Source organism: Nocardioides halotolerans DSM 19273 (assembly GCF_000422805.1).
Lineage (GTDB): Bacteria > Actinomycetota > Actinomycetes > Propionibacteriales > Nocardioidaceae > Nocardioides > Nocardioides halotolerans.
This window is the reverse complement of the sequence record NZ_KE383927.1, coordinates 18,246-75,916: the sequence shown is the minus strand read 5'-3', so window position 1 is coordinate 75,916 and position 57,671 is coordinate 18,246. Positions and strand designations below refer to the sequence as shown.

51 protein-coding genes and 1 pseudogene (1 of these 52 only partly in view) are annotated in these 57,671 nt (G+C 72.6%); 40 read left to right on the top strand and 12 right to left on the bottom strand.

The features are described from left to right. Positions 1-376, top strand: the end of a protein-coding gene (locus G514_RS0123265; protein ID WP_028653704.1) for a diacylglycerol/lipid kinase family protein. The gene continues 530 nt to the left of window position 1, outside the view; the window shows 376 of its 906 coding nt (coding positions 531-906); its start codon lies beyond the left edge, outside the window; its stop codon occupies positions 374-376. Between the two features lie 18 nt (positions 377-394). On the opposite strand, the gene G514_RS0123260 is transcribed toward G514_RS0123265, so the two are convergent. Then, complete coding sequence (locus G514_RS0123260) at positions 395-1,063, bottom strand: pirin family protein (RefSeq protein ID WP_169576561.1); 669 nt, start codon at positions 1,061-1,063, stop codon at positions 395-397. 40 nt (positions 1,064-1,103) lie between these two features. Here G514_RS0123260 and G514_RS0123255 point away from each other — a divergent pair, with 40 nt between their 5' ends. The 12 genes from G514_RS0123255 (at position 1,104) to G514_RS0123200 (ending at position 13,833) form a co-directional block, all read left to right on the top strand. After that, the gene (locus tag G514_RS0123255) at positions 1,104-2,447 is read left to right on the top strand and encodes a GH1 family beta-glucosidase (RefSeq protein WP_028653702.1); all 1,344 of its coding nucleotides are present in this window, start codon (positions 1,104-1,106) and stop codon (positions 2,445-2,447) included. Between the two features lie 193 nt (positions 2,448-2,640). Then, positions 2,641-3,669, top strand: coding sequence for a sulfotransferase family protein (locus G514_RS0123250; RefSeq protein WP_028653701.1), 1,029 nt, complete (start codon positions 2,641-2,643; stop codon positions 3,667-3,669). After that, positions 3,666-4,583, top strand: coding sequence for a glycosyltransferase family 2 protein (locus G514_RS28600; RefSeq protein WP_051248164.1), 918 nt, complete (start codon positions 3,666-3,668; stop codon positions 4,581-4,583). The genes G514_RS0123250 and G514_RS28600 overlap by 4 nt, the downstream gene beginning before the upstream one ends. A 10-nt stretch (positions 4,584-4,593) precedes the next feature. Beyond that, positions 4,594-6,165 carry a glycosyltransferase gene (locus tag G514_RS28595; protein WP_051248162.1) on the top strand — a complete coding sequence of 524 codons (1,572 nt, stop codon included), beginning with the start codon at positions 4,594-4,596 and terminating at the stop codon, positions 6,163-6,165. Between the two features lie 26 nt (positions 6,166-6,191). Further along, entirely contained in the window at positions 6,192-7,124 is a 933-nt protein-coding gene (locus G514_RS0123235; RefSeq protein ID WP_028653700.1) for an ABC transporter substrate-binding protein, read from the top strand. Beyond that, on the top strand, positions 7,121-7,969 hold the full coding sequence (locus G514_RS0123230; protein ID WP_028653699.1) for an amino acid ABC transporter permease: 849 nt from the start codon (positions 7,121-7,123) through the stop codon (positions 7,967-7,969). The genes G514_RS0123235 and G514_RS0123230 overlap by 4 nt, the downstream gene beginning before the upstream one ends. Positions 7,970-8,000: 31 nt before the next feature. After that, positions 8,001-8,747 carry an amino acid ABC transporter ATP-binding protein gene (locus G514_RS0123225; protein ID WP_028653698.1) on the top strand — a complete coding sequence of 249 codons (747 nt, stop codon included), beginning with the start codon at positions 8,001-8,003 and terminating at the stop codon, positions 8,745-8,747. 35 nt (positions 8,748-8,782) lie between these two features. Continuing rightward, entirely contained in the window at positions 8,783-10,441 is a 1,659-nt protein-coding gene (locus G514_RS0123220; RefSeq protein WP_028653697.1) for an Ig-like domain-containing protein, read from the top strand. 69 nt (positions 10,442-10,510) lie between these two features. Then, complete coding sequence (locus tag G514_RS0123215) at positions 10,511-11,284, top strand: amino acid ABC transporter ATP-binding protein (protein WP_028653696.1); 774 nt, start codon at positions 10,511-10,513, stop codon at positions 11,282-11,284. Between the two features lie 49 nt (positions 11,285-11,333). Further along, positions 11,334-12,233, top strand: a complete 900-nt coding sequence (locus G514_RS0123210; RefSeq protein WP_028653695.1) for a glutamate ABC transporter substrate-binding protein — start codon at positions 11,334-11,336, stop codon at positions 12,231-12,233. A gap of 65 nt (positions 12,234-12,298) precedes the next feature. Continuing rightward, a complete protein-coding gene (locus G514_RS0123205) occupies positions 12,299-12,985 on the top strand; it encodes an amino acid ABC transporter permease (protein WP_028653694.1) in 687 nt (228 codons plus the stop codon). After that, on the top strand, positions 12,982-13,833 hold the full coding sequence (locus G514_RS0123200) for an amino acid ABC transporter permease (RefSeq protein WP_028653693.1): 852 nt from the start codon (positions 12,982-12,984) through the stop codon (positions 13,831-13,833). The genes G514_RS0123205 and G514_RS0123200 overlap by 4 nt, the downstream gene beginning before the upstream one ends. A 24-nt stretch (positions 13,834-13,857) precedes the next feature. Here G514_RS0123200 and G514_RS0123195 read toward each other — a convergent pair whose 3' ends face one another. After that, positions 13,858-15,012, bottom strand: coding sequence for a MalY/PatB family protein (locus G514_RS0123195; RefSeq protein ID WP_028653692.1), 1,155 nt, complete (start codon positions 15,010-15,012; stop codon positions 13,858-13,860). Positions 15,013-15,061: 49 nt separating this feature from the next. Between G514_RS0123195 and G514_RS0123190 the strand changes: the two genes are divergently transcribed. The 7 genes from G514_RS0123190 (at position 15,062) to G514_RS0123155 (ending at position 21,977) form a co-directional block, all read left to right on the top strand. Continuing rightward, entirely contained in the window at positions 15,062-15,562 is a 501-nt protein-coding gene (locus G514_RS0123190) for a DUF4396 domain-containing protein (RefSeq protein ID WP_028653691.1), read from the top strand. Between the two features lie 242 nt (positions 15,563-15,804). Then, on the top strand, positions 15,805-16,971 hold the full coding sequence (locus G514_RS0123185; RefSeq protein ID WP_036566200.1) for a CaiB/BaiF CoA transferase family protein: 1,167 nt from the start codon (positions 15,805-15,807) through the stop codon (positions 16,969-16,971). Further along, positions 16,968-17,702, top strand: coding sequence for a glutamine amidotransferase (locus tag G514_RS0123180; protein ID WP_028653689.1), 735 nt, complete (start codon positions 16,968-16,970; stop codon positions 17,700-17,702). The genes G514_RS0123185 and G514_RS0123180 overlap by 4 nt, the downstream gene beginning before the upstream one ends. Before the next feature lie 145 nt (positions 17,703-17,847). Then, positions 17,848-19,332 carry a flavin-containing monooxygenase gene (locus G514_RS28590; RefSeq protein WP_051248158.1) on the top strand — a complete coding sequence of 495 codons (1,485 nt, stop codon included), beginning with the start codon at positions 17,848-17,850 and terminating at the stop codon, positions 19,330-19,332. A 52-nt stretch (positions 19,333-19,384) separates the two neighbouring features. Beyond that, a complete protein-coding gene (locus G514_RS0123170) occupies positions 19,385-19,579 on the top strand; it encodes a CsbD family protein (RefSeq protein ID WP_028653688.1) in 195 nt (64 codons plus the stop codon). 177 nt (positions 19,580-19,756) lie between these two features. Then, positions 19,757-21,250: a DEAD/DEAH box helicase gene (locus G514_RS28585; RefSeq protein WP_051248156.1), complete on the top strand. Its 1,494-nt coding sequence runs from the start codon at positions 19,757-19,759 to the stop codon at positions 21,248-21,250. A 22-nt stretch (positions 21,251-21,272) separates the two neighbouring features. After that, positions 21,273-21,977, top strand: coding sequence for a CPBP family glutamic-type intramembrane protease (locus G514_RS0123155; RefSeq protein WP_028653687.1), 705 nt, complete (start codon positions 21,273-21,275; stop codon positions 21,975-21,977). A gap of 123 nt (positions 21,978-22,100) precedes the next feature. Here G514_RS0123155 and G514_RS0123150 read toward each other — a convergent pair whose 3' ends face one another. Next, positions 22,101-23,018 carry an NAD(P)H-binding protein gene (locus G514_RS0123150; RefSeq protein WP_028653686.1) on the bottom strand — a complete coding sequence of 306 codons (918 nt, stop codon included), beginning with the start codon at positions 23,016-23,018 and terminating at the stop codon, positions 22,101-22,103. Positions 23,019-23,054: 36 nt separating this feature from the next. Continuing rightward, positions 23,055-23,765 (bottom strand): MerR family transcriptional regulator, encoded by a 711-nt coding sequence (locus tag G514_RS28580; RefSeq protein WP_036566162.1) that lies wholly within the window; start codon positions 23,763-23,765, stop codon positions 23,055-23,057. A 78-nt stretch (positions 23,766-23,843) separates the two neighbouring features. On the opposite strand from G514_RS28580, the gene G514_RS0123140 reads away from it, so the two are divergent. Next, positions 23,844-25,076, top strand: coding sequence for an acetyl-CoA C-acetyltransferase (locus tag G514_RS0123140; RefSeq protein WP_036566159.1), 1,233 nt, complete (start codon positions 23,844-23,846; stop codon positions 25,074-25,076). 85 nt (positions 25,077-25,161) lie between these two features. Then, a complete protein-coding gene (locus G514_RS0123135; RefSeq protein WP_036566157.1) occupies positions 25,162-27,378 on the top strand; it encodes a 3-hydroxyacyl-CoA dehydrogenase NAD-binding domain-containing protein in 2,217 nt (738 codons plus the stop codon). A 163-nt stretch (positions 27,379-27,541) separates the two neighbouring features. Here G514_RS0123135 and G514_RS0123130 read toward each other — a convergent pair whose 3' ends face one another. Then, on the bottom strand, positions 27,542-28,138 hold the full coding sequence (locus tag G514_RS0123130) for a hypothetical protein (protein ID WP_028653683.1): 597 nt from the start codon (positions 28,136-28,138) through the stop codon (positions 27,542-27,544). Positions 28,139-28,296: 158 nt separating this feature from the next. Between G514_RS0123130 and G514_RS0123125 the strand changes: the two genes are divergently transcribed. The 4 genes from G514_RS0123125 to G514_RS28575 are packed head-to-tail and all read left to right on the top strand — an operon-like array spanning position 28,297 to position 32,351. Continuing rightward, positions 28,297-29,010 carry an ABC transporter ATP-binding protein gene (locus tag G514_RS0123125; RefSeq protein WP_036566155.1) on the top strand — a complete coding sequence of 238 codons (714 nt, stop codon included), beginning with the start codon at positions 28,297-28,299 and terminating at the stop codon, positions 29,008-29,010. Further along, entirely contained in the window at positions 28,985-30,523 is a 1,539-nt protein-coding gene (locus tag G514_RS0123120; RefSeq protein ID WP_028653681.1) for a hypothetical protein, read from the top strand. Before G514_RS0123125 ends, G514_RS0123120 begins: the two co-directional genes overlap by 26 nt. Before the next feature lie 25 nt (positions 30,524-30,548). Further along, positions 30,549-31,244 carry a histidine phosphatase family protein gene (locus tag G514_RS0123115; RefSeq protein WP_028653680.1) on the top strand — a complete coding sequence of 232 codons (696 nt, stop codon included), beginning with the start codon at positions 30,549-30,551 and terminating at the stop codon, positions 31,242-31,244. A gap of 36 nt (positions 31,245-31,280) precedes the next feature. After that, complete coding sequence (locus G514_RS28575; protein ID WP_051248154.1) at positions 31,281-32,351, top strand: VanZ family protein; 1,071 nt, start codon at positions 31,281-31,283, stop codon at positions 32,349-32,351. Here G514_RS28575 and G514_RS0123105 read toward each other — a convergent pair. The 5 genes and pseudogenes from G514_RS0123105 to G514_RS28565 all read right to left on the bottom strand — a co-directional run bounded on the left by G514_RS0123105 (position 32,348) and on the right by G514_RS28565 (position 35,555). After that, positions 32,348-32,557, bottom strand: coding sequence for a hypothetical protein (locus G514_RS0123105; protein ID WP_157545182.1), 210 nt, complete (start codon positions 32,555-32,557; stop codon positions 32,348-32,350). The genes G514_RS28575 and G514_RS0123105 overlap by 4 nt on opposite strands. Then, positions 32,554-33,228: pseudogene (locus G514_RS31010) on the bottom strand (glycosyltransferase family 2 protein); the annotation flags it as partial. The pseudogene G514_RS31010 and the gene G514_RS0123105, both read right to left, overlap by 4 nt. A gap of 108 nt (positions 33,229-33,336) precedes the next feature. After that, positions 33,337-34,008, bottom strand: a complete 672-nt coding sequence (locus tag G514_RS31005; protein ID WP_211222218.1) for a glycosyltransferase — start codon at positions 34,006-34,008, stop codon at positions 33,337-33,339. Positions 34,009-34,075: 67 nt separating this feature from the next. Further along, entirely contained in the window at positions 34,076-34,822 is a 747-nt protein-coding gene (locus tag G514_RS0123095) for an SDR family oxidoreductase (protein ID WP_028653678.1), read from the bottom strand. Positions 34,823-34,844: 22 nt separating this feature from the next. After that, positions 34,845-35,555: an RDD family protein gene (locus G514_RS28565; RefSeq protein WP_051248152.1), complete on the bottom strand. Its 711-nt coding sequence runs from the start codon at positions 35,553-35,555 to the stop codon at positions 34,845-34,847. Between the two features lie 127 nt (positions 35,556-35,682). Here G514_RS28565 and G514_RS0123085 point away from each other — a divergent pair, with 127 nt between their 5' ends. The 14 genes from G514_RS0123085 (at position 35,683) to G514_RS0123020 (ending at position 55,355) form a co-directional block, all read left to right on the top strand. Then, complete coding sequence (locus G514_RS0123085) at positions 35,683-36,309, top strand: PadR family transcriptional regulator (protein ID WP_028653677.1); 627 nt, start codon at positions 35,683-35,685, stop codon at positions 36,307-36,309. After that, the gene (locus tag G514_RS0123080; RefSeq protein ID WP_245582317.1) at positions 36,306-37,055 is read left to right on the top strand and encodes an ABC transporter ATP-binding protein; all 750 of its coding nucleotides are present in this window, start codon (positions 36,306-36,308) and stop codon (positions 37,053-37,055) included. Before G514_RS0123085 ends, G514_RS0123080 begins: the two co-directional genes overlap by 4 nt. Continuing rightward, positions 37,052-39,670, top strand: a complete 2,619-nt coding sequence (locus G514_RS0123075) for an ABC transporter permease (RefSeq protein ID WP_028653675.1) — start codon at positions 37,052-37,054, stop codon at positions 39,668-39,670. The genes G514_RS0123080 and G514_RS0123075 overlap by 4 nt, the downstream gene beginning before the upstream one ends. Before the next feature lie 17 nt (positions 39,671-39,687). Then, a complete protein-coding gene (locus tag G514_RS28555) occupies positions 39,688-40,074 on the top strand; it encodes an SET domain-containing protein (protein ID WP_051248150.1) in 387 nt (128 codons plus the stop codon). A gap of 68 nt (positions 40,075-40,142) precedes the next feature. Continuing rightward, positions 40,143-43,616, top strand: coding sequence for an IPT/TIG domain-containing protein (locus G514_RS28550; RefSeq protein ID WP_051248148.1), 3,474 nt, complete (start codon positions 40,143-40,145; stop codon positions 43,614-43,616). A 10-nt stretch (positions 43,617-43,626) separates the two neighbouring features. Next, positions 43,627-44,904, top strand: a complete 1,278-nt coding sequence (locus G514_RS0123060) for an IPT/TIG domain-containing protein (RefSeq protein ID WP_028653674.1) — start codon at positions 43,627-43,629, stop codon at positions 44,902-44,904. Next, positions 44,823-46,379 (top strand): IPT/TIG domain-containing protein, encoded by a 1,557-nt coding sequence (locus G514_RS0123055; protein ID WP_028653673.1) that lies wholly within the window; start codon positions 44,823-44,825, stop codon positions 46,377-46,379. The genes G514_RS0123060 and G514_RS0123055 overlap by 82 nt, the downstream gene beginning before the upstream one ends. Positions 46,380-46,430: 51 nt before the next feature. Then, positions 46,431-47,042: a TetR/AcrR family transcriptional regulator gene (locus G514_RS0123050; protein WP_028653672.1), complete on the top strand. Its 612-nt coding sequence runs from the start codon at positions 46,431-46,433 to the stop codon at positions 47,040-47,042. Then, positions 47,039-47,845 (top strand): TIGR03084 family metal-binding protein, encoded by an 807-nt coding sequence (locus G514_RS0123045; protein WP_028653671.1) that lies wholly within the window; start codon positions 47,039-47,041, stop codon positions 47,843-47,845. The genes G514_RS0123050 and G514_RS0123045 overlap by 4 nt, the downstream gene beginning before the upstream one ends. Further along, on the top strand, positions 47,842-49,572 hold the full coding sequence (locus G514_RS0123040; RefSeq protein ID WP_245582316.1) for an acyclic terpene utilization AtuA family protein: 1,731 nt from the start codon (positions 47,842-47,844) through the stop codon (positions 49,570-49,572). The genes G514_RS0123045 and G514_RS0123040 overlap by 4 nt, the downstream gene beginning before the upstream one ends. Before the next feature lie 23 nt (positions 49,573-49,595). Beyond that, positions 49,596-50,729: an acyl-CoA dehydrogenase family protein gene (locus tag G514_RS0123035; protein WP_028653669.1), complete on the top strand. Its 1,134-nt coding sequence runs from the start codon at positions 49,596-49,598 to the stop codon at positions 50,727-50,729. Further along, positions 50,726-52,324: an acyl-CoA carboxylase subunit beta gene (locus tag G514_RS0123030; protein WP_028653668.1), complete on the top strand. Its 1,599-nt coding sequence runs from the start codon at positions 50,726-50,728 to the stop codon at positions 52,322-52,324. The genes G514_RS0123035 and G514_RS0123030 overlap by 4 nt, the downstream gene beginning before the upstream one ends. Beyond that, a complete protein-coding gene (locus G514_RS0123025; RefSeq protein WP_028653667.1) occupies positions 52,321-54,195 on the top strand; it encodes an acetyl/propionyl/methylcrotonyl-CoA carboxylase subunit alpha in 1,875 nt (624 codons plus the stop codon). The genes G514_RS0123030 and G514_RS0123025 overlap by 4 nt, the downstream gene beginning before the upstream one ends. Beyond that, complete coding sequence (locus G514_RS0123020; protein ID WP_028653666.1) at positions 54,192-55,355, top strand: acyl-CoA dehydrogenase family protein; 1,164 nt, start codon at positions 54,192-54,194, stop codon at positions 55,353-55,355. Before G514_RS0123025 ends, G514_RS0123020 begins: the two co-directional genes overlap by 4 nt. 36 nt (positions 55,356-55,391) lie before the next feature. Here the strand turns inward: G514_RS0123020 and G514_RS28545 are convergent, their stop codons facing one another. Next, positions 55,392-56,156 carry a class I SAM-dependent methyltransferase gene (locus G514_RS28545; protein ID WP_169576558.1) on the bottom strand — a complete coding sequence of 255 codons (765 nt, stop codon included), beginning with the start codon at positions 56,154-56,156 and terminating at the stop codon, positions 55,392-55,394. A gap of 28 nt (positions 56,157-56,184) precedes the next feature. Continuing rightward, on the bottom strand, positions 56,185-57,426 hold the full coding sequence (locus tag G514_RS0123010) for an HNH endonuclease signature motif containing protein (protein ID WP_028653665.1): 1,242 nt from the start codon (positions 57,424-57,426) through the stop codon (positions 56,185-56,187). Between the last annotated feature and the right edge of the window lie 245 nt (positions 57,427-57,671).

Genomic DNA, 57,671 nt, shown 5'->3' with positions numbered 1-57,671 from the left:
CTACGTCGTCTCGGTCGACGGCGTCGAGTCGTCGTACGACGCCGCGAACGTCGTGGTCGCCAACTCCGCCTACTACGGCTCCGGCATGAAGATCGCGCCCGCCGCCGCGGTCTCCGACGGCATCCTCGACGTCGTCGTGATCGAGGCGGCCTCCAAGCTGGCGCTGATGCGGTCGCTGCCCAAGGTCTACGACGGCGGCCACGTGTCGCTGCCCGAAGTCACCGTGCTGACCGGCGCGCGCGTCGAGCTGCGCGCCACCGGCGTGCGGCCGGTCCCCGTCGGCGGTGACGGCGAGCCGCTGGGTCAGCTGCCGCCGCTGACCGGCGCGCCCGCGGTCGTCGAGGTCCGCCCCGGCGCGCTGTCCGTGATCGCCTGAGTCCCGGGCGTCCCCTCCTCAGGCGGCGAACGACCACACCAGCAGGTCCGTGGGCACGCCGGCGGTCAGCTCGGTGTCGGGCTCGTCGGTGAAGAGGAACGCGTCGCCCTCGTGGAGCGGCTCGGCGAGCGAGGAGCGCAGCAGCGCGCCGCGAGCGACGTAGACGTGGGTGCGGGGGCCGGACGGGATCACGACGCTCTGGTGGTCGCCGAGCCGGACCACCGAGAGGACCGCGCCCGGCTCGGGCTCGGCGACGCGGACCAGCGTGCCCGGGGTCAGCTCCGGCGTCAGGACGTCGTACGTCGGCGCGCTCGGCCCGGCCTCGTCGGAGGCCGCCAGCCAGACCTGCACGAACCGCGTCTGCGGCGCGGCCGCCACCTCGGCGTGGGTGACGCCCCGCCCGGTGCGGAGGACGGCCACCTGACCCGGCTCGACGCGGGCGGCTCCGGTCGGGCCGTCGTGGTCGAGCGCGCCGGAGACCACCCAGGTCACGATGGACAGGTCGGCGTGCTCGTGCGGCGCGAACCCCTCGCCGACCCGCAGCAGGTGGTCGTCGTGGCAGACCATCGGCCCGAACCGCACGTGGTCGGCGTCGTAGGACGACCCGAACGAGAACGCGTGCAGGGTGAGCCGCCCCGGCAGCCTTTCCACGAATCGGTCGGTTCCCCGGCGGATCTCGACAGCCACGTGACAGATTGTGCCCGTGGGGGAGTCACAGGCCGAAGGCATGCCCCGGTTCCCACCGGGCTTCCGGTTCGGCACCAGCACTGCGGCGTACCAGATCGAGGGCGCCGTCAGCAGCGACGGCAAGGGCCCGAGCATCTGGGACACCTTCACCGCCAAGCCGGGCTCGATCGTCGACGGCTCGTCGGGCGCGCAGGCGTGCGACCACTACCACCGCTACTCCGAGGACGTCGCCCTGATGGCGGAGCTCGGGGCCAACGCCTACCGCTTCTCGATCTCCTGGCCGCGCATCCAGCCCTCCGGCAAGGGCCGCCCCAGCCCCAAGGGCCTCGCGTTCTACGACCGGCTCATCGACGAGCTGCTCGAGGCCGGCGTGAACCCGATGGTGACGCTCTACCACTGGGACCTGCCCCAGGCGCTCGAGGACGACGGCGGCTGGCTCAACCGGGCCACCATCGACGCGTTCGCGGACTACGCCGCCATCGTCGGTGAGCGCTTCGGCGACCGGGTCGAGCACTGGGTGCCGATCAACGAGCCGAACGTCGTCACGATCATGGGCTACGCGATCGGCATGCACGCCCCCGGTCGCGCCCTGCTCTTCGAGGCGCTGCCGGCCGCGCACCACCTGCTCCTCGCGCACGGGCGCGCGGCGATCGCGCTGCGCGAGTCCGTCCGCGGCCGGATCCCGAGCATCGGCTGCGCCAACAACCACGCGCCGATCTGGCCGGCCAGCGACGACGAGGCGGACGTCGGCGCGAGCAAGCTCTTCGACGGGCTCTGGAACGGACTGTTCATCGAGCCGATGCTCTTCGGCCGCTACCCCGAGGACTGCCTCCCGCTGGTCGAGGACGTCATCCTCGAGGGTGACCTCACCACGATCCGCCAGCCGCTCGACTTCTACGGCGTCAACTACTACAACCCGATGCGGGTCGCGGCGACCGACGAGGACGCCGAGATGCCCTTCGAGTTCCGCGAGGTCCTGGGCTACCCCGTCACCGACTTCGGGTGGCCGGTCGTGCCCGAGGCCCTGCGCGAGTGGCTGGTGATGACGCGTGCGAGGTTCCGCGCCGCGCTGCCGCCGTTGATGATCACCGAGTCGGGGTGCTCCTACAACATGGGTCCTGGCGAGGACGGCGTGGTTGACGACCAGCCCCGCATCGACTACCTGGAGTCGCACCTCAACGCCGTCGCCACCGCGATCCAGCGTGGCGTCGACGTGCGCGGCTACTACTGCTGGTCGCTCATGGACAACTTCGAGTGGGCGGAGGGCTACACCCAGCGCTTCGGCCTCGTCCACGTCGACTTCGAGACCCAGAAGCGCACGCCCAAGCGCTCCTTCGACTGGTACCGCCAGTTCATCGCGGCCCAGACGCAGCGGGTCGACTGACGTCATCCGAGCCCTCACTCCAACTCCCTGCTAAGACCAATTCAGCGCAATCGCACGGGTTCGGTCTTGTTTCACGCGTGAAACAAGACCGATTGGGCGCGATTGCGCTGAATTGGTCTTAGCGCGGCCCGGGCCCAGCGGCAGGGGCCAGGGCATACGAAGCAGCAGGCCTGCCGCCACTAGGCTGCCTCCCATGTCCGAGAGCAGGCGCCGCGTGGTGTTCGTGGTGGGCTCCGGGCGCAGCGGGACGTCGACGATGGCGGGCGCGCTGCAGGCGCTCGGCATGCACGTGCCGCAGCCGGAGGTGACCGCCGACGAGACGAACCCGAAGGGGTTCGCGGAGTCGAAGTGGGTCGTCGACCTGCACCACGAGCTGCTCCAGCGCTGCCACGTGCAGGTGTCCGACGCCCGGCCCTCGGCGTGGTTCGAGACCGGCAAGGCGAGCACGTCGGGCATCACCCGCGCCCGCCTGACCGAGTGGCTCGAGCCGCAGTTCAGGGAGGCAGTCGGCGAGGAGCCGGCGGTCGACGAGCTCGTGATCAAGGACCCGCGGCTCGCGTGGTTCCTCGGGCTCTGGAAGTCCGCGGCGCTCCGCACCGACGCGCAGCCGTCGTACGTCACGATGCTCCGCCACGTCACCGAGGTGGTCGGCAGCAAGCAGCGCTACTACGCGCCCGGCCAGACCGGGTCCGCGTTCAGCGAGGTGCAGCGCACCGCCGCCTGGGTCAACATGATGCTGCACACCGAGCGGGCCACCCGCGAGGGCACCCGCGCGTTCGTGAGGTACGACGACCTGCTCACCGACTGGACGGTGCCGGTGTTCCGGCTCGGCCAGGAGCTCGACCTCGAGGCGGTCAAGAGCGCGAGCGCCAACGACATCCGCAAGGTGCACCAGTTCATCGACCCCGACCTCAAGCGGGTGCGGACGACCTGGGACGACGTCGCGGTCCCGGCCCGGCTGCGCGAGCTCGCCGAGGAGACCTGGCGCGGGCTCAGCAAGCTCGCCGAGCCCGGAGGCGACACCCCCGACGTGCACGCCCTGCTCGACGAGGTCCGCGAGGCCTACGCGGCGTTCTACGACGAGGCCGAGGCGGTCGCGCAGTCGAGCGTCATCGCGGCCCGGCGCCAGGGCCGGCAGCAGGCGCTCGAGGAGCGACCACCCGCGGCGGACCCGTTCGACGTGCGCGTCCGCCGACGGCTCCGCCGGGCGCTGGGCTCGTGACCGAGCCCGACCCCGCCGACTTCCCCATCCGCTGGGCCTGGGAGGACGGCCCGCTCACGCCCGGCCTCACCTGCGTCTTCCGGGTCAAGAACGAGGCTCGCAACCTGCCGTGGGTGCTGCCGCCCATGTTCGACGCCGTCCAGCACGTCGTGCTGGTCGACAACGGCTCCGACGACGGCACCGCCGAGGTCGCCCAGCGCGTCGCCGAGGAGCTGGGCGCGACCTCGCGGTTCACGCTCGCCAGCTACCCGTTCCGGGTCGCGCGGGCGGGCGCGGAGCACCTCGAGACACCGCCGGACTCGGTGCACTCGCTGACCTACTTCTACAACTGGTCGTTCTCGCACGTGCGGACGTCGTACTCCATGAAGTGGGACGGCGACATGGTGCTCAGCGCCGAGGGCGTCGAGCTGCTGCGCGACCTCTCCTGGCAGCTCGAGGACTCCAACGCCGTGGTCGCGATCCCGCGGCACCCGATGTCGGTCGAGAGCGAGTCGGTGGCGTGGCTCGACCTCGGCTACCGCTTCCTCGAGCCGTGGGTCTACCCGATGGGGCCGGAGTTCACGTTCGTGAAGGCCTTCGAGTGGGAGGTCCGCGAGTTCCCGCCGACCAGCGAGCGCATCGTCGCCCCCGAGGGCATGTGCGTCGAGCTCAAGTGGCTCGACCAGGACGAGTTCGCGCACTGGAGCGACACCTCCTTCGACCCGGTCCGTACGCCGCGCAAGGCGCGCGAGCTCGAGGTCATGCGCGCGCTGCACGAGGGCCGGCCCGAGGACGTCGAGGGCCTCACCCGCATCGAGGCGCCGCCCGGCGTGCACGTCGTCGACCACGTCACCAAGCGCTGGATGCAGCTCGAGCCGCGACCGCTCACCCTGCGCCTCGAGCTGGCCGAGGCAGACCGGCCGGCCTCGAAGTGAGGGCGGCCTGATGGGTCCGGGTCCCGCCCTCGACGGCTTCGTGCAGGAGGCGCCGAAGTCGCACGTCGTCATCGGCCCCGACGGCGAGGTCGAGCGCGGCAGGTACGACCGCGTGGCCGTGACCGTCCGCGACCGCGGCGAGCTCCGCGCGCTGCGGGTGCCGAAGGGCGTGCGCACCGCCGCCCTGGCGGTCTGGCTCGACGAGGGGCGCTCGGCGCTCTCGCTCACCCCCCGCCCGGAGTGGCCGGCGCTGACGACGATCCGGTCGCGCGCCGTCGACGGCGGCTGGCTGACCGTGCTGCGGTTCGACGCAGCCGTGCCGGTGCACCGCGTCGTCGCCGAGCTCGGACGCCAGGCGGTCTGGCCCGACCACGCCGGGCAGCGCGGCGTGGTGCTGCCGGACGAGGCGACCGACAAGGTCCCCGCCGACCCGGTCGAGGTCACCGACCCCGACCCGGTGCTCGAGCTGGGCCCGCTCGACGAGCGGGTGCTGAACCCGATCGGCTTCGAGCGCGACGTCGACGGCCCGGTCGTCGACCTCTCCGAGCAGGACTGGGGCCGCGGCCCGACCGAGGCCCTGGTGCGCGGGCTGCGCCGGCACCTCGGCGTCCGGGTCGACCTGCCCGAGGAGACACCGCTGCGCACGGCGCGCGTGGTGGCGGGCCTGGCCATGGCCGGCGTGCCGTTGACCGCCGAACGCGTGGCGGGCCGGGTCGCCGCGCACCTCGGTCCCGACGTCACCGCCGCGATCACCGCGCGGGTCGACCTCGCCGACCCGCAGGCGCGCGAGGAGCACAGCCTCGTGCTGCGCCGGGCCGCGCTGACGGCGTACTCCTCGTTCGCCTGGCGAGCCAGGCTCGCCGCGATCGCTGGCGTTCGGGGTGCGGCGCAGCCGTCCGTGTCGGTGGTGCTAGCCACCCGCCGGCCCGACCTCCTCGAGCACGCGGTGGGACAGGTGACCCGCCAGCGCGGTGTCGCCCGTCTGGAGCTCGTGCTGGCCCCGCACGGCTTCGAGGTCGACGCTGCGCGACTGGCAGAGCTCGGAAATGACTCGACTGTCGAGCAAGTTCCGATGCCCGAGGACGCGGTCTTCGGTGACGTCCTGAACGTGGCGGCGGAGGCGGCCTCCGGTGACGTCGTGCTGAAGATGGACGACGACGACTGGTACGCCCCCGACGCCGTCGCCGACCTCCTGCTCGCCCGCGACTACAGCGGCGCCGAGCTGGTCGGCATGCCCGACGACGTCTACTACCTCGAGCCGACCGACGAGACGGTGAGGATCGGCCAGCCGAGCGAGGTCTACCGGCAGTTCGTGGCGGGCGGCACGCTCATGCTCGACCGGGGGCTGCTGCACGAGGTCGGCGGCTTCCGGTCCGTACGCCGCCACGTCGACGCCCAGCTGATCGCCGCGGTCCGCGCGGCCGGCGGCGCGACGTACCGCACCCACGGCCTCGGCTACGTGCTCCGGCGCACCGACACCGGCCACACCTGGCAGGCCGATCTCGACGAGCTGCGCTCGCGGGCCGCCGAGACCCGGCCCAGGTTCAGCCCTGGCCGGCTCATGGAGCTCGGTACCGGGTAGCGCGGCCTGGCCCTACGATCACGGTCATGCGCCTGCGTGCTGTCCTCGTCGCCCTGCCCCTGGTCCTCGTGCCGCTCGCGGCGTGCGCCCCCGCCGACGACAGCAGCGGGACGAGCGCCACGGACGACGGGACGACGTCCGCGCCGACCGAGGAGACGTCGGCGGCGGCGACCGACGAGCCCACGGAGGCGGGCGGCCTCTCGCCCGAGTGCGCCCCCGACCAGCTCACGTTGAACGCCGCGGGCCAGCTCACGATCGCGACCGACTCCCCCGCGTACGAGCCGTGGTTCGTCGACGACGACCCCACCAACGGCCAGGGCTTCGAGTCGGCGGTGGCGTACGCCGTGGCCGACAGGCTCGGGTTCACCCCCGACCAGGTCGAGTGGGTCACGGTCGGCTTCAACCAGTCCTACAAGCCCGGCGACAAGGACTTCGACTTCGACATCAACCAGATCTCGATCACGCCCGAGCGCGCGAAGGTCGTCGACTTCTCCGACGGCTACTACTCCGCCAGCCAGGCCGTGATCGCACTGAAGGACTCCCCGGTCGCCGGGGTCACCTCGGTCGCCGAGCTCGCCGACTTCAAGCTGGGCGCGCAGACCGGCACCACGTCGCTGACGGTGATCCGCGACGTCGTCGACCCGGCGAACGACCCGGCGGTCTTCGAGGACACCAACGCCGCCAAGCAGGCACTGCTCAACAACCAGGTGGACGCGATCATCGCCGACCTCCCGACCGCGTTCTACATCACGGCGGTGGAGATCCCGAAGGCCACGATCATCGGGCAGTTCGACGCCGCCGGCAGCGACCCCGAGCAGTTCGGGATGCTGTTCCAGAAGGGCAACCCGCTCGTCTCGTGCGTCAACGAGGCGCTGGCCGCGCTGGCGTCGGACGGCACCCTCGACCAGATCCAGCAGCAGTGGCTCTCGAGCGAGGTCGACGTCCCGGTCCTGCAGTGAGCGACTGGACGCCGAGCGAGCGCGAGCTCGAGCGCCGGGCCGTACGCCGTCGCCAGGCCACCCGGTCGACGGTGGTCGCCACCGGCGTCACGGTCCTGGTCTTCGGGCTGCTGGCGCTGGGCGTCGTGTCGTCGCCCGGGTGGCAGCGGGTCCACGAGACGTTCTTCGACGGGTTCCACGCGCGCGAGTCGTTCGACGCGATCCTCGACGGCTTCTGGATCAACGTGAAGCTGTTCATGATCTGCGAGCCGCTCATCCTCGTGCTGGCGCTCGCCATCGCGCTGGCCCGCAACGCGCGGGCCGCCTGGCTGACGCCGGTGCGGCTGCTGGCCGCGCTCTACACCGACGTGATCCGCGGCGTGCCGACCATCCTGCTGATCGTGCTGTTCGCCTTCGGCATGCCGGCGCTGCAGCTGGAGGGAGTGCCCAACAGCGCGCTCTTCTGGTGCGGCGTCGCGCTCGTCGTGTCCTACAGCGCGTACGTCGCCGAGGTGTTCCGGGCCGGCATCGACTCCATCCACCCCTCCCAGGTGCAGAGCGCGATCGCGCTGGGGCTGAGCCGCCCGCAGGCGCTGCGCCACGTCGTCGTGCCGCAGGCGGTGCGCCGCGTCGTACCCCCGCTGCTCAACGACTTCGTCTCGCTCCAGAAGGACACGGCGCTGGTGTCGTCGGCGGGCATCTTCGACGCGCTGTTCGCCGCGCGCGACTACGGCAACTTCAACTTCAACTACACGCCGCTCGTCGTGGTCGCGGCCTTCTTCGTGGTGATGACGGTGCCGCTGGCGCGCTTCTGCGACTGGCTCCAGCGGCGCTGGATGGAGCGCGAGCGGGCAGGTGCACTGTGACCACACCCCACGGGGACCCCGGAGAAGCACTGTGAGCGCCCCGCTCGTCGAGGTGACCGACCTGCGCAAGTCCTACGGCGACCGGGTCGTGCTCGCCGACATCGACCTGACGGTCCACCGCCACGACGTGGTCTGCCTGATCGGCTCGTCGGGGTCGGGCAAGTCGACGCTGCTGCGCTGCCTCAACCTGCTCGAGCAGATCGACGACGGCGTGATCCGCTTCGACGGCGAGGAGATCTCCGACCCGCGGGTCGACCCCCGCGCCGTGCGCCGCCGGATCGGGATGGTGTTCCAGGCCTACAACCTGTTCCCCCACCTGACCGTGCTCGACAACTGCGTGCTCGCGCCGGTGCGGGTGCACGGCGTCGCGCGAGCCGAGGCGGTCGAGCGGGCGCGCGAGCTGCTCGACCGGTTCGGCCTGAGCGAGCACGTCGACAAGCACCCCGACCGGCTCTCGGGAGGCCAGCAGCAGCGAGCCGCGCTCGTCCGCGCCCTGTGCACGCAGCCCGAGCTGCTCCTCCTCGACGAGATCACCGCGGCCCTCGACCCCGAGCTGGTCGGCGACGTGCTCACGATCGTCCGCGACCTGGCCGAGGCCGGGACCACGATGGTGCTCGCCACCCACGAGATGAGCTTCGCGCGCGACGTGGCGACCACGGTGTGCTTCCTCGACGGCGGCCGGATCCTGGAGCACGGGCCGCCGGCGAGCATCCTCGTCGCTCCGGAGCAGGAGCGGACCCGGCAGTTCCTGCGCCGGGTGCTGCCCGGCACGGGCTGACGGCAAGGGCTGGCCGGCCGACGTACCCTCGAGCGGTGCGTCCTCGACCCGCACTCCTTCTCGGAGCCCTCCTCGCCCCTGTCCTCCCGCTGCTCGCCGACACCCCGGCGCAGGCGGCCGGCACCCACATCATCTGCGTCAACCGGCCCGCCGACCCGGACTGTCCCGGCCCACAGCCCACGACGCTCCCGCTCGCCCTCCAGTCGGCGTACGCCGACGGCCAGGACAGCGTCATCCGGCTCGGGCCGGGCGTCTACGACGACGGTCCCTACGTATTCGACGACCGAGACCTGTCTCTCACGATCCAGGGCTCCAACAACGGCGCGGGCGACAACGCGACGCTGCTCAAGGGCGGCGCGGCGGCGCCGTACGCCACCGGCAACGGCATCACGATCCGCAACCTCCGCGTCGAGGTGAGCGGCTCGGGCGCCGAGGGCCTCGCACTCAGCGGCGGCTCGATCGCGCAGAACATCATCGTCGCCGACGACCCTGCGGCCATTGCGACCAACGCCACCGGCATCCGGGTCGACGGGTCCCGGGTCGAGAACTCGACGGTCAGCCTGTACCGCGGCGCCGGCGGCACCGGCGTCCGGCAGGAGGCGGGCCCGGCGGTCGTGTCGCGTCTCACGGTGCGCACCGCCGACGTCGGCGTCTCCGCGGAGGGCGGCGCCCTGGCCATCGACAACGCGGTGCTCAAGCTCGACGCCACGGCGCAGGCCGGCCTGCGGGCCGGCGCGGGCGCAGTCGTCGACGCGCGGCACCTGACCGTCGTCGGCGGCGCCGCCGGCGCGCGCGGTGTCGTCGCCAGCACGAACGGCGCCGCGGCCGCGCTGACGCTGGCCAACTCGATCGTGCGCGACTCCGTCGTCGCGGCGGACGGCGCGGCCGCGAGCGTGGTCGTGCACCACACCGACCTGAAGCCGCCGGTCGAGGAGGCGGGCGGCACGGTCACCGAGGGCGACGGCAACCTGGCGGACGTCGACCCGGCCTTCATCGACCCGTTGTACGCCGCCCCCGGCGGCGGCAACCTCGCGCTGCGCGCCGGCTCGCCGCTCGTCGACAAGGGTGACCCCCTGACCAGCACCACCGACGACAGGAACGGCGACGGGCGCGCCTTCGACGGCGACGGCAACGGCTCGCCGGTCCCCGACCTCGGCGCCTACGAGCTGCGCGACATCACGGCGCCGGTCACCACCTTCGTCGCCCGGCCACCGGCGGCGACGAACGACAACACGCCGGTCTTCCAGTTCCGCAGCGAGGCAGGTGCGCGGTTCGAGTGCCGGCTCGACGGCGGCGCGTTCCAGCCGTGCGCGAGCCCCACGACCACCTCGGCCCTCCCCGACGGTCCGCACTCCGTGACCGTGCGGGCCACCGACGAGGTCTACAACGTCGAGGCGAACCCGCCCACGGCGTCGTTCACGGTCGACACCGTCCGGCCCGACACCCTGCTCACGAAGAGGCCGCACAAGCGGTTCTTCCGTCCGAAGGTGAAGTTCAAGTTCACCTCGCACGAGGCAGGCGTCGCCTTCCAGTGCAAGGTCGACAAGCAGTCGTGGCGACCCTGCCGCTCGCCGTTCAGGTTCACCGTGAAGGTCGGCAAGCACCGGCTGCTGGTCCGCGCGGTCGACGCGGCGGGCAACGTCGACTCCTCGCCGGCGCGCTACAAGTTCAAGCGGCTCAAGCGGCACCGCTGAGGCACGCCCAGGCGGGTGGTGCCACCACCACGGTGGTCACGGCGACGCGGCTCCGGGTAGGTTCTGGTGATGGCGGTCTCGGGCGCGACATCTGAGCGGACCGTCGGCACGTCCCTGGTCGTGCTCGACGGCGTCAACAAGTGGTTCGGCGAGCTCCACGTCCTCAAGGACATCAACCTCACCGTCGCGCGCGGCGAGGTCGTGGTGGTCATCGGCCCCTCCGGCTCGGGCAAGTCCACGCTGTGCCGCGCGATCAACCGGTTGGAGACCGTCGACCAGGGCACGATCAGCCTCGACGGCCTGCCGCTGCCCCAGGAGGGCAAGGCGCTGGCCAACCTGCGCGCCGAGGTCGGCATGGTCTTCCAGAGCTTCAACCTCTTCGCCCACAAGACGATCCTCGAGAACGTCACCCTCGGGCCAGTCAAGGTCCGCGGGGTCAAGCCGGCCGAGGCAGAGGCCAGGGCGCGCGAGCTGCTCGACCGCGTCGGGGTCGGGCAGCAGGCGGGCAAGTACCCCGCCCAGCTGTCCGGGGGGCAGCAGCAGCGCGTCGCGATCGCCCGGGCCCTCGCCATGGAGCCGAAGGTGATGCTGTTCGACGAGCCCACCTCCGCACTCGACCCGGAGATGATCGCCGAGGTCCTCGACGTGATGGTCGACCTCGCCAGACGCGGCATGACGATGGTGGTGGTCACCCACGAGATGGGTTTCGCGCGCACCGCCGCCGACCGGGTGCTGTTCATGTCGGACGGCGCGATCGTCGAGGAGAACACCCCGGAGGAGTTCTTCACCAACCCGCGATCGGAGCGCGCCAAGGACTTCCTCGGCAAGATCCTCAGGCACTGAGGAGACAGATCTGCGCACGACTCATCTGAAGATCGGGACAAGGAGAGAGATGCGGTTCATCAGAGCGAAGGCAGTGGTCGCCGGGCTCGGCCTGGCGTTGAGCATGGCCGCCTGCGGCGACGCGGGCGACGACGACGACGGCGGCAGCGACGTCGAGGTCAAGGAGAACGCCGCGGACGAGTTCGACGACGGCACGCGCATGAAGGAGCTCGCCGAGGCCGGCAAGGTCACGGTCGGCGTGAAGTACGACCAGCCGGGCCTCGGCTTCAAGGGCGCCACCGACGACATCCCGAGCGGGTTCGACGTCGAGGTCGCCAAGCTGCTGGTCGCCGACCTGGGCATCGATCCCGAGGACACGTCCGCGGTCACCTACCAGGAGACGATCTCCGACAACCGCGAGCCGTTCCTCCAGCAGGGGAAGGTCGACCTGGTGCTGGCGTCGTACTCCATCACCGACGACCGCCGGAAGGTGGTGGGGCAGACCGGCCCGTACTTCCTCACCGGGCAGCAGCTGCTCGTCCCCGCCGACAGCGACGTCGAGAGCATCGCGGACCTGGCCGGGCAGGAGGTCTGCTCGGTGACGGGGTCGACCTCCATCGACCGGATCAACGAGCAGGGCGCCAAGGGCGTCGGCTTCGACAGCTACTCCGAGTGCGTCCAGAAGGTGCTCGACGGCACGGTGCCGGCGATGTCGACCGACGGCTCGATCCTCGCCGGCTACGCCGCGCAGAACGAGGGCCAGCTGAAGGTCGTCGGCGAGGAGTTCTCCGAGGAGCGGATCGGGGTCGGATACAGCCTCGACCACCCGGAGATGTGCGAGTGGATCAACGACGTCCTGGAGGAGTCCTTCGAGGACGGCTCGTGGGCGGACGCGTTCGAGAAGACGCTCGGCCCGTCGGGCATCGAGACCCCGGACCCGCCGGAGCTCGACGCCTGCCCCGCGGCCTGACCTGCTGACGTCTCGGGCGGCGCGGCTGCGCGCCGCCCGAGTCGTCTCGTCCGGGAGGAGCGAGCTTGGAAGCCGTCTTCGACAACGTCGATGCCTACCTCAAGGCGTTCGGCTACACGCTGGCGCTGTTCCTCGTGTCCGGGGTCCTGTCGATGGTCCTGGGCACGTTCCTGGTCGCCCTGCGGGTCGGCCCGATCGCCGTGCTGCGCTGGGCCGGCGCCACCTACGTGACGCTGGTCCGCAACACCCCGCTGGTCATCGTGTTCGCGTTCTTCTCCTTCGCGGCTCCGACCCTCGGCATCAGGTTCACCTGGCTCGACGTGCACATCGACGACTACGACTTCACCGCGCTGTTCGGCGCCGCGGTCGCCTCGCTGACCCTCTACACCTCGAGCTTCGTGTGCGAGGCGCTGCGGGCGGGCGTCAACGCGGTGCCGCTCGGCCAGGCCGAAGCCGCCCGCGCGATCGGCCTGCCCTTCAGCGGGGTCATGTCCCAGGTGGTGCTGCCTCAGGCGCTCCGCGCCTCGCTGCCACCGCTGGCCAGCGTCCAGATCGCGCTGATCAAGAACACCTCGGTCGCCGCCGTGTTCGGCGTCGCCGAGGCCACCGCGCAGATGCGCGGCTTCACCAACGACTTCTCCTCCCAGCGGCTGGGCATCTTCGTCGCCTTCGCGATCGGCTACATCGTGATCGTCGAGGTCGTCTCCCTCCTCTCGGCCTCGCTGGAGAGGCGCTGGAGGGCGGCCACGTGAGGACCAGCGTGCTCTTCGACGCGCCCGGGCCACGCACCGTCCGGCGGCACCGCCTCTACAGCCTCGTGGCGCTCGTCGCCCTCCTCGGCGTGCTGGCCTTCGTCGTCAAGCGGTTCTATGACGCCGGCCAGTTCGAGGGCGACAAGTGGGAGGTGTTCGTCACCCCCGACTACGTGCGGGTGATCTTGGTCGACGGGTTGCTGAACACCCTGAAGATGGCGGCGGTGGCGATCGTCGGGGCCACCGTGCTCGGCGCCGCCCTGGGCGTGGCCAAGCTCTCCGACCACGCGGTCGTGAGGTGGCCGGCCTGGCTCGTCGTCGAGTTCTTCCGCGCCGTGCCCGTGCTGCTCCTGATGGTCTTCACGTGGTACTTCATCGGCATCAACCGCGACGGCGGGTCGTTCTGGGCGGTCGTGATCGCGCTGACCCTCTACAACGGCTCGGTGCTCGCCGAGGTCCTGCGCGCCGGCGTCAACGCCGTCCCGAAGGGGCAGGGCGAGGCGGCGTACGCGATCGGGATGCGCAAGGCGCAGGTGATGAACATCGTGCTGCTGCCGCAGGCGGTCAAGATCATGCTGCCGGCGATCATCAGCCAGTGCATCGTGGCGCTGAAGGACACCGCGCTCGGCCAGTACGTCGTGGCCCCCGGACTGACCCGGATCTACAAGGAGATCTACCTCGAGTTCAACAACCGGGTGCCGACGATGATCGTCATCGCCTCTCTCTACATCATCGTCAACCTGCTGCTCACCGCGCTGGCCACGTGGGCGCAGAAGAGGTTCGTCGGCGAGAAGAAGCCCCTCGAGGTGAGCCTGGTCGGCAACCTCGAAGGCGGGCGGAATGCTTGACGACCTCGCCAGGTGGTCAGGTGGTCAGGGCGCGCCGGTGAGGGCCGCGGCCATCCGCCCGACGATCTCGGTCAGCCGGTCGGGCGAGGTCGCGATGTTGAGCCGCACGTGCCTGGGCAGCCCCGGCCAGTAGCTCTCGCCCGGCGAGACCTGCACGCCGCCGCGGAGGATCACCGCGGCCGGGTCGTCGTGCCCGTAGGCACGCAGGTCGAGCCAGGCCAGGTAGGTCGCCTCCAGCTGCCGCATCCGCGCCTCGGGCAGGTGCTCGGCCAGCAGGCGTCCGAGGAGCGCCCGCTGCTGGTCGAGCCGCTCGACGAGATCGGCCAGCCACGCGTCGCCCTCGTCGTACGCCGCGACGGAGGCGACGACGCCGAGCGAGCCCCACGAGTCGTTCTGAGCCATCGGGATCGCGACCAGCCGGTCGCGGGTCGCGTCGTCGCCGGTCACGATCTGCGCGCACTTGAGGCCGGGGATGTTGAAGGCCTTCGACGCCGCCACCACCGCGACGGCGTGGTCGGCCGTGCCCTCCAGCGACAGGTAGGAGACGTGCTCGGCGCCGGGCAGCACGAGCGGTCCGTGGATCTCGTCGGAGACGACCCGGCCGCCGTGCCGGGTCACCACGTCGCGGATGCCCTCGAGCTCCGCGCGGGTGTGCACGTGGCCGCCGGGGTTGTGCGGCTGGGTGAGCAGCAGCGTGCGCGCCCCGCGCGCGAACAGGCGGTCGAGCGCGTCGAGGTCGACCACGTAGGAGTCACCGTCGGGGTCCACCGGCAGGTCCCACTGCTCGCGGCCGGTGACCTGGGCAAGGCCGTGCTGCGGGTCGTACGCCGGCAGCGGCAGCACCATCGGCGCCCGCTCGCTCAGCACCTCCAGCGCGACGCGCACACCGACGGTCACGTCGGCCGTCGGCAGTACTCGGTCGGCCGGCACGTCCGTGCCGAAGTGGCGCCGCGCGAACCCGGCGTACGCCTCCCCGATCGGTCCGCCGGCCCGCACGAACGCCGGGTAGCCGACCTCGCCGCGCTCGACCGCGTCGCGCAGCGCGGCCCCGACCGGCTCCGCCACCGCGTAGTCCATCTCGGCCACCCAGGCCGGGATCACGCCCGGCTCGACGGTGCCCCACTTGAGCACCAGGGCCGCGCGGGCCTCGTCGTCGGTCAGGTCGCGGATGAGGGTCACCCGCTCATCCTGCCCGGCGCGTCCAGCGCGTGTGAGGCAGACTCGTCGCATGGACGCGAGCTGGCGAGAGGCGATCACCGCGACCCGGCACTGCCTGACCGGCTGCGCGATCGGCGAGGTCCTCGGCATGGTGGTCGCGACCGGCGCCGGATGGGGCGACGCGGCCAGCATCGCGGTCTCGGTGGTGCTCGCGTTCTTCTTCGGCTACCTGCTCACCTTCAGCGGCCAGCGCCGGGCCGGGGTGGCGCTCGGGCCGGCGGTGCGGATCGCGCTGGCCGCCGACACCGTCTCGATCCTCGTGATGGAGGTGGTCGACAACGGCATCCTCGTCGGCTGGCCCTCGGCCATGGAGGCGGGCCTGGGCGACGTGCTGTTCTGGGGGTCGCTGGCGGTGTCGCTCGCGGTCGCGTTCGTGGTCACGGTGCCGGTCAACCGGGCGATGATCGCCCGGGGTCTCGGCCACGCGAGGGCGCACGCCGCCCATGCGGGGCACGGCTCCGGGCACGGCCCAGGACATGGCTCCGGGCACGGCGGTCACCACGAACCGTGATCGGCTCGTGACCGGTGCGTGCGGGTCAGCCCTTGCCGGATGACGAGGACGCGACGACGGCGCCTGGCTTCGCTGACTGATCGTGAACAGGACGTGCCGGCCTGTGCCCCCCGAGAATCACCCTCGAAAAGTAGTCGATCGGTGGATGCGCCACCATCCCCAAAGGAGGGGTGTTTCGGGCCGTCTCACCCGCGATCCGGTCGCGCGGGGGCGGCACCCGCCCGTCTGACATGCTCCCGGGCATGATCGAGCTGGGGCAGGGGACCGGCCCGCTGCGGGGCGTGAAGGTGGTCGAGATCGCCGGGATCGGCCCCGGGCCGCACGCGTGCATGATCCTGGCCGACCTCGGGGCCGACGTGATCCGGGTGGAGCGGCCCGGCGGGCAGCTGCTCTCCGGGGGCGCCACGATGCTGCTCAACCGCGGCCGCCCGAGCGTCGCGCTCGACCTCAAGCAGCCGGAGGCGGCGGCCACCGTGCTCGAGCTGGTCAAGGACGCCGACGTGCTCGTGGAGGGCATGCGCCCCGGCGTGGCCGAGCGGCTCGGCATCGGGCCCGAGCAGTGCCACGCGGTCAACCCGCGGCTGATCTACGGCCGGATGACCGGCTGGGGTCAGGACGGGCCGCTCGCCCAGGCCGCCGGCCACGACCTCAACTACATCTCGGTGGCGGGTGCGCTGTTCGGCATGGGGCAGACGCCGGAGCGGCCGCAGTTCCCCGCCAACCTGGTCGGTGACTTCGGCGGCGGCTCGACGTACCTCGTCATCGGCCTGCTGGCCGCGCTGCTCGAGGCGCGCGTGTCGGGCGAGGGCCAGGTCGTGGACGCCGCGATCGTCGACGGCACCGCGCACCTCAACGCGATGACGTGGGCGTTCCTCGCCGGCGGCGGCTACCAGGAGCGCCGCGGGGCGAACCTGCTCGACGGCGGGGTGCCCTACTACGACGTCTACGAGACCGCGGACGGCAAGCACGTGTCGGTCGGTGCGCTCGAGCCGCAGTTCTACGCCACGCTGATCGCCATGCTCGGCCTCGAGGGGGTCGCGCCCGGGCAGGCCGACCTGGACCGCTACGACGAGCTGCGCGTCCTGCTCACCGACACCTTCCGGCAGAAGACGCAGGCGGAGTGGGTCGCGCTGTTCGAGGGCACCGACGCCTGCGTCGCCGGCGTGGTCCCGGCGAGCGAGGCGCCGTCGCACCCGCACCTCGAGGCGCGCGCGACGTTCGTCGAGCACGAGGGGGTCGTGCAGCCGCAGCCCGCGCCGCGGTTCTCCCGCACCCCGGCGTCGCTGTCCCTGCCGCCCTCGCCGGCGGCGGGCACGCACACCCGGGAGGCCCTGACCGCCTGGGGCATCGCCGACGTCGACGGCCTCATCGAGCGCGGCGTCGCGGTCCAGGCGACGCCGGGGCAGTGAAGCCGTTCCTGTTCCTGGGCATCCGCGCCCAGGACGCCGCGGCGGACGACGAGTACGCCGCGGTGCTGCGCTGCGCCGGCCTCGACGAGCGCGACGTCCGCCGCGTGCGGATGGAGCGCGACGTCCTCGGGCCGGTCGACCTCGACGACTGGTCGGGGATCGTGATCGGCGGCGGGCCGTGGAACGTCAGCGACCCCGACGACCTCAAGGACGACGACCAGCGCCGCGGGGAGGCCCGGCTCCGCGACCTGGCGGTGCAGGTCGTCGCCGCGGACTTCCCGACCCTGGGCGCGTGCTACGGCATCGGCACCCTCGGCACGCTGGCCGGCGGCGTCGTCGACCGGCAGTGGTCCGAGCCGATCGGCGCGGTGACCGTCACGCTCACGCCCGAGGGCCGGGCCGACCCGCTCCTCGGCGAGCTGCCGGCGACGTTCGACGCGTTCCTCGGGCACAAGGAGGCGGTCTCCACGCTGCCGCGCGGCGCCGTGCTCCTGGCGTCGTCCCCGACCTGCCCCGTGCAGGCCTTCCGCCTCGGCGAGCGCGTCTACGCGACCCAGTTCCATCCCGAGCTCGACGTCACGGGGCTGGTCACCCGCATCGAGACCTACCGCGACTTCGGCTACTTCGAGCCCGGCGAGGGCGAGGAGCTGATCCGGCTGGCCCGCGCCGCCGTCGTCACCGAACCGCCCCGGATCCTCGCCAGGTTCGTCGAGCTGTTCGGGCGCGGTTGAGCTCGCCGCGGCGGACGTTTTCAGCGCGATTGCGCTGGATCGGTCTTGTTTCACGCGTGAAACAGCGCGAAATCGGCGCGATTGCGCTGGATTGGTCTTATCGGAGACTTGGTTGCGACGTCGTGTCGCGGATAGTTTGAACGCCGTGAGCACCCCCGAGCACGTCGACGTGCTGATCGTCGGAGCCGGGCTGTCCGGCATCGGCGCAGCCTGCCAGCTGCGTACTCACCTGCCGACGAAGTCCGTCGCGGTGCTGGAGGCGCGCGAGGCGAGCGGCGGCACGTGGGACCTGTTCCGCTACCCGGGCATCCGCTCCGACTCCGACATGTTCACCTTCGGCTACAGCTGGCGGCCTTGGCCCGGCGACCGCGCGCTCGCCGACGGGCCGTCGATCCTGGCCTACCTCCGCACGGTCGCGGAGGAGTACGGCGTCGACGAGCTGATCCGCTACCGGCACAAGGTGGTCCGCGCGAGCTGGGACTCCGCGACCGCGCGGTGGACCGTCGAGATCGACCACGACGGGACGCCGGTCACGATGACCGCGAGCTTCCTGTGGGGCTGCGCGGGCTACTACGACTACGAGGAGCCGTACGCGCCGGAGTTCGCCGGCACCGAGAGCTTCGAGGGCACGATCGTGCACCCGCAGCACTGGCCCGAGGACCTCGACCACACGGGGAAGAGGGTCGTCGTGATCGGCAGCGGCGCCACGGCGATCACGCTGGTTCCCGCCCTGGCCGAGACCGCCGGGCACGTGACGATGCTGCAGCGCTCGCCGACCTACGTCGTGTCCCGGCCGGCCCACGACCGGCTCGCGACGCGGCTGCGGAGGCTGCCGACGAGGTGGTCCTACCCGGTGGTGAGGTGGGCCAACATCCTCAGCGGCATGGCGACGTTCCAGCTCGCGCGCCGGCGCCCGCGGTTCGTCAAGGGCTTCGTGCTCAAGGCCGCCCGCGCGCAGCTGCCGGACACCATCGACGCCGACGTCCACTTCAAGCCGCGCTACAACCCGTGGGACCAACGGTTCTGCGTGGTGCCGGACGGCGACCTGTTCCGCGCCCTGCGCAAGGGCCGGGCGTCGGTCGTCACCGACACGATCGACCGCTTCACCCCGCGCGGCATCACGCTGTCCTCCGGCGAGGAGCTCGAGGCCGACCTCGTCGTCACGGCGACGGGGTTCCAGGTGCTCGCCTTCGGCGGCATCGAGGTCGTCGTCGACGGCGAGGTCGTGGACGCCGGGCGGCGGATGGCCTACAAGGCGATGATGCTCGACGGCGTCCCCAACTTCGCGTTCACGATCGGCTACACCAACGCGTCGTGGACGCTCAAGGCCGACTTGATCTCGGCGTACGTCGTCCGGCTCCTGCGCCACCTCGACGAGACCGGCGCGCGCTCGGCGGTGCCGGTCCGGCCGCCGGACGTCGAGGAGCAGCCGATCATGGACTTCACCTCCGGCTACGTGCTGCGCGCGCTGGACAAGCTGCCCAAGCAGGGGGACCGCGAGCCGTGGCGGCTGCGCCAGAACTACGTCGCCGACCTGCGCACCATCAAGCGGGCTCCGATCGACGACGGCGTGCTGGCCTTCGACACCGTGCCGGCGCCGGAGGGTGACCCGACTCTCACCGCCGTTTGACGGAGGCCCCGATCGGAGACCGGGCAGGCACCGCAAACCATGGAGGTGCACGATGGGTTTCGACGACAAGGTCGACAACAAGACAGATGACCTCAAGGGCCGTGCCAAAGAGGCCGCCGGCTCCGTCACCGGTGACGACGACCTGAAGCACGAGGGTCGCGCCGACCAGGCCGAGTCCTCGGTCAAGCAGGCCGGCGAGAAGGCCAAGGACGCCGTCGGCGACCTGAAGGACGCCGTCAAGAAGTAGTACGCAAGATCACGCGCCCGCGATGCGGGCTCGGACGGGCCGCTCTGCCACACTGGTGGGAGCGGCCCGTTCACGTCTTGCCCCGGGCCAGCCCCCGCTCTCGAAACCTCGAGCACGCGGCCGGGCCACCACAGAACGAAACCTCTGGTGAGACACCACCATCGAGAGTGATCTCCCTTGTCTTCTGCTCCGTCCTCTGCACGCACCCCTCTGACCTTCGCCGACCTCGGCGTCGCCTCGTCCCTCGCCGGCGTCCTCGCCGAGCGCGGGATCACCACACCCACCCCGATCCAGGCCGCGACGCTGGCCGACTCGCTCGCCGGGCGTGACCTCCTCGGTCGCGGCCGCACCGGCTCCGGCAAGACCTACGCCTTCCTGCTGCCGCTGGTCGCGCGGCTCAGCGAGTCCGCCCGGCCGCGCCGCGCGGGCCGCCCGCGCGCCCTCGTGCTGGCCCCGACCCGCGAGCTCGTCGGCCAGATCGACCAGGCCCTGATACCGCTCGCCGCGACGGCAGGCCTCACCACCCGCACCGTCTTCGGCGGCGTCGGCCAGCACCCCCAGGTCCAGGGGCTGCGCCGGGGCGTCGACATCGTCCTGGCCTGCCCGGGCCGGCTCGAGGACCTCATCCAGCAGGGCCACTGCGACCTCGGCGACGTCGAGATCACCGTGCTCGACGAGGCCGACCACATGGCGGACCTCGGGTTCCTGCCCGCCGTACGCCGCCTGCTCGCCGCGACGCCGAAGAGCGGCCAGCGGCTGCTCTTCTCGGCCACGCTCGACAAGGGCGTCAACGTGCTGGTCAAGCAGTTCCTCCAGCAGCCGGTGACCCACGAGGCCGACTCGGCGCAGACGCCGGTCGCCGCGATGGACCACCACGTGCTGCACGTGGCCCGCGAGCACCGCGTGCCCGTGCTCGTCGACCTGACGAGTGCGCCCGGCCGGACCGTCGTCTTCACCCGCACCAAGCACGGCGCGAAGGCGCTCGCCCGCCAGCTCAACCGCAGCGGCGTGCCGACCGTCGAGCTGCACGGCAACCTCAGCCAGGGCGCCCGCACCCGCAACATGGACGCCTTCCACGAGGGCCGCGCCTCGACGCTGGTCGCCACCGACATCGCCGCGCGCGGCATCCACGTCGACGACGTCACGCTCGTCGTGCACGCCGACCCGCCGGCCGAGCACAAGGCCTACCTGCACCGCTCGGGCCGCACGGCACGGGCCGGCGCCGCCGGCACGGTCGTCACGCTGATGACCCAGGAGCAGGTGCGCGACGTCCGCGACCTGACCCGCGCGGCCGGCATCGAGCCGACCATCACCCGCATCGACGGACCGCGGCACCCGGTGCTCGTCGAGCTCGCCCCGGGCGAGCGGGTCCTCGTGGCCGGCGGGCTCGGGGTCACCGCCGAGGAGCCCGAGCGTCGTTCCGGCGGCGGGCGCAACCGCGGCCGCTCCGGCGGCCAGCCGCGCTCCGGTGGCGGGCAGCCGCGCTCGGGCGGCGGGCAGCCGCGCTCGGGCGGGGGCCAGTCCCGCTCGGGCGGAGGCCAGTCCCGCTCGGGCGGCAACCGGCGCCGCCGCGGGGGCCAGGGTGCGTCGGCCGGGTCATCCGGGTCGTCCTCGTCCTCGTCGACGGGTCGCTCGCACACCGCGGCGTCGTTCAGCTCCGGCCGCCGCTGAGGCACTTCCTAGGATCGGCACGATGAACCAGCTGCGGGCGTGGGTGCGCCGGGCGCTGTGGGACGTCGTGCCCCGCGACCACCGCCAGGACCCCGACGGCCTGCGCCGGCGCCAGTGGGTGACGGCAGGTTTCGTGGTCCTGGGCGCCGTGGTGCTGGGATTCTCGCTGCGCATCGACCCCGGCAGCGACTGGTTCTACCCCGCGACGCTCGGGCTGGCCGCGGTCTGGGCCGTCGGCGCGCTCGCGTCGGGGCCGCTGCACCTGGGCCGGATCGCGTTCCGCGCGGGCCTCGCGCGGCCGGTGGTCACGCCGATCGTGCTGGGGCTCGGCCTGGCAGCGGTCTTCGTCGCCGGCGCGTTCCTGGTGCGCACGATCGACGCGCTCGACGGGCTCGAGGGCCAGGTCGTCAAGGTCGTCGACTACGCCGACCAGGGGTCGATGCTGCTGCTGGTCGTGATCACCGCCGTCAACGGCGTGGCCGAGGAGCTGTTCTTCCGCGGCGCGGCGTACGCCGCCATCACCCGCCACCCGGTGCTCTGGACGACGCTCGCCTACGGCGTCGCGACCGCCGCCACCGGCAACGTGATGCTGGCCTTCGCCGCCGTGCTGCTCGGGCTCCTCGTCGGCCTCGAGCGCCGGGCCAGCGGCGGCATCCTCGCCCCGATCCTGACCCACTGCACCTGGTCGCTCACCATGCTGTTCGCGCTCCCGGCCGTGTTCGCCTGAGTCGTCGGCCTCCGAGCCGCCAAGACCGATTCAGCGCATTCGCGCCGGTTCTGCTCGGTTTCACGCGTGAAACGCGACCGATCGGGCGCGATTGCGCTGATTTGGCCTTACCACGGCCGGCGATCAGCGCTCGCGCTTCTCCTCGGCGATGGCCCGCTCGACGGCCTCGCGGTAGGACAGCGGCTCGCCCGGGACGATGTCCTGGATGGCGTAGTCCGTCTGCAGCACCTCGGTGCTCATCGAGTCGATGAGGTTGCTGGCGGTGGTCGAGTCGACGTTGGTGACCAGGCCGATCCACAGCGACGAGAGGCGTGGGGTCAGCACCGGCACGGTCACGATCGGGACCCGGCGGCCGTTGATGACCTCAGCGGCCTGCTGGAGCATCTCGACGTAGGTCAGCCGGTCGGCGCCGCCGAGCTCGTAGACCTGGCCGAAGGTCTTCTCCACGCCGATGACGCCGATGAGGTAGCGGGTCACGTCGTCGATCGAGATCGGCTGGGTCCGGGTGTCGGCCCATCGGGGGACCACCATCGCGGGCAGGTTCTTCACCAGCTGGCGGGTCATCTCCCACGAGATGCCGCCGGCGCCGACCACGATCGCGGCGCGCAGCACGGTGACCGGCACGCCCGACGTGCCGAGCAGCTTCTCGACCTCGCGCCGCGAGCGCAGGTGCGGCGACAGCTGGTCGGCGTCCTTGCCGAGCCCGCCCATGTAGACGATCTGCCGCACGCCGCTCGCCGCCGCGGCGAGCCCGAACCCCCGCGCCGCCTCGGCGTCCTTGCGCTCGAAGTCGTTGTCGTCGAGCGAGTGCACGAGGTAGACCGCGACGTCGACGCCCTCCATCGGCCCGGCCAGCGTGCCGGGGTCGAAGACGTCGCCCTCGACCGGGTCGGCCGGGCCGGCGTAGTCGTCGGGCCGCCGGGTCATCGCCTTGACCGTGTGCCCCTCGTCGACGAGGGCGCGCACCAGCCGGCTGCCGATGAAGCCGGTCGCACCGGTCACCAGCACCGTGAGCTGCTCACCGGCGGAGGACTGAGTCATCGGGCAGATCCTAGGGACACGGATACAGGTACCCGGTCACCGGCTGCGTCGAGCGATTCCCTCGCGCTTGGTCTCGTCCATCCCCGCTTCGTACGCCGAGACGAGGGCCGCGATCGAGAGCGGCTTGATCTTCTCGACGACCTGCCGCACGGTCTCGGGTGAGGCGCCCTGGTCGCGGTAGACCGGCCAGACCAGGGTGCGGAACACGTCGTAGAGCTCCTTGGCGACCTCGCGGCCGTGCCGGGCGTACATATCCGCGGCGGCCAGCGCGGCCTCGACCGGGAACCCGAGGTCGAGCAGGCCCAGGCCGACGGAGAGCTGCGAGACCGCCACCTGGTACTGGCCGCGCTTGAGCGGGAACACCACGCCGAGCGCGGCGAGCGTGCGCAGCTCGTCGTCGGACAGGTCGCGCCCGGCGCGGGCCGACAGCTCCGCGCGCGACATCTCGATCGGGCGCTCGACGTCCCACGGCGCCAGCATCGTGCGGGCCAGCGCGAGGTCCTCGGGCGTCGCGTCGGCCGGGATGCCGGCGACGTACTTCTCGATCGCCGAGAGCGTGAACCCGTGGCTCTGGAGCTCCTGCACCAGCTCGAGGCGGCCGACGTGGTCGCGGGAGTAGTAGCCCGACCGGCCCTTGCGGATCGGCGGCGGCACCAGCCCGCGCGAGGTGTAGAACCGCACGTTGCGCACGCTCATGCCGACCCGCTCGCAGAGCTCGTCGAGCGTCAGCAGCTTGTCGTCGTCCACGAGCCTCCTCGTCCGGGTGAGTCAGGCCACATGGGCGGCCCTGTTGATCGTGACACTAATGGTGTCACAATCGGCGACATGGCATCTGGGCTGGCATCCGGGCAGGAAGCGTTCGTCTACGACCACCTCCGCACCCCTCGTGGCAAGGGCAAGGCAGCGGGCTCGCTGCACGAGGTGAAGCCGGTGGACCTGGTGGTCGGCCTCATCGACGAGCTGCGGGAGCGCAACCCCAGCCTCGACACCGACCGCATCGACGACGTCGTGCTCGGCGTCGTCTCGCCGGTCGGCGACCAGGGCGGTGACATCGCGAAGACCGCAGCGCTCGCCGCCGGGCTCCCGGAGACGACCGCGGGCGTCCAGCTCAACCGCTTCTGCGCCTCCGGCCTCGAGGCCGTCAACCAGGCCGCGTCGCGGGTGCGGGGCGGCTTCGAGCAGCTGATCCTCGCCGGCGGCGTCGAGTCGATGAGCCGGGTGCCGATGGGCTCCGACGGCGGTGCGTGGGCGTCCGACCCGGCGACCGCGCTCAAGACCGGCTTCGTGCCGCAGGGCATCGGCGCCGACCTCATCGCCACGATCGAGGGCTGGACCCGCGACGACGTCGACGCCTTCGCCGCCGAGTCCAACCACCGCGCCGCCAAGGCGTGGGCGAACGGCTACTTCGACAAGTCGGTCATCCCGGTCAAGGACCTCAACGGCGTGACCGTGCTCGACCACGACGAGCTGATCCGCCCCGACACGACGCCCGAGGGGCTGGCCGCTCTCAAGCCGAGCTTCGCGCAGATCGGCGCCGACGCGGGCTTCGACGACGTGGCACTCGAGAAGTACCACTGGGTCGAGAAGATCGACCACGTCCACCACGCCGGCAACTCCTCGGGCATCGTCGACGGGTCCGCCCTCGTCGCGATCGGCAGCGAGCAGGTCGGGAACGACCTCGGGCTCACCCCCCGCGCCCGGATCATCGCCGCTGCCGTCTCCGGCGCCGACCCGACGATCATGCTGACCGGCCCCGCGCCGGCCGCGCGCAAGGCGCTCGCCGTCGCCGGTCTCGAGACCAAGGACATCGACCTCTTCGAGATCAACGAGGCCTTCGCCGCCGTCGCGATGCGGTTCATGCGCGACATGGGCATCACCGCGGAGATCACCAACGTCAACGGCGGGGCCATCGCCATGGGCCACCCGCTCGGCGCCACCGGCGCGATGATCCTCGGCACCCTCATCGACGAGCTCGAGCGGCGCGACCTCAAGCGCGGCCTCGCGACGCTCTGCGTCGGCGGCGGCATGGGCATCGCCACCATCGTGGAACTGGTCTGACGCACGTTCCTGCACCGGCTCGCGAGGCTTCGAGGCTCGTCGCTGGCGCTCCTCGCACCTCAGCCACCGAGAACGAAGGATTCACATGAGCACCGCGACCACCGACCAGCAGAGCGCCGTGCGCTACGAGCAGGACGCCGACGGCATCGTCACGCTGACCCTCGACGACCCGACCGCCAGCGCCAACACGATGAACGAGCTCTACATCGACGCGATGGCCGCCGCGGTCGACCGGCTGTACGCCGATGCCGACTCCGTGACGGGCGTCGTGGTGACGAGCGCGAAGAAGACGTTCTTCGCCGGCGCGAACCTCCACGAGATGGTCAAGGCGACGCCGGCCGACGCGCAGTCGGTCTTCGAGCTCGCCGAGCGCGTGAAGGCCGCGCTGCGCCGGCTCGAGACGTTCCCCCAGCCCGTGGTCGCCGCGATCAACGGCGCCGCACTCGGCGGCGGCTTCGAGATCGCGCTGGCGTGCAACCACCGCGTCGCCGTCGACGGCCGGTTCGAGGTGGGCCTCCCCGAGGCGAGCCTCGGCCTGCTGCCCGGCGGCGGTGGCGTCACCCGCATCGTCCGCCTGCTCGGGATCCAGAGCGGGCTGATGGACGTGCTGCTCCAGGGCAGCACGTTCAAGCCTGCACAGGCGAAGGAGAAGGGCCTCGTCGACGAGGTCGTCGCCACCCAGGACGAGCTGGTCCCGGCCGCCAAGGCCTGGATCAAGGCCAACCCCGACGCCGCGCAGAACCCGTGGGACGCCCCCGGCTACAAGATGCCCGGCGGCTCCCCGAAGTCGCCCGCGCTGGCGGCGTTCCTGCCGGCGTTCCCCGCCCTGCTCCGCAAGCAGCTCAAGGGTGCCGACTTCCCCGCGCAGCGGGCGATCCTCTCGGCGGCGGTCGAGGGCGCGCAGGTCGACTTCGACACCGCGAGCCGGATCGAGTCGCGCTACCTGACCAACCTCGTGGTCCACCAGGGCTCGAAGAACATGATCCAGGCGTTCTTCTTCGACCTGCAGGCGATCAACGCCGGCAAGCTGCGCCCGCAGGGCATCGAGCCCTGGCAGGCCACGAAGGTCGGCGTGCTCGGCGCGGGGATGATGGGCGCCGGCATCGCCTACGTCTGCGCGCGGGCCGGCATGCAGGTCGTGCTCAAGGACGTCGCCGTCGAGAACGCCGAGAAGGGCAGGTCCTACTCCGAGAAGCTGCTCGACAAGGCGATCAGCCGCGGGCGGTCGACCGAGGAGAAGAAGGCCGAGCTGCTCGGCCGGATCACCGCGACCGCCGACCCCGCCGACCTCGCCGGCTGCGACCTCGTCATCGAGGCCGTCTTCGAGGACCCGTCGCTCAAGCACCAGGTGTTCGCCGAGATCGCGCCGTACGTCACTGGTCACGAGAGGGGCGACGCGCTGCTCTGCTCCAACACGAGCACGCTGCCCATCACCGAGCTCGCGACCGGCGTCGACCGGCCCAAGGACTTCATCGGCCTGCACTTCTTCAGCCCGGTCGACAAGATGCCGCTGGTCGAGATCATCAAGGGCGCGGAGACCTCCGACGAGGCGCTGGCCAAGGCCTACGACGTCGTCCAGCAGATCAAGAAGACGCCGATCGTCGTCAACGACAGCCGCGGGTTCTACACCTCGCGCGTCATCGGCTTCATGGTCAACGAGGGCATGGCGATGCTCGCCGAGGGCGTGCACCCCTACTCGATCGAGCGGGCCACCACCCAGGCCGGCTACCCGGCGCCGGTGCTGCAGCTCTCCGACGAGCTCAACCTCGAGCTGATGGCCAAGATCGCCAAGGCGACCCGCGAGGCGGCCGAGCGCGAGGGCAAGGAGTACGGCCATCCCGGCACCGCCGTCGTCGACACCATGCTCGAGGCCGGCCGCGCCGGCCGGCTCCGCGGCGCCGGCTTCTACGACTACGACGAGAACGGCGCCCGCGGGTCGATCTGGCCCGGCCTGGCCGAGCTGTTCCCGGTCGCGGAGCAGCAGATCCCGTTGCGCGACATCAAGGACCGGATGCTGTTCGCCGAGGCGCTCGAGACCGCGAAGTGCTTCGAGGAGGGCGTCATCGAGTCCGCCGCGGCGGCCAACATCGGCTCGATCATGGGCATCGGCTTCCCGCCCATGACCGGTGGCGCCGCGCAGTTCATGACCGGCTACCAGGACCCCGAGGACCCCGAGGGCCCGATCGGGCTGGCGGCGTTCCTCGAGCGTGCCGACGAGCTGGCCGAGACCTACGGCGAGCGCTTCCGGGCCACGCCGTGGCTGCGCGACCTGGCCGCCAAGGGCGAGGGCTTCCCGGCCTGAGGCCGGGCCTCACCGACTGGGGTAGCTCACCGTTACATCCGCTCGCCGACCGTCCTGACGGCTGGAAAGCGGACGTAACGGTGAGTTACCTGCGGCGGCGGGCGGCGGGCGGCGGCGGCGGGCAGTGGCGGCGGGCAGTGGCGGGCGGCGGCCGGGTCGATGGTCAGCGCGGGCTCTCGAACCACGGCTGACGCAGGTCGTGGAACGACGCGCCCTGCATGGCCCACTCGAACTCGCCGGCGACCTCCGGGGGAGGCGGCGTCGCCTCGCCACGGCGGGCGCTGTCCTCGTCGGTGAACGCCACCGTCTCGGTGAAGGTGCCGTCCGCCTCGATCGCCAGCGTCGCGCCGAGGATGTCGGGCCGCATCTGGTGCAGGGCCTCGGGGTCGGAGCTCAGGAGGGCACGCAACCGCGCGGGGTCGTCGACCTTGCCGCGGATGATCTGGACGAACCCCGCGTCGTCGGACCCGCCGTCGAAGAGGACCGAGACGTCGTCGGAGTCGTGGAACTCGACCGGCCCGTCGACCAGGGCGGCCATCCGTTCGGCGAACGCGCTGGTCTCCGGGCGCGCCGAGTTGGCCATCGCCGAGTCTCGGTCGGTGAACCTGATGACCCCGAAGAAGAGGTCGTCGTCGGTGAAGCCGTAGGTGCCACCCAGCCACCCGTCGGCGTCCGGGCCGCTCCGCTCCGCCCACTCGTCGGCCAGCGCCCGCAGCTCGTCGTGACGGGTGCACCTGGCCTGCATGACCTGGATGAACATGGGTGGACCTCCTGTCGCTGGATCTATCGACGCTAGAACTCCCCTCCGGCGAGGTCCATAGCGAGATCGGGTCGTCCTTTCGGCCAGATTTCCCGGCCGGTCCGGGCGAACTTGGCGAATCTCCGGCGCCCGGCCGAGTGCGCAGGGAGGATTTGGTCGTGATCAGCCGCGAAGCCGTCGTCGACGTCCGGAGCCTCCACGTGCGCTTCGGCGAGGTCGAGGCCGTCGCGGGCGTCGACCTGACGGCGTACGCCGGGCACGCGACCGCGCTGCTGGGCCGCAACGGCGCCGGGAAGTCCACCACCATGCGCGTCCTCGCCGGCGTCGTCCCGCCCACGGCCGGCAGCGCCGTCGTCGCCGGTCACGACGTGCGCACCGAGACGCTCGCGGTCAAGCGCGCGGTCGGCTACTGCCCCGACGTGGGCGGCCTGGTGCCGCGCGCGACTCCGTGGGAGCACCTCCAGCTGTCCGCGCGCCTGCGCCGGCTCGACGGCTGGGAGGAGCGGGCCCGCGACCTGCTCGAGCGCTTCGAGCTCGGCGACGTGGCGCACCGGGTCACCAGCGGCTTCTCCCACGGCATGGGCCGGCGGCTCTCGGTCTGCCTGGCCGCGCTGCACGACCCCGAGGTGCTCCTGCTCGACGAGCCCTTCGACGGCGTCGACCCCATCGGGGTCGAGGCGACGTTCGACGTCATCAACGACGCGCGCGCCCGGGGGGCCTGCGTGCTGGTCTCCACCCACCTGCGCGAGCTGGCCGTCGAGGCCTGCACGTCGGTGCTGGTCCTGCGCGGCGGTGCCCAGGTCGCCACCGCCACCGCGGGTGAGATGTCCGGCGAGGAGGGGGCTCGTGCCTACCGCAGCCTCCTGGACTGACCTGCGGCCCCGGGAGGTACGCCGCGCGGTCGCCGACGTCGCCCACCTCGTCGACTTCCGCACCACGACGGTCCGCCGCCCGCGCGCGTTCGCGCTCGGTGCCGCGGTGTTCGTCGGCCTGACCGTCGCGGCCGCGACGCTCCCGGCGTTCGTCAGCGGTGCCGGCAGCTCGAAGGGCTACGCCCTCGATGCCGTCCTGCTCATCCCGACGGCGATGGCCGGGTTCATGGTCCTCGCGATCGCCTCGGCGGTCGCGTCGGGCGGCGGCCGCGAGCTGCTGCACCGCGAGCACGCCGTGATCCACCCGGTGAGCCCGACGACGGACCACCTCGGCGCGCTCCTGCTCGCCCCTCTCAACATCGCGTGGCTGCTGCAGGCGTGGATCCTGATCGGCGTCACGGCGTACGGCGTCGAACGGCGCTCGCTCGTAGCGGCCGAGATCGGGATCGTGATCTGGATCCTCGCGGCGACCGCGGTCGGTCAGGTCGTGGCCTGGACCGTCGAGGCCGTCCGGCGCACGTCGCACGGCATCGCGATCATCCGGTGCGTCGGCGTCGCGCTGGCCGGCGTCGCCGTGCTGCTCCAGCTGACCCACCACACGGTCGGCATCCTCGACTCGCTCAAGACGCGCTGGATCGTCGTCGGCTACGTCGACGGCTTCCGGATGCGCTGGGTCGAGTCGATCGCGGTCGAGCTCCTGCTCCTGGTGGTCGCGGTCGTGCTGGGCGCCGTCCCGGCCCACCTCGCCGCCCGGCGCGCGCCGCGCGACGAGCTGCGCGTCGAGAGCGGCAACCACCCGGCACGCCGCCTGCCCCGCTCGGCCCTCGCGATGCTGGTCCGGCTGGACCGGGCGTCGGTCTGGCGGGCCGTGCCGATGCGCCGCGGCCTCGCCGTGCTCGCGGTCGGCCCGGGCGTCGTCGCCCTCGCTGGCAACCTCACCTGGCCCCAGATGACGATCCTCCCGGGCCTGGTGGCCTCGGGTGGTGCGCTGCTGTTCGGCGTCAACGCGTGGTGCCTCGACGGCCGCGGCGCCCTGTGGCGGGAGAGCGTGCCCGTCGGCCCCGGCACCGTCTTCGCGGCGCGCGCCTGGGTGCTGACCGAGTTCCTGCTGGTGGCGTCGTTCGTGACGATGGTGCTGGCCGGCCTGCGCGCGGGGCTGCCGAGCACCTCGGAGCTGCTCGCGCTGCTGTGCACGTGGGTGGTCGTCGTGCTGCAGGTCATCACCTCGGCGATGCGGTGGTCGTCGCGGCGCCCGTTCGCGGTCGACCTGCGGTCGGCGCGGGCCACTCCGGCGCCGCCCCTGGTGATGGTCGGCTACTCGACCAAGCTCGCGGTCACCACCACGCTGACCAGCCTGGTCTTCTCCGGGCTGGCGCGGGTGCCGCACCCCGAGGTGTCCGTGCTGGTCGCCGCGCCGTTCGTCGTGTGGTCGCTGGTCCGGCTCCTGCACGCCCGCGACGCCTGGACCGACCCGGTCGAGCGGGCCAGAGTTGTGACGACCGTCGCGGGATGACGACTGATGTGGGGAGACTGACTCGATGGGCGTGCTGATGCTGGTCCGGCACGGACAGGCGTCGTTCGGCAGCGAGGACTACGACGTCCTCTCGTCGCGCGGCGTCCGGCAGAGCCGCAAGGTGGCGGAGGCGCTCTCGGCGTACGGCGTCTCGCCGACCAACCTGATCCACGGCGGCATGCGCCGCCAGCGCGAGACCGCCGAGCAGATGCTCAACGGCGCCGCGGCGTGGGAGGTCCCGCTGGAGGAGGACGAGCGCTGGCGCGAGCTCGACCACCTCGCGGTGATGGAGGCCTACCCCACCCTGAGCGACGTCGACCGGGAGCTGCTGCGCAGCGGCCGGATGGAGCTGCGGCCCTTCCACGAGCTCTACACCAAGGCCACCGCCCGCTGGGCGTCCGGCGCCTACGACTCCGACTACCCCGAGTCGTTCGCCGAGTTCATCGGCCGGGTGCGCGACGGCATCGGCCGGGCCGCACGGATGGCGGGCGAGCGGCGTACGGCGGTCGTGGTCACCTCCGGCGGTCCGATCGCGGCCGCCTGCGCGATGCTCACCGAGGTCGGTGAGGAGCCGCGGCTGCTGGCCGCGGCCTGGGCGCGCTTCAACGCCGTGATGGTCAACGTCTCGGTCACCCGCATCGTGGTCGGGTCGACCGGCGCCCGGCTGCTCACCTTCAACGAGCACTCCTGGCTCGACCGCGAGCTCGTCACCTACCGCTGAGCCACCGCCGCTCTCCCGTGCGGGAGGATTACCGCCGTGGGCGACCAGGCGACGAACGCGCTCGTCGCGATCGCCCTCGGCTCCGTCCTCGCCGTCCTGCTGCTGATCCCGACCGCCGCGGTGCAGTACCGCCTCGACGGCCGGCTCGGGCCGCTGGACCTGACGATCCTGGTCACCTCCGCGATCTACGCGCTGGCGATCTGGACCTACACGCTGCTGCCGATGCCGGCCGACCACACCTTCGCCTGCAAGGGCAGCCAGCTGCGGGTGCTCGGCTCGCTCGGCCTGATCCACGTGCCCGACCGCGGCGGCCCGCTGGCGCTGCTGCGCGAACCCGCGTTCCTGCAGATCGTGCTCAACGTCCTGCTGTTCGTCCCGCTCGGCTACTTCCTCCGCGTGATCCTGCACCGCGGGGTCGTGGTCGCGACGCTCGCCGGGCTCGGGCTCTCGCTGCTGGTCGAGCTCACCCAGAAGACCGGCGTGTGGCACCTCTACTCGTGTGCCTACCGGCTCTTCGACGTCGACGACCTCATCGTCAACACCCTCGGCGCGACGATCGGGTCGCTGCTGTCGATCCTCGTCGTGCGCCGGCGTCGCCCCGACGTCGTACTGCCCACCACGGTCTCCTTCGGCCGCCGGGTGGTCGGCTTCACCAGCGACGTGCTGTTCATCGCGCTCGCCGGCGCGGCCGCGGCGGTCGCCTTCCGCGGCTGGGAGATCTACGTGCGCGACGTCGCGCCCGCCGAGGTGGACCGGCACGTGCAGGCCGCCCTGCAGTGGGGCGTGCCGTTCGCGGTCGAGGCGGTGCTCGTGCTCGGCTTCGGCCGGACCCTCGGCGAGTGGGTGGTCTCGCTGCACACCGTGCCGCGGCGACGCCGCCTGCTGGTGCCCGGCCGGATCGTGAAGCTCGCCGTGGGGGTCGGGCCGGTGTTCGTGCTCGCCCCGCTCTACGACCAGGTGGTGGGTCCGCTCGCGATCGGCCTGCTGGCGGCGTACGCCGTCCTGACCGTCGCCTTCGCGTGGCGGACGGCGGGCCACCGCGGCCTGAGCCACACGCTGGCGCACCTCGACCTCCGCATCGGCGACGACGCGGATGCCCGGACCTAGTCGCGGTGCATGCTCCGGTCCTCGCCCCGCCGGTTGCGCGTGGGGAGGTGGTCGCTCACGTAGACCTTCGGCAGCACCTTCGCGACCGCGAGCGCGACGTACATGACGGTGTTGATCGCCACGAACGCCGCCAGCACCGCGAAGAACGGCGAGCGCAGGAAGCTCTCGGGCAGCAGCAGCCCCCAGCTCTCGACCAGCGTGGTCATGCGCCGCGCCCTGCGAGCTCGGGCTCCTGCGCGGACGGGCCGGTCGTCTCCAGCTCCCAGCGCCCGGTGCGGCCGAAGGAGATGTCGAGGATGCCCTTCACGTAGACGGCGTTGAGGAACATGGCGAAGAACAGCTCGGGGAAGAGCGACGCGCCGAGGAGGCGGGCCGCGGGACCTCCCCGCCAGACCGTCACGACGCGCTCGACCGCGAACACGAGGCCGATGCCGACCCAGAACGGGAACCACACCCAGTGGTCCAGCGACGCCAGCATCACGGCGATCAGGAGCAGGTAGCAGCTGAGCGCGATGACGCCGTAGCCGATGCCGAGCTGCTGGGCCCAGTAGCGGAACGTCTGCGGCCGGATGCCGTAGGCGCCGAGGTTCTCGAGCGCACCGCGCTGCCAGCGCAGCCGCTGGATCCAGAGCGCGCGCCACGTCGGCATCACCTCGGTGACCACGGTGCAGTCGGGCGGGGAGATCATCAGGCCGCCGAGCGACTTGAGGGCGAGCGTCAGCTCGTTGCCCTCGGTGAGGGCGATCGTGTCGTAGACGTCGCCCGGCACGCCGGGGAGCGAGCGGCCGCGCTCGGCGGCCACCGTGCGCAGCGCCCGCGGCCGGAACACCGAGGCCGTGCCGGTCAGCACGAACACGCGGCCGCGCCGGCGCTTCCATCTCGCGCGCGTAGCGCGCGTACTCGTTGCGCTGGAACTGGCCGAGCAGCCCCTTGCCCTCCTCGCCGTAGAAGAGCCCGCCGATGGCCATCAGCGCGCGGTCCTCGGTCATCCGCCGGGGGCCGCCGCCTCCAGGAAGCCGTCGTCGAGGGTCGTGTCGGCGTCCATCACCATGACGAGGTCGTTCTCGCCCTGGCCGGGCAGCAGCTCGCGCAGGGCCTGGTTGAGGCCCCCTGCCTTCTTGCGGGTGTTGCCGATGGTCGTGAAGACCTCGACGCCCAGGGCCAGGGCGATGTCCTCGGTCGCGTCGGTGCAGTTGTCGGCGACCACGACGATCCGCTCGGGGCGCTGCGACTGCGACTGCAGCGACCGGAGCGTCTGGCCGATGCACGCCGCCTCGTTGTGGGCGGGGACGAGCACGGTGATGGTGACCGGGCCGTGGTCGATCCCGCGCGTCTCGGCCATGACGATCTTCGGCGCGAGCGGCAACCGGTGCAGGTCCTCGCTGCGCCGCGCGCGGGTGGCGATCCGGCGCTCGAGCAGCGCGACTCCGGCCGCGAACAGGAGCGCCAGCCCGATGGCGGCGAGCAGCACCCGGGAGGAGGGCGCGTCGGTGTCGTAGAGCACCTTCCACGCGCCGAACACGAACCCGGTGCGCGGGGCTCTGTTCGTCTCGTGCTCGCCGGACGAGACCGCCAACCAGAGCAGCAGTGCTCCCAGGAGCGCCGCACCCAGGATCACGACCCCGACCGCGCGTTGAAACCGACCCAGCGCTGCCACCTCTCGAAAAAAACTCGTCCCCCGAATCATCGGTCGAGAAGGGCGCGTCCTGAGGGGTTTTCGCAGATCAGAGCAGCTTCTTCAGCACGGGCAACGGCGCGTGCCGCATCACGGGCGCGAGGGCCGTCCAGGGGAGGGCCGGCACGTAGGCCTGGGCCTTCTGCTTCTCGATCGCGTCGACCATGGCGCGGACGCCGTCCTCGGTGGAGGCCATGAACCGCACCTGCTGCTGGACCCGCTCGTTCATCTCCGAGGCGATGTAGCCGCAGTGCAGGACCGTGACCTTGATCGGCGTGCCGAGCAGCTCGTGCTGCAGCCCCTCGCCGAGGTGGGACAGCGCGGCCTTGGTGGCGGCGTAGACCGTCATCGACTTGGGCATCCCGCGCATCGCGGACATCGACGACACGAGCACCAGGTGACCGGCGTCCTGGGCGCGGAAGACCTCCATCGCGGCCTCGGCCTGGGTCAGCGCGGCGACGAAGTTGGTCATCGCGGTCTCGCGGTTGGCGTCCTGGCGACCGGTGCCGAGGGGCGCGCCCTTCCCGATGCCGGCGTTGACGATCACCCGGTCGAGCCCGCCGAAGTCGCCACGGAAGGCGCGGAAGACCTCGAAGACCTGTGCGTCGTCGTTCACGTCGAGGGCGCGGAGCTCGACGCGGCGCTGGGGGTGAGCGGCCCGGATCTCGTCGCGGAGCGCCTCGAGCCGTTCGGTACGCCGCGCGCAGAGCGCGAGGTCGTGGCCCCTGGCGGCGAACTGGCGCGCCATCTCGGCGCCGAGCCCGGACGAGGCTCCGGTGATGAGGATCGTCGACATGCTCCCAGTGTGGAGCAGTGGGTCAGCCCTGCCGGCCCGAGGTGTCCGGCTCGATGATGACGACGGTGCCCATGACCTTGTCGGCGAGCGTCTGGTTGCGCCGGTCCCAGATCGGCCACAGCCAGCCGAGGTAGCACACGAGGCTGTCGAGCACGTGCGCGATCGAGCGCACGAAGCACCAGCCGGCCCCCATCGGCTCCGAGGTCTCGATCCGGACCAGCTTGATGCCCACCGCGGTCTTGCCGAGGCTGTAGCCGGTCCGCCCCTGCCGGATGACCTGGTTGTAGACGTGGAACGCCAGCGACAGCAGCGCCCCGATGATCAAGAGGGCGGTGGTGGTGCCGCTGACCTGGCTGGCGTCGGAGATGGTGCGGTTGCCGAACGCGTCGGTCTCGTAGACGACCTCGTCGCCGAGGGCGAAGTAGCCCAGGACCAGCGGGAAGCCGGCGACCGCGCCGAGGAAGGCGTCGACGAGGTAGCCGAGCACCCGGCGGCCCCACGACGCGAACTCGACGCGGACCGGTGCGTCGTCGCCGTAGATGGCGCGGTACTGCTCCTGCGGCGTCAGCGCCCGCCCGGCCTGCTGGCCGTGGAGCTGCGCCTGGAGCGCGGGGTCGGCCCACTGCCCGGCGATTGCGCTCGGGTTGGCCGGGTCGCGGTCCTTGAACGGCACGTAGTCACCGGGCCGGTAGCCCGGCGGGACCGGCCCCTGCTCCGGGGGTGGCGTGGACATGCGCCGAGGGTAGGGGCGCGGTCGGGGGCGCGCAGGCGATCCGGCGAAGGCTCGGGTTGCCGGCCTGTATGCATACGCGGTATACATACCGGGTATTCACCCGAGTTTCCGAGCGTGAGGAGCGTCGATGTCGGTCCGCCAAGCCCTGCTGGCCCTGCTGGAGCAGGGCCCGATGTACGGCTACCAGCTGCGCGCGGAGTTCGAGCGGCGCACCGGCTCGACCTGGCCGCTCAACGTCGGGCAGGTCTACACGACCCTCACCCGCCTCGAGCGGGACGGCCTCGTCGCCCCCGTCACGGGCGAGCCGGGCGCGGACGCCGACGGGCACGTGGTCTACGGGGTCACCGACGCGGGCCGGGAGGAGGTGGCCGCCTGGTTCACCACCCCCGTGGAGCGAACCCAGCCGCCGCGCGACGAGCTCGCGATCAAGCTCGCCCTGGCCGTCACGGTGCCCGGCGTCGACGTGGGCACGGTGATCCAGCAGCAGCGCAGCGCCACCATGGCGGCCCTCCAGGACTACACCCGCCTCAAGCGCGGCCGTCCCAGCAGTCCCGACGACCCGGCCGACATGGCGTGGAGCCTGGTCCTCGACTCGCTGGTCTTCGCGGCGGAGGCGGAGGTCCGCTGGCTCGACCACTGCGAGGCCCGGCTGCGGCGCGCCCAGCTCGAGCGCCCCGCGCGCGACTCGGCTGCGCAGCCGCCTGCGGCTCCCGGCGTCGAGGCGCAGACGGATCGCGAAGGGGCGCGGCGATGACGACCGCGATGACGACCGCGATGACGACGGCGGTGCTCCGGCTCGACTCCGTCACCCGGGTCCACGGCGAGGGGGAGACCGCGGTGCAGGCACTGCGCGGCGTCTCCTTCGCGGCGCACTCCGGCGAGCTCGTCGCGGTCATGGGACCGTCCGGGTCCGGCAAGTCGACCCTGCTGACGCTCGCGGGGGGTCTCGACAGCCCGACGGCCGGGACGGTCTCGGTGGAGGGCACCGACCTCGCGTCGCTCGGCGCGGTCGGTCGCGCCAGGATGCGGCGTACGTCGATCGGCTACGTGTTCCAGGACTTCAACCTCATCCCGGCCCTCACCGCGGCCGAGAACGTCGCGCTGCCGCGCGAGCTCGACGGCGAGAGCACCCGCGCCGCCCGCCGGCTCGCGAGGGCGGCGCTCGAGGAGGTCGGCATCGGCGACCTGGCGGACCGGTTCCCCGACGCCATGTCCGGCGGTCAGCAGCAGCGGGTGGCCATCGCCCGCGCCGTCGTCGGCGAGCGCCGGCTGATCCTGGCCGACGAGCCCACCGGCGCCCTCGACACCGAGACCGGCGAGGAGATCCTGCGGCTCCTGCGCTCCCGGTGCGACGCGGGCGCCGCCGGCGTCCTGGTCACCCACGAGGCGCGCCACGCGGCGTGGGCCGACCGGGTCGTCTTCCTCCGCGACGGCGTGGTCGTCGACGAGACCGGCACCGACCAGGTCGACTCCCTGATCGACGCGGGCGCCACTCGATGATCCCCCTGCACGCCTGGCGGCTGCCGCTCCGGCTGGCCCGCCGCGACGCGTTGCGCCACCGCGCACGCTCCATCCTCGTGCTGGTGATGATCGCGCTGCCGGTCCTCGCCGTGACGGCGGCCGACGTGGCGATCCACACCCAGCGGGTCTCGGGCGCGGAGTCGGTGGACCGCCGGATAGGCACGGCCGAGGCCCTGGTCAGCGTCTCCGACGGCGTCACCGACGTGAAGCAGAAGCCGGACCCCGACGACTGCTGCCCCGTCACCGACGGTGATGGCACCACCCCGGCCCCCACCGCCGAGCAGGTCTCGTCGTTGCTCGACGGCGCCACCCTGCTGGAGGTCCGGCGCGGCGAGACGGAGCTCCGGACCGCCAAGGGCCAGACGCCGGTCGAGGCGACCGAGGTCGACCTCTCCGACGCGCTGACCGACGGACTGTTCGACCTGACCTCGGGCCGGTGGCCGGCGGCTCCGGGGGAGGTGGTGGTCAACCAGAGCGTGCTCGACCTCGGCTACCGCGTCGGCGGCACCCTCGACCTGACCGCCGAGGGCGCCCCGGCCGACCCGACGATCGTCGGCGTCGCCGAGTCGACGACCAACCGCACCTTCCCGAGCGTCGCCGGCCCGCCCGGTGCGCTCGCCCTCGACACCACGGGCACCTGGGAGTGGCTGGTCGACGGGGGGCCGGTGTCGTGGCACACCGTCCGCCAGCTCAACGCCATCGGCGCCACCGTGGCCTCGCGGGCGGTCATCACCGACCCGCCGCCGAGGTCGCAGTGGCCGGAGGAGGTCCAGGTCGAGACCGACGACGGCAGCACCCTCGCGATCCTCGCCCTCATCGGCGTGATGGCCCTGATCGAGGTGGTGCTGCTCGCCGGGCCGGCGTTCGCGGTGAGCGCCCGCCGTCAGCAGCGCAGCCTGGCGCTGATGGCGGCGACGGGCGGCACCCCCCGCCAGTCGCGCCGGGTGATCGTGGCGAGCGCGATCGTCCTCGGCGGCGTCGCCGCCCTGGTGGGCGTCGGCCTCGGCATCGGCGCGAGCCGGGTGCTGCAGCCGCTGCTGCAGGCCAGGTCGGACACGTGGTTCGGGCCCTTCGAGGTGCCGTGGCTCCAGCTCGCGGGCGTGGCGGCGTTCGGGCTGCTCAGCGCCTTCCTCGCGGCGATCGTGCCGGCCTACCTCGCCTCGCGGCAGGACGTCGTCGCGGTCCTCGCCGGACGCCGCGGCGACCGTCCTGCGTCGCTGCGGTCGCCGCTGCTGGGCCTCGTGCTCCTCGGTGCCGGCATCGCCGGCTCGGCCGCCGGGGCCTCCCAGTCCTCGGGCGGCGAGCTCGCGATCGCGGTCAGCGCGATCCCGGCGGTGCTCGGGATGATCCTGCTGGTCCCGCTCGTGCTCGCCGGTCTCGCCCGCGTCTCGGGCCGGCTGCCGCTCGTGCTGCGCTACGCCGTCCGCGACGCCGACCGGCACCGGGCGCGAACGGTGCCCGCGGTCTCGGCGGTGGCCGCGACGGTCGCCGGCGTCGTCGCCCTCGGCATCGGCCTGAGCTCCGACGACGCCGAGAACCAGGCGACCTACCTGCCCTCGGTCGCGCCCGGTGTCGGCATCGTCTCCGCCTACGAGCCCGACGTGTCGTGGGCTGCGCTGGCCTCGGTGGTGCAGCGAGAGCTGCCCCACGCGACCGTCACCGAGCAGCGCGGCCTGCCCGACGGCGACGGCTACGCCGAGGTGTTCGGGCCGAGCGGCGAGACGCTCCTCCAGTCCTCTGGCGGCTCGCTCGGGGCGAACATCATGGCCGCCGACGGCGACCTCCCCATCGGCCTGCTCGGGGTCGCGGCGCGCGACGTGCCGCGCGCGGAGGCGATGCTCGCCGGCGGCGGGATGGTCGCCTTCGTCTCACCCGGCACCTCGGTCAGCGGCGACACCGCCACCGTCGTGCAGCACAGCTTCGACCCGGAGTCGGGAGAGGAGACGGGCAGCCATCGGGTGAGCGTCCCCGCCGCGTTCGTGACGCTGACCGACCCCTGGGCCGGGCCGGCGGCACTCGTGTCGACGGCGGCCGCACGCGACCTGGGCGTCCGGCCGCAGGTCGTCTCGCTGGCCGTGACCGGCCATGTGTCCGAGCAGCAGGAGGACGACGTCAACCAGGCGCTGGCCGCCGCCTCCTCCGACACCGGGCTCTACGTCGAGCGCGGCTTCCGGGCCGACGACGCGACGGTGATCGCGCAGCTGGTGCTGATCGCGCTCGGCGCGGTGCTGATGCTGGGCGGCACGCTGACCGCGACGTTCCTCGCCCTCTCCGACGCCCGGCCCGACCTGGCCACGCTCTCGGCGGTGGGCGCCTCCCCGCGCACCCGGCGCGGGGTCGCCGCGGCGTACGCCGTCGTGGTCGGCGGCGTCGGCGCCGCGCTCGGCGCGGCGGTCGGGTTCATCCCCGGCATCGCCGTGACCTGGCCGCTGACGTCGACCAACGGTCTCGACGGCGGGCCGCCGACCGGCCCGTTCCTCGACGTCCCGTGGCTGATGGTGCTCGGGCTCGTCGTGGTGCTGCCCGCGGTGACCGCGGTGGTGGTGGGGCTGTTCGCGCGCTCGCGGCTGCCACTGGTGGCGCGGCTCGACTGACGTTGTTGGATGGGTGCGTGCACGCCGACACCGAGGAGCGGCCCTCACCCGTCGCCGGTCGCGGGCTGTTCGCCACCGCAGCCATCCCGGCCGGCACCGAGGTGCTGCGTCCGGCCGGGGCGGTGCACGAGGAGGGTCCGGTCAACCACGCGTGCGACCCCAACCTCGGCTGGCGCGGGGACGCGCTGGTGACGCTCCGCGACGTGGCGGCCGGCGAGGAGCTCCTCGTCGACTACGCGACCGGCACGGCCGACCGGACGTACGTGCTGCGGTGCCACTGCGCGTCGTACCGCTGCCGGCAGATGGTCGAGGGCACCGACTGGCAGATCCCCCAGCTCCGGCGGAGGTACGCCGGCCACTGGGCTCCGGACGTGCAGGCACTGATCGACGCCGAACCGGCCTGACAGCGGTCCCGCGGCGCGGGATCGGGCATTTCCCCGCCGCGCCGACAAGATCGACCTAACCTCGCTGGGTGGCTCGCACGGGGGTCGCGGCGGCCTGGACCGCCGCGCTGGGTGTCGCGCTCGCGATCGGACCGGTCAGTCCCAGCCCGGCGGCGCGAGCGCCGTCCGACGACGCCCGCACCGCGTCCACCCCCGCGTCCGCCAGCGCGTCGGCCACCGCGACCCGCGCCGGGGCGCCGAAGCCCACGGTGACCCGGCTGACGCCGCAGACCGGCTCGACGGCGGGTGGCTTCCAGGTCGTGATCAAGGGCCGCAACCTCTCCGGCGCGAAGAAGGTGTTCTTCGGCGGCACCAAGGCGACGGGTGTGCGCGTCAAGAGCGGCCGCAAGCTCGTCGTCGTCGCGCCGCCGCACGTGTCCGGCCCGGTGCGCGTGCGGGTCGTGACGAAGGGCGGCGGCTCGAAGCAGGGCAAGGCCACGCACTTCACCTACGTGACGCCCGCACCGACCCTGGGCCAGCTGACGGCCAGGTCGGGACCGACCACGGGCGGCGCCGTGGTGACGATCAGCGGGGCCGACCTCGCCGGCGCGACCGCCGTGCGGTTCGGGAGCAGCAACGCGGCGTCGTTTTCGGTCACCTCACCCGGCACGATCCGCGCCGTCACCCCGCCTCGGCCGGTGGGTGCTGTCGACGTCACTGTAGTGACACCCGGCGGCGCGGCGACCCTCGCGGACGCCTACTCCTTCGTGGCGGCGCCGACCCTGTCCGCCGTCACCCCGAGCTCCGGCCCGGCCGCTGGCGCCACCGTGACGGTCAGCGGCACCGGGCTCACGAGCGACGCGGTCGTCACCTTCGGGGGCCTGGTCGCGACCGACGTGCAGTCATCCGCCGGCGGCACCACGCTGACCGTGACCACTCCTCCCCACGCCCCGGGGTGGGTCGACGTCGTGGTCACCACGCCGGGAGGCAGCGCGAGCCTCACCCGCGGCTACCTGTTCGTCGGCGGCGTGAGCCTGACCGGGGTGTCGCCCTCCGTCGGGCCGACGGCCGGCTTCGTCGACGTGACGCTGACCGGCACCGGGTTCACCTCCGACACGCTCGTGATGTTCGGCACCAAGCCGTCGCTCGACGTGAGCGTGAACCCCGGCGGCACCCAGCTGACCGCCGTGCTGCCGCCCCAGGGTGCCGGCGTGGTCGACGTGGTCGTCACGACCGAGGGCGACTCGGACGTGCTCGCCGGCGCCTTCACCTACGTCGTGGCGCCGACGCTGGCCGGCGTCTCCCCGACGGCCGGCCCGGTGGCGGGTGGCACCACGGTCACGCTGACCGGCTCGGGGTTCCGGGCCGGGATGCTGGTGGGCTTCGGCGGGGTGCCCGCCACCGGAGTCGTGGTCACCTCGGCGACCCAGGCGACCGTGACCGCGCCCGCCCACGGGCCGGGGCCGGTCGCCGTGACCGTCTCGACGCCCGGCGGCACGGCCACGCTCCCCGACGGCTACACCTACGTCGCGATCCCTGCGCTGACCTCGGTCAGCCCGGACGCCGGCCCGGTCACCGGCGGCACCTCGGGGACGCTGACCGGCTCGGGGTTCCGGGCCGGGATGCAGGTGAGCTTCGGCGGCGTGCCCGCCACCGGCGTCGTCGTGACCTCGTCGACGCAGGCGACCGTCGTGACCCCGGCGCACGCGGCCGGCACCGTCGACGTCTCCGTGTCGACGCCCGGTGGCCCGGTGACCCTGCCGAACGCCTACACCTACGTCGCCGCTCCAGTCCTCACCGCCGTCAGCCCGGATGCAGGCCCGACGGGCGGCGGGACCACGGTGACCCTGACGGGCACGGGCTTCCGCACCGGCACGCAGGTGAGCTTCGGCGGCACGCCGGCCACCGGCGTCGTGGTCACCTCGGCGACCTCTGCCATAGCGACGACGCCGGCCCGCCCCGCCGGCCCGGTCGACGTCACCGTGACGACCCCGGGCGGGTCCTCGGGAGTGCCCGCTGCGTTCACCTACGTGGTGTCGCCCATCCTGGCGTCGGTGACCCCGGCGACCGGCCCCACCGCGGGCGGCACGTCGGTGACGCTGACGGGTTCCGGCTTCCGGGCCGGTATGCAGGTGCGCTTCGGCGGCGACCCGGCGACCGTCGACCTCGTGAACCAGAGCGGCACCCAGGCGACCGTCCTCGCCCCCGCGCACACCGCAGGCCCCGTGCCGGTCTCGGTGACGACGGCGGGCGGCTCCGACTCGCTCAGCGGTGCCTTCACCTACGTCGTCGCACCGGCGCTGACCTCCCTCGCGCCCGACGCCGGACCGGTCGCCGGCGGCACGACCGTGACGCTGACGGGCTCGGGTTTCCGGGCCGACACCCAGGTGCTGTTCGGGACCACGCCCGCGACCGGCGTCGTGGTCAACCCCGGCGGCACCGAGCTCACCGCGACCGCGCCACCGCACCCCGCCGGCGCCGTCGACGTCACGGTCTCCACTCCCGGTGGCTCCGCGAGCCTGAGCGGCGCCTACACCTACGTCGCGCTGCCGACGCTCACCGCCGTGGCGCCAGACGCGGGTCCGGTGACCGGCGGCACGCCCGTGACGCTGACCGGGTCCGGCTTCCGCGCGGGGATGCAGGTGCTGTTCGGGGCCGCGGCCGCGACGGGCGTCTCGGTGAGCCCGGACGGGACCCAGCTCACCGCGCTCCCGCCGGCACACGTGCCCGGCACGGTCGACGTCTCGGTGACCACGCCCGGGGGCTCCGCGTCGTTCGGCAACTCCTACACCTACCTCGCCGCGCCGGCCGTGACCGGGGTCAGCCCGGCCCTGGGCCCGGCCGCGGGCGGCACCACCATCACGCTCACCGGCACTGGCTTCCGGCCCGGGACCGAGGTCAGCGTGGGCGGCACGCCGGCGACCGACGTCGCGGTCAACCCGGCGGGCACCTCGCTGACCGCGACCACACCTCCCCACCCGGCCGGGCTCGTTGCCGTCTCCGTCACCACCCCGGGCGGCACCGACTCGCTCGCCGGCTCCTTCACCTACGTCGCCGCGCCCACCATCACCTCCGTCAGCCCGGTCACCGGACCTACCTCCGGCGGCACCGCCGTCACGATCACCGGCACCGACCTGAACGGCGCGACCGAGGTGACGTTCGGCGGCGTACCGGCCACCACCGTCGTCGTCGTCGACGCGACGACGCTCACGGCCGTCACCCTGGCACACCCGGCCGGCCCGGTGGACGTCTCGGTGACCACCGTCGGCGGGTCCGGCACCGCCACCGACGCGTTCACCTACGTCGCGCCACCGACGCTCGACGCGGTCACCCCCGGTGACGGATCGGCCGCGGGCGGCACCACCGTGACGCTCACCGGCAGCGGGCTGACGGGCACGACCTCGGTCACCTTCGACGGCGTGCCGGCCACCGGCCTCGTGGTCGTCTCCGACGCCGAGGTCACCGTGGACACGCCGGCCCACGCCCCTGGTGTCGTGGACGTCGGCCTGACCGCGCCGGGCGGGACGGTCTCACTGGTCGACGGCTACACCTACACGGTCTAGCGTCGGCGCCGTGGGGGTCAACGCTCGGGTGCGGACGACGGCCGCCTGCGTGGGTGGCCTGCTCGTCGCCGCGCTCGTGCCGCTCACCCTCGCGGCAACCGCGGCGTCCTCGCCCCTCGGCGCGCGCGCCGCCCCGACGATCCGCTCGGTGTCACCGTCGACCGGCGACAGCCTGGGCGGCACGGTCGTCACGATCAAGGGTCGGCACCTCCGAGACGCCAAGGTCCGCTTCGGCGGGCTCGCCCCCCTGCGCGTGGTCCGGGCAGGCCCACGTGCGATCAGCGTGGTGGCGCCCCCGCACGCCCCGGGCACGGTCCGGGTCGGTGTGCGGGCGCACGGACAGAAGGCTCGCCCTCACACCTTCACCTATGCCGCGCCGCCGGCGCCCGCACCGCACGTCACGGAGCTGGTCCCGGCGATCGGGCGCCCGGGCGACCAGGTCGGCATCGTCGGCGACGGGTTCACCTCTGCCAGCGCGGTGTACTTCGGGACGACCCGGGCCGCGGTCCTCGGCTGGACCCCGACCCGGCTCACGGTCCAGGCCCCTCCGCACGCGGCCGGCCCCGTCGACGTGCAGGTGGTGAACCTGGACGGTAGGTCCGTCGAGTCGGCCCGGAGCGTCTTCACCTACCGGCTGCCCTCCGGGTGCACCCGTCCGGTGGTCGGGTGGATCGACCCACGGCAGGGCGACCGCGCCGGCGGCACGCGGGTGGGGGTGCACGGCGGTGGCTTCAGCGACGTGGTGGCGGTGACCTTCGGCGGAGCCCCCGGTGGCGATGTCGTCGTGATCTCGCCGACCGAGCTCGAGGTCACGACACCCCCGCACGCCTCGGGCGTCACCGACGTCCAGGTGGAGACGCAGTGCGACCTCTCCACGCCGGGCGACTACTGGTCGCAGTTTCGCTTCGTGCCTCCACCGCCCACGATCACCAGCATCGTCCCCCACGAGCTGACCAAGACAGGTGGACGGGTCACGATCACGGGCACGAACTTCGAGGAGGTCGACCACGTCTCGTTCGGTGACGAGAACGGCGCGGGCCTGGTGGTCGTGTCGCCGCAGGAGCTGGTGGTCACGGCACCGCCGAACCCCTACGTGGTCGAGGACGGCACCACGAGCACGAACGTCTCGGTGGCCACGTCCGGTGGCTTCTCTCCTGCCTCGCCGGGCTCGACGTTCACCTGGGTGGGCCCCCCGCCGTCTACGGCGTGTACCCGCCGTACAGCCCCGCCACGGGCGGGTCGAGAGTCCTGGTCGAGGGGTCGGAGTTCACGGGTCTCGGCGGGGTAACGGGTGTCGACTTCGGCGGCGTGGCGGGGACCGACGTGGTCGTGGACTCCGACGACCAGCTGCACGTGACCGCTCCGCCGCACCTCTCGGGGATCGTGCACGTGCGCGTGACGACACCGGCAGGCACGTCGCGCACCAGCTGGGACAGCCGGTTCTCGTTCGACACCCCCGTCGAGCCGGCCGGCGTCACCGCCGTCCCCGCACCGCTCCCGGCTGGGTCGACCGCGGGCTCCGACATCGCCGACGTGGCGTGTCCGGCGCCCGGGGAGTGCTTCGCGGTCGGCTCCTACTCGATCTCCGACGACGAGACCCGGCCCCTGGTGGAGCGGCTCTCCGGAGGCACGTGGTCGCCGACCGAGCTTCCGCTGCCCCCCGACGCCGTCCATCCTCCCGAGTGGTGGCAGGACGCCCGGATGCAGCAGGTCGCGTGCACCGCGGTCGACTTCTGCGTCGCGGCCGGCGTCTACGACACCGAAGGCGCGGCCGGTTCGCCCCTGTTCGCGACCTGGGACGGCTCGGGCTGGACGGTCTTTGCCTACTTCGTCGGCGACGCGGTCAACGGCGACGACTGGATCCACTTCGACGGGCTCGACTGCACCGCCGACCGGCGTTGCGCCGCGGTCGGCGCCGACCTGGTCTTCGTCAACGACGGCGACGCCTGGGCGATCGCACCCACCCCGGACACCGGCGCGTCGCACGGTCGCCTCAACGACGTCGACTGCACGGCGACCGAGTGCTTCGCGGTCGGACGGCTGGTCGAACCGGACTTCCACCACACCCCGCTCGTCGAGCGTGGCGCCGGGCTCTCGTGGACCGCCCAGGCGCTGCCCCATCCCGCGGGCGGCCGCCAGGGCACCCTCAACGCGATCTCCTGCCCGGCCGAGGGGTCGTGCACGGCGGTGGGCCAGTACACCGCCGGCGGCGACCGGCGCCCGCTGGTCGAGACCCTGGCCGGGGGGACCTGGACCCCGGGCTCGGCTCCGCAGCCCTCGGTCAACCTCCCGGACGTCTATGCCTTCTTCCGGGGCGTCTCGTGCCCGGCTCCCGGGTCGTGCGTCGCCGTCGGCGCCTACGAGGACGAGGTCCGGGAGGGGTACGACGTCAGCTACCCCATGCTGCCGATGACCACGTTCATCGGTGGCGGAGCACCCGTCACCGAGCCGGTGCCCATGGTGGACGTCGACCCGGTGCGCCCCGAGGCCGGCATGGACGACGTCCTCTGCACGGCGCCGGGCCGGTGCGTCGGCACCGGCGGCTACAACCTGCTCGGCTACCGCACCCGCGGGCTGGTCGCGACGCTCACCGCGGGGGCGGTCGGCAGCTCCCCCGTGCGCACGCCCTTCCAGGCCGGCGAGTCGTTCATCCACGGGTCGGCCGTCGACACCGCGGACCGGGCTGTCGTCGTGGGCCAGTACGTCGACGCGCAGGGCCGCTACCGGGGACTGCTCGTCACCGGCGTAGCGATCGGCCCGTAAGCAGAAAAAGTCAGGCTTGACTGTTTGTTGCTTCCACGCCATCCTGTCACGATGGCCGGCCAGGTGGTGACGCGCGTCCCGCAGGAGGAGCGCTCCCGCGCGATGCGGGCGCGGCTGCTGGAGGCGACGGTCGAGCTGCTCGTAGAGAAGGGGTACGCCGGCACGTCGACCACGCTGGTCAGCGAGCGGGCCGGGGTGAGCCGCGGCGCACAGCTGCACCACTTCCCCAGCAAGCAGGACCTCGTGGTCGCTGCGGTGCAGCACGTGACCGAGGTCCGCGGCACCGAGCTGGCCGCTGCGGCTGAGAAACTGCCGAGCGGGCCGAAGCGCACGCGGGCGGTGCTGCAGGTGCTCGGCGACCACTTCACCTCGCCGGTGTTCACCGCCGCGCTCGAGCTCTGGGTCGCCGCCCGCACCGATCCCGACCTGCTGGCGGAGGTCGCCCCACTCGAGCTCAGGGTGGGTCGCGAGACGCACCGCCTGACCGTCGAGCTCCTCGGCGCCGACGAGTCGCGCCCGGGGGTGCGCGAGCTCGTGAAGGCCACCCTCGACCTGGTCCGCGGGCTCGGCCTCGCCAACACGATCTCCGACGACGGGCGCCGCCGCACCCGGATCCTCGACGAGTGGGCCAAGACCCTCGACACCGCCCTGGAGCGTCCATGACCGACCTGCTGAACGGCTTGCTCGACGACCTCGCCGCCGAGGGCGACGAGCTCCGGGCGACCGTGGACCGGCTCGGCCCCGAGGGCTGGACGACGCCCACCCCTGCCCCGGGCTGGACCGTCGCGACCCAGGTCGCGCACCTGCTGTGGACCGACGAGGTCGCGGTGGTCGCGGCGCACGCCCACGAGTCGGCGGAGTCGAAGCAGGCCTGGGACGACGTCGTGCTGGCCGCGATCGCCGACCCGACGGGCTACGTCGACGCGGGCGCGTTCGAGCTCGCGACGCTGGCGCGCGAGGAGGTGCTGTCACGGTGGGCAGCGGGACGCGCGGCGCTCCGCACCGCGCTCACGGACCTGCCCGCCGGCCAGAAGATGCCGTGGTTCGGCCCGCCGATGAGCGCCGCGAGCATGGCCACGGCCCGCTTCATGGAGACCTGGGCGCACGCGCTCGACGTCCACGACGCCGCGGGCTCGCGGCCCGCTCCGACCGACCGCATCCGGCACGTCGCCCACCTCGGCGTGCGCACCCGCAACTACGCCTACTCGGTGCACTCGGAGGAGCCGCCCGCCGAGGAGTTCCGCGTCGAGCTCACCGCCCCGAGCGGTGCGGTGTGGACGTGGGGGCCGGAGGACGCCGCCCAGCGGGTGAGCGGTCCGGCGTACGACTTCTGCCTGCTCGTCACGCAGCGGGTCAACCGCGCCGACACCGGCCTGGTCGCGGTCGGTGCGGACGCCGAGCACTGGCTCGGCATCGCGCAGGCGTTCGCCGGCCCGCCCGGGCCGGGTCGTGGGGTCGCCGCGTGACCGGCGTGCTCCGGGTCGGCAACTGCTCCGGCTTCTACGGCGACCGGCTCTCGGCGATGCGCGAGCAGCTCGAGGGTGCCGGCGACGGACAAGGCCTGGACGTGCTCACCGGCGACTACCTCGCCGAGCTCACGATGCTGATCCTCGGCAAGGACACGATGAAGGACCCGTCGCTCGGCTACGCGCGGACCTTCGTGCGGCAGCTCGAGGACTGCCTCGGCCTCGCGCTCGAGCGCGGGGTGCGGATCGTGAGCAACGCCGGCGGGCTCAACCCCGCGGGCCTGGCCGACCGCGTGCGCGAGGTCGCGAAGGGGCTCGGCCTCGACCCGGCCGTGGCGCACGTCGAGGGCGACGACCTCCGCCCGCTGGGTCTCTTCGACGGCGCGCTGACCGCCAACGCCTACCTGGGTGGCTTCGGGATCGCGGCGGCGCTCACCGCGGGAGCGGACGTGGTGGTCACCGGACGCGTGACCGACGCGAGCGTCGTCGTCGGCCCGGCGGTCGCCCACCACGGCTGGACGCCGACGTCGTACGACGAGCTCGCGGGCGCCGTGGTCGCGGGCCACGTCATCGAGTGCGGCGCCCAGGCGACCGGCGGCAACTTCTCCGGCTTCCGCCGGCTGGTCGCCGCTGGCATGGACCCGGCGAAGCCGCTCGGGTTCCCCGTCGCCGAGATCGCCGCCGACGGGTCGAGCGTGATCACCAAGCACGACGGCACCGGCGGTGCGGTGACCGTCGACACCGTCACCGCGCAGCTGGTCTACGAGATCCAGTCGACCCGCTACCTCAACCCCGACGTCACCACGCGGCTCGACACGATCCGGCTCGAGCAGGAAGGCCCCGACCGCGTCGCCGTCTCCGGCGTGCGCGGCGACCCGCCGCCGGAGCGGCTCAAGGTGTCGGTCAACGAGCTGGGCGGCTTCCGCAACCAGGTCGAGTTCGTGCTCACCGGGCTCGACGTCGAGGAGAAGGCCGACTGGGTCCGCGAGCAGCTCACGCCGTCGCTCACCGCGAGCGAGGTCGGCTGGTCGCGGGTCACGGCGCCGCCGCCGGACGCCGACAGCGAGGAGGCCGCCTCGGTGCTGCTCCGCTGCACGGTGAAGGACCCGCAGCCCGACCCCGTCGGCCGCGCGTTCACCGGGCCGGCCGTGGAGCTGGCTCTCGCGTCGTACCCCGGCTTCACCATGACCGCCCCGCCCCAGCAGCCCACGCCCTACGGCGTCTACCGGCCCGAGTACGTCGACCGCGCGCAGGTGCACCACACGGTCGTGCACGCCGACGGACGGCGCGAGGAGATCGCCGACCCGACGGACTTCTCGGTCGTCGACCCCGACGAGGGTCGGCGCCCCTCGCCGTACCCCGCCCCTGCCGACTCCCTCAACCGCCGGGCGCCGCTCGGCACGTTCGTGCACGCGCGCTCGGGCGACAAGGGCGGCGACGCCAACATCGGCCTCTGGGTCGCCAACGACGGCGACCCGCGCCGCGCGGCGCGGGTGACCTGGCTCGCGAAGCTGATGAGCCCGCGCCGGATCCGCGAGCTGGTCCCCGAGGCACGCGACCTCGACATCGACATCTACGTGCTGCCCAACCTCGGCGGCATCAACGTCGTCGTGCACGGTCTGCTCGGCCAGGGCGTCGCCGCCTCGACCCGCTTCGACCCGCAGGCGAAGGGGCTCGGCGAGTGGCTGCGCTCCCGCATCGTCCACATCCAGGAGGACCTTCTGTGAGCGACGTGAGCGATGGGAGCGCTGTGAGCGCGCTGCGAGAGCTCGGCGCCGAGTTCGTGCGCCGCGAGGTCGCGCCGTACCTCCAGGAGTGGGAGGACGCCGGCACGATCCCGCGCGAGCTGCACCTCACCGCCGGCAAGCAGGGGCTGTTCGGCGTCGCCCTCCCCGAGGAGGTCGGCGGCGGCGGGGGCTCGATGCTCGACTCGCTGGACCTCCAGGAGGCGATGTTCGAGGCCGGCGCCTCCAGCGGGCTGATGGCCGGCCTGTTCACCAGCGGCATCGCGCTGCCTCATATCGCTGCCTCCGGCGACGCCGACCTCGTCGACAGGTTCGTGCGCCCGACGCTGGCCGGCGAGACCATCGGCTCGCTCGCGATCACCGAGCCGGGCGGTGGCTCCGACGTGGCGGGCATCCGCACGACGGCGGTCCGCCAGAAATCGGCACAGGGCGACCACTACGTGGTCAACGGCGCCAAGACGTTCATCACCAGCGGGGTCCGTGCCGACTTCGTCACGACCGCGGTGCGCACCGGCGGCCCCGGTCACGGCGGCCTCAGCCTGCTGGTCGTCGAGAGCGGCACGCCCGGCTTCACCGTCGACCGCTCGCTGCAGAAGATGGGCTGGCACTGCTCCGACACCGCCGAGCTGTCCTACGTCGACGTGCGGGTGCCGGCGGCGAACCTCGTCGGTGAGGAGGGCTCGGGCTTCTACCAGATCGCCGAGCAGTTCGTCGTCGAGCGGCTGGGGCTCGCCGTGCACGCCTACGGCATCGCGGCCCGCTCGCTCGCGCTCACCGCGGCGTACTGCCGCGACCGCGAGACGTTCGGCAAGCCGCTGATCGCCAACCAGGTCGTGCGCCACAAGCTCGTCGAGATGCGCCGGCAGGTCGAGGTCGCGCGCACCTACGCGCGCGAGGTCGCGCGCCGTCACGTCGACGGGGAGAACGTGATCGCCGAGGCGTGCCTCGCGAAGCAGACGGCCTGCGACGCCGCGACCTACGTCTGCGACCAGGCGGTGCAGCTCCACGGCGGCACCGGCTACCTGCACGGGACCGAGGTCGAGCGGCACTACCGCGACGCCCGGATCCTGCCCATCGGAGGAGGAGCCACCGAGGTGCTGACCGATCTCGCCGCACGACTGCTGGGCTACGCGTCATGACCAGCACGGCGACCAACCGCGAGGCGATGCTCGACAAGCTCGCCGCCCTCGACGCCGAGCACGCCAGGGCCGTCGGCGGCGGCGGGGAGAAGTACGTCGCCCGCCACCACGACCGGGGCAAGCTGATGCCGCGCGAGCGCATCGAGCTGCTGGTCGACGAGGGCTCGGCGTTCCTCGAGCTGTCGCCGCTCGCCGGCTGGGGCTCCGACTTCGCCGTGGGCGCGAGCGTCGTGACCGGCATCGGGGTCATCGAGGGCGTCGAGTGCATGATCACCGCCAACGACCCGTCGGTGAAGGGCGGCGCGAGCAACCCGTGGACGGTGAAGAAGATCTTCCGCGCCTCGCAGATCGCCGAGGAGAACGGGCTGCCGACCGTCGCTCTCGTGGAGTCCGGCGGCGCGGACCTGCCGACCCAGAAGGAGATCTTCATCCCCGGCGGCAAGCTGTTCCGCGACATCACGCGGTCCTCCGCGGCCAAGCTGCCGACGATCGCGCTCGTGTTCGGCAATTCCACCGCGGGCGGCGCCTACGTGCCCGGCATGTCCGACTACACGGTGATGGTCAAGGAGCAGGCCAAGGTGTTCCTGGGTGGCCCGCCGCTGGTGAAGATGGCGACCGGCGAGGAGTCCGACGACGAGTCGCTCGGCGGTGCGGAGATGCACGCGCGGGTCAGCGGCCTGGCCGACTACCTCGCCGAGGACGAGCGCGACGCCATCCGCATCGGCCGCCGGATCGTGGCGCGGCTCAATTGGCGCAAGCCGTACTCCCCGCCCGACCCCCCACGAGACGGCAGAGGGTACGCCGAGCCGGACGCGGACCCAGAAGAGCTTCTCGACCTGATCCCGGCCGACCTCAAGGAGCCGTTCGACCCGCGCGAGGTGATCGCCCGGATCTGTGATGGGGTGTCGGCCACCAACGGTGCCGTCTTCGACGAGTTCAAGCCGCTCTACGGCTCGTCGCTCGTCACCGGCTGGGCGAGGCTGCACGGCCGCCCGATCGGCATCCTCGCCAACGCCCAGGGCGTGCTGTTCAGTGAGGAGGCGCAGAAGGCGACGCAGTTCATCCAGCTCGCCAACCAGGTCGACACCCCGCTGCTGTTCCTGCACAACACGACCGGCTACATGGTCGGCAAGGAGTACGAGCAGGGCGGCATCATCAAGCACGGCGCGATGATGATCAACGCGGTGTCGAACTCCCGGGTGCCGCACCTGACGGTGATCATGGGTGCGTCGTACGGCGCCGGCAACTACGGCATGAACGGCCGCGGCTACGACCCCCGCTTCCTCTTCACCTGGCCCTCGGCGAAGTCCGCCGTGATGGGTCCCGCCCAGCTCGCCGGCGTCCTCGAGATCGTCGCGCGGCAGTCGGCGGAGTCGAAGGGCGAGGTCTTCGACGCCGAGGGCTTCAAGGGGATCAAGGAGGTCGTCGAGGCGCAGATCGAGGAGCAGTCGCTGCCGTTCTTCCTCTCCGGGATGCTCTACGACGACGGGGTCATCGACCCGCGCGACACCCGCACCGTCCTGGGCATCTGCCTGTCGGTGATCGAGAACAAGCCCATCGAGGGCACCGACCGGTTCGGGGTGTTCCGGCCATGATCACCAGGCTGCTGGTCGCCAACCGCGCCGAGATCGCCTCGCGGGTCTTCCGCACCTGCCGCTCGCTCGGCATCTCGACGGTCGCGATCCACTCCGATGCCGACGCTGGCCTGCCCTACGTCGCCGAGGCCGACCTCGCCGTGCGGCTGCCGGGCAACGCGCCCTCCGAGACCTACCTCGACGTCGCGCTCGTGCTCGCCGCTGCCGAGCGGACCGGCGCCGACGCGATCCACCCGGGCTACGGGTTTCTCTCCGAGAACGCCGACTTCGCACGGGCGGTGCTCGACGCCGGTCTCACGTGGGTCGGGCCGAGTCCGGAGTCGATCGAGGCGATGGGCTCCAAGATCAAGGCCAAGGAGCTCATGCGCGCGGCCGGCGTACCGGTGCTGGAGGCGCCGGACGACCCGGCCGAGACCGACCTGCCGCTGCTCGTGAAGGCGTCCGCCGGTGGCGGTGGCCGCGGCATGCGCGTGGTCCGCCGGCTCGAGGACCTGGCCGGCGAGATCGCGACCGCCCGGGCCGAGGCGGCGTCGGCGTTCGGCGACGGCACCGTCTTCGTCGAGCCCTACGTCGAGCGCGGTCGCCACGTCGAGGTGCAGGTCGTCGGCACGAGCGTCTACGGCGACCGCGACTGCTCGGTGCAGCGCCGTCACCAGAAGATCGTGGAGGAGGCGCCCGCGCCGGGGCTCTCCGACGAGGTGCGCGCCGCCCTGCACGACGCCGCGCACCGGGCCGCGGAGGCCGTCGACTACCGCGGCGCGGGCACCGTCGAGTTCCTCTACGACCCGGACACCGAGCGCTTCTGGTTCCTCGAGATGAACACCAGGCTCCAGGTCGAGCACCCGGTGACCGAGCTGGTCCACGACGTCGACCTCGTCGAGCTGCAGCTCACCGCGGCGCAGGCGAAGTGGACGATGGGCTGGCCGGACCCCGCGCAGGGGCACGCGATCGAGGTCCGGCTCTACGCCGAGGACCCGGCCGCCGACTACGCGCCACAGAGCGGCACGCTCAGCCTCTTCGAGGTCCCCCTCGAGGTGGGCATCCGTGTCGACGCGGGCTACGCGACCGGCAGCGAGGTGTCCACGCACTACGACGCGATGCTGGCCAAGGTCATCGCGCACGCCCCCACCCGGGAGGGGGCCGCACGCAAGCTCGCGGGGGTGCTCTCCCGCGCCCGGATCCACGGCGTGCGCACCAACCGCGACCAGCTCGTCGCCGTCCTCCGCGACGACCGGTTCCTGCGCGGCGAGGTGTCGACCGACCTGCTCGTGACCGTCGACCCGGCGCGAACTTCGCGCCAGGTCAACGCCGCAGAGGCGGCGGCGCTCGCGCTGGCCGAGCGTGCCGCGGCCTCCCGCACCGTCCAGCGCGGCATCCCGGCCGCCTGGCGCAACGTCGTCTCGCAGCCGCAGCGCACGGAGTTCGAGGACGGCACCACCGTCAGCTGGTGGGGCGGTCGCGACGGCTACCGGGTCGAGGGCGCGACGGTGGTCGCGGCCGGTCCCGACGCCGTGACGCTGGAGGCGGACGGCGTTCGCACGACCTACGAGGTCGCGGTGGCTGGCGACCGCGTGGACGTGGACTGGCCGGGCGCGCACGCGGCGTACGTCCGCTCGCCGAGGTTCGTCGACCCCGCCGACGCCGTCGCGAGCGGGAGCCTGCTCGCGCCGATGCCCGGCACGGTCGTGAGCGTCGCGGTCGAGCAGGGCCAGCAGGTCGAGGCCGGCCAGCCCGTGCTGGTGCTCGAGGCCATGAAGATGCAGCACACCGTGCGGGCGCCCGGCCCGGGCACGGTGACCGAGATCGACGTGAAGCCCGGTGCGCAGGTCGCGGCCGGAGAAGTCCTGGCAGTCGTAGAGGAGTCGGAGTGACCAACAACTTCAGCGAGTCCGAGGAGCGCCAGGCGCTGCGCCGCGAGGTGGCCAAGCTGGCGGGCAAGTACGGCCGCGAGTACTTCACCGAGAAGGCGCGCTCCGGCGGCAAGACGACCGACCTGTGGCTGGAGATCGGCAAGAACGGCTACCTCGGCATCAACATCCCCGAGCAGTACGGCGGCGGGGGCGGCGGCATCGGCGACATCGCCGCGGTCTGCGAGGAGCTCGCCGCGCAGGGCTGCCCGCTGCTGCTCATGGTCGTGAGCCCGGCGATCTGCGGCACGATCATCAGCCGCTACGGCACCGAGGAGCAGAAGCAGCGCTGGCTGCCCGGCATCTGCGACGGCACCGGCACGATGGCCTTCGCGATCACGGAGCCGGACGCCGGCACCAACACCCACAACATCACCACCACTGCCCGCAAGGACGGCGATGAGTGGGTGCTCAACGGCCGCAAGATCTACATCTCCGGCGTCGACGAGGCCGACAACGTGCTCGTCGTCGCCCGTGCGGAGGACGCGAGGACGGGCAAGGTGAAGCCGGTCCTCTTCGTCGTCCCGACCGACAGCGCGGGGTTCGAGTACAACGTGATCCCGATGGAGATCGTCAGCCCCGAGCACCAGTTCACGGTGTTCATGGACGACGTCCGGCTGCCCGCCGACGCCATCGTGGGCGACGAGGACGGCGGGCTGGTGCAGCTGTTCGCCGGCCTCAACCCCGAGCGGATCATGGCGGCGTCGTTCTCGACCGGCCTCGCTCGGTTCGCGCTCGACCGCGCGGCGGCGTACGCCAAGGAGCGCGTGGTCTTCAAGGACGCGATCGGCTCGCACCAGGCCATCGCGCACCCCCTCGCCCAGAGCCACATCGAGATCGAGATGGCCCGCCTGATGACGCAGAAGGCCGCCGCCCTCTACGACGCCGGCGACGACCTCGGCGCGGGCGAGGCCGCGAACATGGCGAAGTACGCCGCCGCCGAGGCCGCCTGTGACGCGGCGGACCGCGCGGTGCACACCCACGGCGGCAACGGCATCACCCAGGAGTACGGCATGGCCGGCCTGCTGGTCGCCACCCGCGCCGGCCGGATCGCCCCGGTGAGCCGGGAGATGATCCTCAACTTCGTCGCGATGCACTCCTTGGGGCTGCCCAAGTCGTACTGACCGGCCTGGTCATCCCCTCGGCGGCGGCGGAAGCCGCTACGCGACCGCGACGACGTACGCCGCTGCGCTCGGCAGCCCGAGCATGCCGTCGCGGGCGACCTCCCCCATGATCTGGCGGAGCTCGGTCTCGGCCTTGTCCTGCACCTCTCCGGTCTGGGCCAGGAACGTCTGACCGACCGTGGCCACGCCGCCCGTGATCCCGCTCCACAGCGCGTCGACGCCGATCTCCCACTCCCAGCGGAGCTCCGTGGCGGTCACCACCTTCAGGCCGGCGTCCTCGGCCAGACCGCGCAAGCCTGTGACCGAGCGCTCGAAGTCGAGCTCGGGGCTGAGGCGCTGCCCGGTCTGAGGGACGACGCCCGCTGCGGTGAAGGCGTCGCCGACGAGGCTCGCCCACGGTTGGGTGCGCGCCGGCCAGCACGTCACGGCGACCCGCCCGCCGGGCCGCGCGACCCGAGCGAGCTCGCGCACCGCCGCCCGCGGGTCCGGCACGTGGTTGACGACGAAGTTCGCCGTCACGACGTCGAAGCTCGCGTCGTCGAACGGCAGGTGCGGCAGCGCCGCCTCGATGACCACACCTCGCATCGCGGCCGTCGTCATCGCGACCATCTCGGGGTCGGCGTCGACCGCCACCACCTGCCGGCCCAGCCTCGTCGCAGCGAGCGCGAGGTCGCCGGTGCCGCAGCCGACGTCGAGGTGGTCGTCGCCGATCGTGTCCGCGAGCAGGCGCTCGACAGTGCCGGCGCACAAGGTCGCGAACGACGTGCGGTAGGCCTCGGCGACTCCGGACCACTTGCTCACCGGACCATTCAACGCGACGCGAGGCGGCTCACGTGCGTCGGTGGAAGGTGTACTTGCCGGTGGGGAGCTGGTCGAGGTGGTAGCGGGGGTCGTGGGCTCGTGCGTGGTGGTGGGGGCAGAGTGAGATGAGGTCGCGGAGGTTGGTGTTGCCGCCGTCGGTCCAGCGTTTGTGGTGGTGGGTGTGGGTCATGCCGGGTGGCCAGTCGCAGCCGTCGATCTCGCAGCCGCGGGCTTCGATGGTCTTGGCGATCCTCTGCGCTTCGGAGGCGAAGCGCTGCTTGCGGCCGAGGTCGAGGACGTGGGACTTGCCGTCGAGGACTGCGGGGAGGACTCCGGCTTCGCAGGCGAGCCGGCGGGCGGCACCGGGGGAGAGCCTTTCGCCGGTGTCGAGCCGCGCGGCCTTCAGCCGGCCCTCCAGCGCGTCGAGCGTCATCGTCACGACGACGGTGGCGTTGAGGCCGCCGGCCTTGGGCAGGCGCTTCTTGGGGTAGCGCTGGATGAGCTCGACGAGGGCTTGTCCGAGGCGTTGCGGGGTGGGCTTGCGCTCGCCGAGTGGTCCTTTGCTGGCTTGGTGCTTGGGGGCGGCGAGGGCGTGGAGGTGCTTCTTGAGCATGGCGCCGGTGAGGGTGTCGAGGGTGAAGCGGCCGTGGGTCTTGCCGTGTCCGTCGTCCCAGATGGTCAGGCGGGTGGCTGCGGCGGCGGCTTGTTCTTCGCGTTCGAGGAGTCTGGCTTCGTGGGCGTCGGCGGTCTCGGGGGAGGTGACCTCGAGGATCCGGTGGCCGAGGACCTTGAGGTGTTTGGCGTCGAACTCGCGGGCGTACTCCAGGAGCCGTTGCTCGGCGGCGGCTGTGATGGCGGGGTCGAGGTCGTCGGGGAGGTCGGCGAGGGCGCGGAGGATGGCTTCGGCCTGCTCGACGTGGAGGCGGCCGTCGGCGAGCGCGGTCCGGGTCGCCTGGTGGTGTTCGAGGCCGTCGGCGAGTCGCATGGTGCGGTGGGCGTGGGTCTTCGTGGTGCGGGTGGTGGCGGCGTGCCAGGTGGCGGTCGAGGTCGCGCCGGTCTGGGCGGGGAGGTCGACGCGGCCGGCGTGGGCGAGGGTCCGGGCTTGGAGCTCGGCGACCTGGGCGGCCAGTGCGGCGAGGTCGTGCAGGGTGGTTGTGGTGTCGTCGGCGTTCATCGACCACACCGGAGTGTCCGCGACGGCGGAGAGTTCTTTGCGTGCGTCGGCCACGGCCCGGGTGACCGGGTGGGGGTGGTGGGCGAGCGCTGTCATGGCACCTATTCCAGCACTGACCACCGACAGTCGCTGGGTGGACGGATCCCGTTGTGGATAGGGGGTTTTGGCGCTGTGGTTGTGGACGTGAAGTGGACGTTCGCCGGCGTCCGGGGACGGCTGGGAGCGCACGCTGCGGTGATCTCGACAAGCTCGATCGGCGGTGGTGCGGCGGGTGCCTTCGCGGCGGTGATCTCGACGAGCTCGATCGGCGGTGGTGCGGCGGGTGCCTTCGCGGCGGTGAT

Bases quoted from the DNA above. Each gene is read 5' to 3' on its own strand.
- G514_RS0123255 (WP_028653702.1), top strand. From the start codon at position 1,104: ATGCCCCGGTTCCCACCGGGCTTCCGGTTCGGCACCAGCACTGCGGCG.
- G514_RS0123250 (WP_028653701.1), top strand. From the start codon at position 2,641: ATGTCCGAGAGCAGGCGCCGCGTGGTGTTCGTGGTGGGCTCCGGGCGC.
- G514_RS28595 (WP_051248162.1), top strand. From the start codon at position 4,594: ATGGGTCCGGGTCCCGCCCTCGACGGCTTCGTGCAGGAGGCGCCGAAG.
- G514_RS0123235 (WP_028653700.1), top strand. From the start codon at position 6,192: ATGCGCCTGCGTGCTGTCCTCGTCGCCCTGCCCCTGGTCCTCGTGCCG.
- G514_RS0123215 (WP_028653696.1), top strand. From the start codon at position 10,511: ATGGCGGTCTCGGGCGCGACATCTGAGCGGACCGTCGGCACGTCCCTG.
- G514_RS0123210 (WP_028653695.1), top strand. From the start codon at position 11,334: ATGCGGTTCATCAGAGCGAAGGCAGTGGTCGCCGGGCTCGGCCTGGCG.
- G514_RS0123190 (WP_028653691.1), top strand. From the start codon at position 15,062: ATGGACGCGAGCTGGCGAGAGGCGATCACCGCGACCCGGCACTGCCTG.
- G514_RS0123185 (WP_036566200.1), top strand. From the start codon at position 15,805: ATGATCGAGCTGGGGCAGGGGACCGGCCCGCTGCGGGGCGTGAAGGTG.
- G514_RS0123170 (WP_028653688.1), top strand. From the start codon at position 19,385: ATGGGTTTCGACGACAAGGTCGACAACAAGACAGATGACCTCAAGGGC.
- G514_RS0123155 (WP_028653687.1), top strand. From the start codon at position 21,273: ATGAACCAGCTGCGGGCGTGGGTGCGCCGGGCGCTGTGGGACGTCGTG.
- G514_RS0123150 (WP_028653686.1), bottom strand. From the start codon at position 23,018: ATGACTCAGTCCTCCGCCGGTGAGCAGCTCACGGTGCTGGTGACCGGT.
- G514_RS0123140 (WP_036566159.1), top strand. From the start codon at position 23,844: ATGGCATCTGGGCTGGCATCCGGGCAGGAAGCGTTCGTCTACGACCAC.
- G514_RS0123135 (WP_036566157.1), top strand. From the start codon at position 25,162: ATGAGCACCGCGACCACCGACCAGCAGAGCGCCGTGCGCTACGAGCAG.
- G514_RS0123130 (WP_028653683.1), bottom strand. From the start codon at position 28,138: ATGTTCATCCAGGTCATGCAGGCCAGGTGCACCCGTCACGACGAGCTG.
- G514_RS0123115 (WP_028653680.1), top strand. From the start codon at position 30,549: ATGGGCGTGCTGATGCTGGTCCGGCACGGACAGGCGTCGTTCGGCAGC.
- G514_RS0123105 (WP_157545182.1), bottom strand. From the start codon at position 32,557: ATGACCACGCTGGTCGAGAGCTGGGGGCTGCTGCTGCCCGAGAGCTTC.
- G514_RS0123095 (WP_028653678.1), bottom strand. From the start codon at position 34,822: ATGTCGACGATCCTCATCACCGGAGCCTCGTCCGGGCTCGGCGCCGAG.
- G514_RS28565 (WP_051248152.1), bottom strand. From the start codon at position 35,555: ATGTCCACGCCACCCCCGGAGCAGGGGCCGGTCCCGCCGGGCTACCGG.
- G514_RS0123085 (WP_028653677.1), top strand. From the start codon at position 35,683: ATGTCGGTCCGCCAAGCCCTGCTGGCCCTGCTGGAGCAGGGCCCGATG.
- G514_RS0123080 (WP_245582317.1), top strand. From the start codon at position 36,306: ATGACGACCGCGATGACGACCGCGATGACGACGGCGGTGCTCCGGCTC.
- G514_RS0123075 (WP_028653675.1), top strand. From the start codon at position 37,052: ATGATCCCCCTGCACGCCTGGCGGCTGCCGCTCCGGCTGGCCCGCCGC.
- G514_RS0123050 (WP_028653672.1), top strand. From the start codon at position 46,431: ATGGCCGGCCAGGTGGTGACGCGCGTCCCGCAGGAGGAGCGCTCCCGC.
- G514_RS0123045 (WP_028653671.1), top strand. From the start codon at position 47,039: ATGACCGACCTGCTGAACGGCTTGCTCGACGACCTCGCCGCCGAGGGC.
- G514_RS0123030 (WP_028653668.1), top strand. From the start codon at position 50,726: ATGACCAGCACGGCGACCAACCGCGAGGCGATGCTCGACAAGCTCGCC.
- G514_RS0123025 (WP_028653667.1), top strand. From the start codon at position 52,321: ATGATCACCAGGCTGCTGGTCGCCAACCGCGCCGAGATCGCCTCGCGG.
- G514_RS0123010 (WP_028653665.1), bottom strand. From the start codon at position 57,426: ATGACAGCGCTCGCCCACCACCCCCACCCGGTCACCCGGGCCGTGGCC.